Below are 56,696 nucleotides of genomic sequence, written 5' to 3' on the forward strand. Positions count from 1 at the left end.
TTCTGCCACTCATCACCGCCTGCAACGTTGCCCGTCGCCGGCAGCGGATGCGTACTTTACGGATTCTCCGTGGGAGACGCAAGACCCTTGCATCAAAAAAATATAGACCAGTCCCTCGCCCCCGACCAAGACCCGTTGGTTATGAGATGAGAGATGTCGAAACGCTTTGAGCATAGTCCGCTCGCCCGGTCACCGAACGCCCCGCCACAGGGAACGCCGGGGGTCAGATCACGAACAGATCGACGAACCGGTGCACCGCGGTGGCCTCCAGGCGCGCCGGGTCCCTGCACAGCGCGAAGATGGCCTCGCAGCGCGCCCGCGGAAAGCGGGTGGCCAGGTTGTGGCGAAACTTATCCTCGAGCACCGGGACTCCCTCGTCCCGCCGTCGGCGATGGCCGATCGGGTACTCGACCGCCACCCGGTCGGTGGCACTGCCGTCCCGGAAGAACACCTGGATGGCGTTGGCGATCGAGCGCTTGTCGGGATCATGGTAGTCCCGGGAATAGCGCGCCTCCTCGACGACCTCCATCTTGCCGCGCAGGGCATCGATCCGCGGATGGGCCGCATGGAAGGCATCCTCGTAATGCTCGGCGGCCAGGCTGCCGAAGATCAGCGGCACCGCGGTCATGTACTGCAGGCAGTGGTCACGGTCGGCCGGATTGGCCAGGTCCCCCTCCTTGGAGATGATGCGGATCGCGGACTCGTGGGTGGTCAGCACGATGCGCTCGATCTCGTCGAGGCGATCCTTGACCTGCGGGTGCAGGGTCACGGCCGCCTCGCAGGCGGTCTGGGCATGGAACTCGGCGGGGAAGGAGAGCTTGAACAGCACATTCTCCATCACGTAGCTGCCGAACTCCCGCTGGAAGGTGAACCGGCGCTCGTCCTCCGGCTTGGTGGCCAGGTCCTTGTTGGTGTGGCTGAAGAGCACATCGTAGAAGCCCCACTGGGGTGCCGAGAGCACGCCGGGGATGCCCATCTCGCCGCGCAGGGCGATATCGGCCAGCCGCACGCCGCGCGACGTCGCGTCCCCCGCCGCCCAGCTCTTGCGGGAGCCGGCATTGGGCGCGTGGCGATAGGTACGCAGGCTCTGGCCATCGACCCAGGCATGGGACAGGGCGGAGAGCAGTTGCTCGCGGCCGGCACCCATCAGCCTGGCGGCCACGGCGGTGGAGGCCACCTTGACCAGCACCACGTGATCGAGACCGACCCGGTTGAAGGAATTGTCGAGCGCCAGCACGCCCTGGATCTCGTGGGCCATGATCATGGCCTCGAGCACCTGGCGCATGGTCAACGGCGCCTCGCCCTGGGCAACACGCCTCTGGGAGAGATGGTCGGCCACGGCGAGGATGGCGCCGAGGTTGTCGGAGGGATGCCCCCACTCGGCGGCCAGCCAGGTGTCGTTGTAGTCGAGCCAGCGGACGATGGCGCCGATATCCCAGGCCGCCTTGACCGGATCCAGGCGGAAGGAGGTGCCCGGCACCCGCGCCCCATGGGGCACGACGGTGCCCTCCACCAGCGGCCCCAGGTGCTTGGTGCACTCGGGAAAGCGCAGCGCCAGCAGGCCACAGCCCAGGGTATCCATCAGGCAGTGACGCGCCGTGTCCAGGGCCTCGTTGCTGTCGGGCGTGAAGTCGAGGACATAGTCGGCGATCTTCTGCAGTTCGCCGTCGTAGTCCGGCCGCACATTGGCTTCCACGGTGCTCATACGTCCCTCCTGTCAGCGTCTCGAGTGAGCGCCTGCGGCGCGCTTGCCACTGGGCCCGGAGCGGATCCGCGGCAGGCCCCGGGGTACCGGACCATGGGGAGGCGCCATGCATCCCTTGATTCATGCTGCCGACGCCCTGCTGTCGAAAGTCCGAGAGGTGTTCCTCACTATAGGAAACGCCCCGGTCCGGCGACACGGGGCGCTGTTGCATCGGGTGGAGTCCGCTCAGACGCTGTCGCCGGGCACGCGCACCCAACCTTCCATCAGCACCCGGGCACTGCGGCTCATGATCGCCTTGGTGGCGGTCCACCGGCCATCGACCTGGCGGGCCTCGGCCCCGACCCGCAAGGTGCCGGAGGGATGACCGAAGCGCACCGCCGTGCGCTCACCGCCGCCGGCGGCCAGGTTCACCAGGGTCCCCGGCACGGCCGCGGCCACGCTGATGGCCACGGCCGCCGTGCCCATCATGGCGTGGTGCAGCTTGCCCATGGACAGGGCCCGCACCAGCAGGTCCACCTCGTCGGCGGCGATCGTCCTGCCGCTGGAGGCCAGGTAGTCGGCCGGCGGGGCGACGAAGGCGACCTTCGGGGTGTGCTGGCGACTGGCGGCCTCGTCGACATGGGCGATCAGCCCCATGCGCACCGCGCCGTGGGCGCGGATCGCCTCGAAGCGGGCGAGGGCCTCGACGTCGCCGTTGATGGCCTCCTGCAGCTCGGTGCCCGTGTAGCCGATATCCGCGGCGTTGACGAAGATGGTCGGAATGCCGGCGTTGATCAGGGTCGCCGGCAGGGTCCCCACGCCCGGCACCTCGAGCTCGTCGACGACGCGGCCGGTGGGGAACATCGCCCCCTCGCCATCGGCCGGATCCATGAACTCGACCGGCACCTCCGCCGCAGGGAAGGTCACGCCGTCGAGCTCGAAGTCCCCGGTCTCCTGGACGGCGCCGTCGGTGATGGGCACCCGGGCGATGATGGTCTTGCCGATGTTGGCCTGCCAGATACGCACCTCGGCGGTACCGTTCTCCGGGATACGCGCGGCATCGACCAGGCCATTGCTGATGGCGAAGGGCCCCACGGCGGCGGAGAGGTTGCCGCAGTTGCCGCTCCAGTCGACGAAGGGCTTGTCGATGGACACCTGCCCGAACAGGTAGTCGACATCGTGGCCGGGGCTTTCGCTCCTCGACAGGATCACCGTCTTGCTGGTGCTCGAGGTGGCCCCGCCCATGCCGTCGATCTGCTTCTGATAGGGGTCGGGGCTGCCGATCACCCGCAGCAGCAGGGCATCGCGGGCCGCTCCCGGCACGCGGGCGGCCTCGGGCAGGTCCTCCAGGCGAAAGAACACGCCCTTGCTGGTCCCGCCGCGCATATAGGTGGCAGGAATACGAATCTGCGGAACCTGGCTCATGCGCTGGTCGCCTCCTCGGATTGCAGGAAGTCCTCGGCGAAGCGCTGCAGCACGCCCCCGGCGGAGTAGATGGAGACCTCCTCGGCGGTATCCAGGCGGCAGATCACCGGGACGCGCTGGGCGTCACCGCTGTTGCGGTGGATCACCAGGGTCAGCATGGCGCCGGGTTCCGGGCTGCCCTCCACGTCATAGGTCTCGGTGCCATCGAGCTGCAGGGTGTGCCGGGTAGTGCCCTCCTGGAACTGGATAGGCATCACGCCCATGCCGATCAGGTTGGTGCGGTGGATGCGCTCGAAGCCCTCGGCGACGATGGCCTCCACGCCCGCCAGCGCCACGCCCTTGGCCGCCCAGTCCCGCGACGACCCCTGGCCGTAGTCGGCGCCGGCAATCACGATCAGGGGCTGGCCGCGCGCCATGTAGGTCTCGATGGCCTCCCACATGCGGGTCACCTTGCCTTCCGGCTCGAGGCGCGCCAGCGAGCCCTGGGTCACCTCGCCCGCCTCGTCCCGCACCATCTCGTTGAACAGCTTGGGGTTGGCCAGGGTGGCCCGCAGGGCAGTGAGGTGGTCGCCGCGGTGGGTGGCGTAGGAGTTGAAGTCCTCCTCCGGCAGGCCCATCTTCGCCAGGTACTCGCCGGCGGCGCTGTCGGCCATGATGGCGTTGGACGGCGACAGGTGGTCGGTAGTGATGTTGTCCGGCAGGATGGCCAGCGGCCGCATGCCCTTCAGCGCACGCTCGGCCGCCATGTTGCCTTCCCAGTAGGGCGGGCGACGGATATAGGTGCTCTGCGCCCGCCAGTCGTAGAGCGGACTCTCGGCCCGTTCCGCCGCCTCCAGGTCGAACATCGGGATATAGACCCGCTGGAACTGCTCCGGCTTGACGTGCTCGGCGACGATGGCATCGATCTCCTCGTCGGAGGGCCACAGGTCCTTGAGCGTCACCGGATGGCCGTCGGGGTCGGTGCCCAGCACGTCCTTCTCGATGTCGAAGCGCACGGTGCCGGCGATGGCATAGGCCACCACCAGGGGCGGCGAGGCCAGGAAGGCCTGCTTGGCATAGGGGTGGATGCGTCCGTCGAAGTTGCGGTTGCCGGAGAGCACCGCGGTGGAATAGAGGTCGCGGTCGATGATCTCCTGCTGGATCTCGGGATCCAGGGCACCGGACATGCCGTTGCAGGTGGTGCAGGCATAGGCGACGATGCCGAAGCCGAGCGCCTCCAGTTCGGGCAGCAGGCCGGCCTCCTCCAGGTAGAGACGCGCCACCTTGGATCCCGGGGCGAAGGAGGACTTCACCCAGGGCTTGCGCGTGAGCCCCAGCTCGTTGGCCTTCTTGGCCAGCAGCCCCGCGGCCACCACGTTGCGCGGATTGGAGGTGTTGGTGCAGCTGGTGATGGCGGCGATGATCACCGCGCCATCGGGCATCTTGCCCGCCGGCTCTTCCGCCTGGGCCTTGTCGCCCCCCTGGTGAGAGGACACGGCGATGCCGCGCTCGACAAGCGCCGAGGTCGGCAGCCGCCGATGCGGGCTGGACGGGCCGGCCAGGTTGCGCTCGACGGTGGAGAGGTCGAACTCCAGCACCCGCTCGTAGTGGGCGCCGGCCAGGTCGTCGGCCCACAGGCCGACCTGCCTGGCGTAGGTCTCGACCAGCGCCACCTGCTCCGGCTCGCGGCCGGTGATCTTCAGGTAGTCGAGGGTCTGGTCGTCGATGTAGAACATCGCCGCCGTCGCCCCGTACTCCGGGGTCATGTTGGAGATGGTGGCCCGATCGCCGATGGTCAGGCTCGCGGCCCCCTCGCCGAAGAACTCGAGATAGGCCCCCACCACGCGCTCGCGGCGCAGGAACTCGGTGATCGCCAGCACGATATCGGTGGCGGTGATGCCGGGCTGGCGCCTGCCGGTCAGCTTGACGCCGACGATGTCGGGCAGGCGCATCATGGAGGGGCGCCCCAGCATCACGGTCTCGGCCTCGAGGCCACCCACGCCGATGGCGATCACCCCCAGGCAGTCGATGTGCGGGGTGTGGCTGTCGGTGCCCACGCAGGTATCCGGGAAGGCCACGCGCTTTCCAGTCTCATCGGGGCGGGCCTGCACCACCGGCGACATCTTCTCCAGGTTGATCTGGTGCATGATGCCGTTGCCGGCGGGGATGACGTCGACATTCTCGAACGCCGTCTTGGTCCACTCGATGAAGTGGAAGCGATCCTCGTTGCGGCGGTCCTCCACCGCCCGGTTCTTCTCGAAGGCGTCCTTCTCGAAGCCGGGGTGCTCGACCGCCAGGGAGTGGTCGACGATCAGCTGGGTCGGCACCACCGGGTTGACCTTGGCCGGGTCGCCGCCGCGCTCGGCGATGGCGTCACGCAGGCCGGCCAGATCGACCAGCGCCGTCTGGCCGAGGATGTCGTGGCAGACCACCCGGGCCGGATACCAGGGGAAGTCCAGGTCGCGCTTGCCGTCGATGATCTGCGCGAGGGCGGCGTCGCGCAGGCCCGGCTCGCAGCGGCGCACCAGCTGTTCGGCCAGCACACGCGCGGTGTAGGTCAGGGTGTCGTAGGCGCCGGGGCGGATCGCCTCGACCGCCTCGCGGGTATCGAAGTAGTCCAGCTCGGTGCCGGGAAGATGTTTACGGTATTCGGTATTCATGGCGTGGCAACCATCGGGTGGTGAGCGGAGGGAAGGGGAGCGAGGGGCAGCAGGAGCTCCTTTCAAGACTCGGCTGATAGAGGGCGTGTTTTCCGGCGACAAGCCTTCGCGAGGGCGCTGTAAACCCATCCCTGGGCGCTACCGACGCCATCCGTGGCGTAGGACCCTCGCTTGGCCTTGTCCCCGGCGCCGTGACTACCGGGCATTCGAAAGTGCACGCTAAGGCCGCCCCGTGGGCAGGTCAGTCGCGCTCCTCGAGCGGCACCCATTCGCTGTGCTCCGGCCCGGTATAGTCGGCACTCGGACGAATGATGCGGTTGTTCTCGCGCTGCTCGAAGACATGGGCACACCAGCCGGTGACGCGCGAGCAGACGAAGATCGGCGTGAACAGCTTGGTGGGAATGTCCATGAAGTGGTAGGCGCTGGCATGGAAGAAGTCGGCGTTGCAGAACAGCTTCTTCTCCCGCCACATCACCGCCTCGACCCGCTCGGAGACCGGGTAGAGCACGCCGTCGCCGACGTCCTCGGCGAGTCGCTTCGACCAGCGCTTGATGATGGCGTTGCGCGGGTCGGACTCGCGGTAGATGGCGTGCCCGAAGCCCATGATCTTCTCCTTGCGCTCGAGCATGCCCATGATCTCGCGCTCGGCCTCGTCGGGCGACTGCCAGTGCTCGATCATCGCCATGGCCGCCTCGTTGGCACCGCCGTGCAGCGGCCCGCGCAGGGAGCCGATGGCACCGGTCACGCAGGAGTGCATGTCGGAGAGCGTCGAGGCGCAGACCCGGGCGGTGAAGGTCGAGGCGTTGAACTCGTGCTCGGCATAGAGGATCAGCGAGACGTTCATCACCCGGGCATGCAGCTCGGAGGCCGGCGCGTCGCGCAGCAGGTGCAGGAAGTGGCCGCCCACCGACTCGTCGTCGGTCTCGGTCTCGATGCGCACGCCGTCGTGGGTGAAGCGGTACCAGTAGCAGATGATCGAGGGCAGCGCCGCCAGCAGCCGGTCGGAAACGTCCTGCTGCTCGTCGAAGCTCTCCTCGGTCTCCAGGTTGCCGAGCATCGAGGCCCCGGTGCGCATCACGTCCATGGGGTGAGCGTCGGCCGGGATCTGCTCGAGCACGGTCTTCAGCGCCGGGGGCAGGCCACGCAGGCCCTTGAGCCTGGTGACGTAGGCGTCGAGCTCGGCACGGTTGGGCAGCTTGCCCTTGAGCAGCAGGTAGGCCACTTCCTCGAAGCGCGCCTTCTCGGCCAGCTCCTTGATGTCATAGCCGCGATAGGTCAGGCCGGAGCCGGTCTGGCCGACGGTGCACAGCGCCGTGGCGCCGGCGCTCTGGCCGCGCAGCCCGGCGCCGCCGATCGGTTTGTCTGCCATGGTCGTGTCTCCTGTCGTGTGATTGTTGTAGGCGAGCGCTTACTTGTCGTCGTCCTGCTCGGCGAACAGGGCATCGAGCTTGCGCTCGAACTCGTGGTAGTTGAGGAAGTCGTAGAGCTCGTCGCGGGTCTGCATAAGCTCCACCACGTCGCGCTGGTGGCCCTGGTCGTGGATGCTCTGGTAGACCTTCAGCGCCGCCGCGTTCATGGCGCGGAAGGCGGACAGCGGGTAGAGCACCATGCGGCAGCCCACCTCGGCGAGCTCGTCCTGGCCGAACAGCGGCGTGGCGCCGAACTCGGTGATGTTGGCCAGGATCGGGGCATCGAGGCGCTCGCAGAAGGCCCGGTAGTCCTCCAGGGTGTGGACGGCCTCGGCGAAGATGGCGTCGGCGCCGGCCTCGAGGCAGGCGTTGGCACGCTCGATGGCGGCCTCCAGCCCTTCCTTCTGGAAGGCATCGGTGCGGGCGACCAGGTAGAAGTCCGGGTCGAGTCGCGCATCGGCGGCGGCCTTGACGCGATCGACCATCTCGCCCTGGGAGACGATCGCCTTGTTGGGGCGATGGCCGCAGCGCTTCTGGGCCACCTGGTCCTCCAGGTGCACCGCGGCCACGCCGGCGCGCTGCATCTCCTTGACGGTGCGCGCGATGTTGAAGGCGCCGCCCCAGCCGGTGTCGATGTCCACCAGCAGCGGCACCTCGGTGGCCCCGCAGATGCGGTGGGCGTCCTCGACCACGTCGTTCATGGTGGTCATGCCCAGGTCCGGCAGGCCGAAGGAGGCATTGGCCACGCCGCCGCCGGACAGGTAGATGGCCTGATGGCCGACTCGCTCGGCCATCATGGCGGTGTAGGCGTTGATGGTGCCGACGATGGGCAACGGCCGGTTGGCCTCGAGGGCGGCACGGAAGCGTGCGCCGGGCGTGAGTCGGGTCATGGGGTCTCTCCGGTGGGTCGGTGGGGCGTCCTCAGGTGGACGCCTCCTGGTCCTGTTTGAGGGAGGCGGCGTAGCGTTCGACGACATTCTCCCGGGAAGCGCTGACATGGCGACGCATCAACAGTTCGGCGAGCTCGGCGTCCCCGGCCTCGATGGCATCGACGATGCGATGGTGCTCGACGAAGGCGCGCTGGGGACGCGACCCGCTGGCGCTGAACTGGGTGCGGTACAGCCTCACCAGGTAATAGAGGTCGTCACACAGCATGCCCATCAGCATCTTGTTGTGGCTGCCCTGGACGATGCGGTAGTGGAAGTCCAGGTCACCCTCGCGCTGGTAGTAGGCCTCGCCACGGCGCAGGTCGGACTGGCGCTCGTGGACCGCCAGCACCTCGCGCAGGCCGTCGATCTCCTCGGCGCTCATGTGCTCGGCGGCCAGCCGGGCGGCCATGCTCTCCAGCGCCTCGCGCACGTCGAACAGCTCGAGCAGTTCCTGCATCGACAGCTTGACGACCCGGGCCCCCACATGGGGCACGCGCTCGATCAGCCGGTGCGCCTCCAGGCGACGCATCGCCTCGCGCAGCGGCCCGCGCGAGATGCCGTAGCTCCGGGACAGGCCCGGTTCGGTGATCTTGCTGCCCGGTGCCAGCTCGCCACGCACGATGGCATCTTGGAGCTGCTGGAAGACCCGCTCCGCCAGGGTGCGGACCTCGGGGGTGGTGGCCGGTTCGATCAGGGCGTTTGTCATGGTAATTGTCGACAATTGAGGGTTGATGGAACTGTAGACAGTGCCATCTCTCGGGTCAATATGCCATGGGGGCCGACCCTCTCCCCCTTTGGTTGTAAACAACCAAGCAATTGCTTGGCAGGATGTCGACAATGGTCGAGCTGCGTTGACCCGGCGTCGAGCCCGATGCCAAGCCACCGGCGACAAACCCGGCCGCGGGGCCTAGAATGTGGCGCCTGTTGAGGGAAGGCGCCATTGATGACATCACCACTCGAGATCACCCCCCTGAGCTATCGGGAAGACCCCCTGGACCTGTTCGCGGCCCTGCGCCATCGCCCGGCGGCCGTGCTGCTCGACAGTGGCCGCCCGGTCGCCCCCGGCGGCCGCTACGACATCCTCTCCAGCGACCCCTTGAGTGTGCTCGACATCGACGCCCGGGGCCGGGTCCACGGGGATGCCGCCCTGCCGGACGACCTCTCGCCCTTCGCCGCCCAGCAGGCCCTGCTCGACCGCCTGCCCGGCGAGGTGCCGGACAGCGACCTGCCCTTCCTGGGCGGACTGATCGGGTTCTGGAGCTATGATCTCGGCCGCTGCCTGGAGCCGGTGCCGGGCCGGGCGACCCCCGTCGCCGACCTCCCGGCCAGCCGCGTCGGTCTCTACGACTGGGCCCTGATCCTGGATCACCAGCGCCGCGAGGCCTGGCTGGTGGCGAGCGCCGAGCGCCGCGCCCAGGTGCTCGGCTGGCTGGCGCTGGCGCCCCCGGAGAGCGGGGGCTTCCGGCTGACCGGCGAGTTCCTCCCCGAGATGTCCCGGGAGGACTACCTGGCGCGCTTCGACGCCGTCCAGCGCTATATCCGCGAGGGCGACTGCTACCAGATCAATCTCGCCCAGCGCTTCAGCGCCCCCTATGAGGGCGACCTCTGGCCGGCCTACCGGCGCCTGCGCCGGGCCACCCCGACGCCCTTCTCGGGTTACATCGCCTGGGACGACCACGCCATCCTGTCGCTGTCCCCCGAGCGCTTCCTGCACTGCGCCCGGGGCCGGGTGGAGACCCGACCGATCAAGGGCACCCGCCCCCGCGGGCGGACCCCGACGGAGGATCGCCGGCTCGCCGAGGCACTCGCCGCCAGCGTCAAGGATCGCGCCGAGAATGTGATGATCGTCGACCTGCTGCGCAACGACCTGGGACGGGTGTGCCGCCCCGGCAGCGTGCGGGTACCGCAACTGTGCGGCCTGGAGAGCTATGCCAACGTGCATCACCTGGTCAGCGTGGTGACCGGCGAGCTGGACGAGCGCCACTCGCCCCTGGACCTGCTGGCCGCCGCCTTTCCCGGCGGCTCGATCACCGGCGCACCCAAGGTGCGCGCCATGCAGATCATCGACGAACTCGAGCCCTCGGCCCGCAGCGCCTACTGCGGCAGCCTCGGCTACGTGGACGTGAGGGGCCACATGGACACCTCCATCGCCATTCGCACCGCGGTGGCCGACCGAGGCCGGCTGCACCTGTGGGGCGGCGGCGGCCTGGTCGCCGATTCCCGGGGCGAGGACGAGTATGCCGAGACCCTGGACAAGATCCGCCACCTGATGGCGGCACTCGGCGACCCGGGCTGAGGATGCCGCCAACGGTCGATGAGCAGATCATCGCCCACACCACACGCCACTATGCCGCGAGGGATCCGGCATGCAGGCCGGCCGTGTAATAAGCCTCCATGGAATAACGAAAGCGACTTGTTAATACTTAGCGGCATAAACATCCAATCAATCGGTATTGGGGCCGCTCACTCGAGCTCTGCTAGTGTAGCGCCACCGAGACACCATTCTGGGAGGCGCTCATGGAGCCGCAACTCGACGCCATCAATCGTGATCTGGGCCGGGATCCCGAGGCCCTGATTCGCTGGGCCCTGCAACAGGGCGGCCGGCCGATCTGCACCACCAACTTCCGCCCCTTCGAGGCGGTCATCCTGCACATGGTGACGCGGCAACGGCCGGACATGCCCATCGTGTGGATGGACCACGGCTACAACACCGAGGCCACCTATCGCTTCGCCGACGCCGTGGTGCAGCGGCTGGACCTCAACCTGATCAGCTACATCCCGCGCCGCACCCGGGCCCATCGCGAGGCGGTCGACGGTCCCATGCCGGGCATCGACGACCCGCGCCACGCGGCCTTCACCGAGGAAGTGAAGCTCGAGCCCTTCGGCCGGGCGCTGCGCGAAATGGCACCGGACGTCTGGTTCACCGCCCTGCGCGCCGAAGACACCCCGGAACGGGCCCGCATGGACGCCGTTTCTCGCAACGCCGACGGCCTGCTCAAGGTCGCGCCGCTGCTGCACTGGAGCGCACGCGACCTCTACCAGTACCTGCAGGCTCACGATCTGCCCAACGAGTTCGACTACTTCGATCCCACCAAGGTGGAAGCGAAGCGGGAATGCGGGCTGCATCTTCAGCACTGAGGCACCCAGGCACGCCATCGCCCGTCCGAGAGGACGGGCGATGGCGTTTTTCGTTGAGACCGAGGACCGTGGCGCGTCAGCGGACGGGCAGTTCGATACCCTGAAACAGGCCCTGTTCGTGGCGGGGGCCGGCCGCGAGGGCGGCATCCACCAGATCTCGCTCCAGGTGATCGGCGAAGCCCTGCAGGAAGTCGTACATGTAGCCGCGCATGAAGGTCCCGCGACGGATGCCGATCTTGGTGGTGGAGCTCTCGAAGAGATGGCTGGCGTCCAGGGCCACCAGGTCGGTGTCCAGCTCGGGGTCCACGGCCATGTGGGCGACGATCCCCACCCCCATGCCGAGACGCACATAGGTCTTGATGACATCGGCATCCGCCGCCGTCAGCACCACATTGGGGCTGAAACCGTGGGCCCGGAAGGCGTCGTCGAGCTGGGAGCGACCGGTGAAACCGAACACATAGGTCACCAGTGGATAGCCGGCCAGAGCCTCCAGGGTGAGGGTCGGCATCTCGGCCAGGGGATGCCCCCTGGGGACCAGCACACAGCGATTCCAGCGATAGCAGGGCAGCAGCACCAGGTCGGTGAACAGCTCCAGGGACTCGGTGGCGATGGCGAAGTCGGCCTGCCCCTCGCTGACCATCTGGGCGATCTGCCGCGGCGTGCCCTGCTGCATGTGCAGGGCCACGTCGGGGTATTTGCGGGTGAACTCGCCAATCACCGGCGGCAGCGCATAGCGTGCCTGGGTATGGGTGGTGGCGATGGACAGGCTGCCGCGCCGCTCGTCACTGTGCTCCTGGGCGACATGCTTGATGTTCTCGGTGAGCCGCAGCACCTGCCCGGCAAGGTCGATGATCGCCTGCCCCGCCGGAGTGACCCGGGTCAGGTGCTTGCCGCTGCGTGCGAAGATCTCGATTCCCAGCTCGTCCTCCAGCAGACGAATCTGCTTGGAAATGCCGGGCTGGGAGGTATAGAGGCTCTGGGCGGTGGCCGATACATTGAGATTGTGACGCGAGACTTCCCAGATGTACCTCAACTGCTGGAGCTTCATGACCGCTCCCTCCCCCTCGCTGTGGCGGGATTAAAAGACCATTGGGCAATAAGGATATGTTTCATGATTACTTTATAGCATATCATCGGCGCCCTCACACACCTCCCGTGCAGGCCGTCGAGGCCGCACGGGGATTTGCCAGCAAGTGGGTCGCCCGCTAACATCGGGCGACCAAGCATGCATTCATGCCTGACCATCCACGCGATGCAGCGCAACGTAGTAACTGGAGAATCCCATGGCCAATAACGTCGATGTCACCAATGCCAACTTCGAGCAGGAAGTCCTCAATGCCGATACTCCTGTCCTGCTGAAGTTCTGGGCCCCCTGGTGTGGCCCCTGCAAGGTCATGGCACCGGTGGTCGACGAGGTCGCCGAGGAACGCGAAGGCAACCTCAAGATCGTCAGCATCAACGTGGATGACGCCCCGGAGATCGCCGCCGAGCAGGGGGTGCGCGGCGTGCCCACCGTGATGCTGTTCAAGTCCGGCGCCAAGGTCGCTTCCCTGGTCGGCGCCCAGTCCAAGTCCCAACTGAGCCAGTTCATCGACCAGAACGCCTGAGTCGACCGAGCCCGGTCAGCCCGTCACGCCCCGGCCATTGGCCGGGGCGTCGTCGTTGGGGACCCGCTCACTCCTCGTTGTTGCGCTCCAGGGGCGGCCTGTCGGCCTGCTCCAGGGGCGTGGCGCCCGGCCCCAGCAGGTGGGCGATCCAGCGCGTCTGGGGATGGCTGTCCAGGGCGATCTTGAGCGTCATGGTCAGCACCACCGAGAGCAGCATCCCCACCGCGCCGAAGATCCAGCCCCAGACCACCAGCGAGAGAAACGCCACGAAGGTGGACAGCCCCAGGGCTCGCCCCATCACCCGCGGCTCGAGCAGGTTGCCGAGCACGAAGTTGACTCCCAGGTAGGCCCCGGAGAGCACCAGCGCCTTGAACAGGCCACCATCCGGCGAGACCAGCAGCAGCAGCACCGGGGGCACCGCGGCGATGGCCGAACCGATGTTGGGGATATAGTTGAGGGCGAAGGCCAGCACCGCCCACAGCAGCGGGAATTCCACCCCGACCAGCTTGCAGGACAGCCAGATCAGCGCCCCGGTGGCCAGGCTGATCAGCGTCTTCACCGCCAGGTAGCGCTTCAGCGTCAGGCTGAACTCGCTGAAGCGCCGCAGGCTGGGGGCGGGGTTGGCCAGCGCCCGGGAGACCTTGTCGCGGAAGTTGAGCGTCTCGAACAGCAGGAACATGACCAGCAGGGCCACCACCACGCTCTGCATCATCAGGTTGCCGACCTGGCCGATCAGGGCGGGAATCCAGTTGCCGAACTGCTCGGCCTGCAGCAGCTCGCCCAGCCGATTGGTATCGATGGCCAGCCCCAGGCCGGCCAGGCTGTCGAGCACGCCGAGGTAGTACTCGTAGAGCTTCTGCTCGATGCCCGGCAGGGCATCGATGAAGGTGCCGAAGCTGTTGACCAGCAGCAGTCCGAGCAGCGACAGCAGGCCGCCGATCACGATCAGGGTCAGCCACACCGACAGACGCAGGCCCACGCCCAGGCGATGCAGCCAGTGGACCGGGGCGGTGCAGACCACCGCGATGAACAGCGACAGCAGCAGGGGCACCAGCAGACTGGAGCCGGCCCGCATTCCCGCGACGATGATCACCAGGGCAGCCAGCGCCAGGGTCAGGTTCAAGGGGATGCTGCTCTGGGTATCGTCCTCGGGTCTTGCCATGCCCGCCTGCTCCGCCGTTTCGGGGTGTCGTCATGATGCCGCCTGACGGCTCAGGGTACAACGCGACGCCCCTCGGCGACGGGAGGGATCGTGCAACCATTGCACAAGCGTCGCTCGCCGTGGACGGCCGCGGAACCCTGCCGGGCCGCGTCGCTCCAAGCCGACACCTCCATCGCGAAAAGGAAAGCGCCATGCCACTGTCACGCCTCCGTTCCCGCCTGCCCGGCGGCCTGCTCGCCGCCCTGCTGCTCACTGCCCCGCCACTGGCCATCGCCGCCGACGCCCCGTCGCCGCCTCGCCTGGACGTCCAGGCCCAGGCCGAGCTCCAGGTGGTGCCGGACCAGGCGATCCTGAACGCCCGGCTGTGGGAGCGCACCCCGGCCATCGCCCAGCGCGACGATAGCCGCACCGACCCCGAGGCCCTGGCCGAGGCGCGCCGTCGGCTCGAGGAGCGGGCCGCCACCCTGATCCGCACCCTCGAGACGGCCGGGCTCGAGCGCGACGCCATCCAGGCCGGCTCGCTGCGGGTCCAGCCCGAGATCCTGCATGACCGGTCCGGCGAGGAGGGCGAACCGACGCCGCTGGCAAGGACCCGCCTCGAGCGCCCCTTCGAGGTCGAGATCAATGACCTCGAACGCCTGCCGACGATCCTCGACGCCCTCACCGAGGCCGGCGTCAACGCCCTGGATGGCGTGACCCATGACCTCGCCGACCGCGAGGCGGCCAGCGACGAGGCCCTGACCAAGGCCCTCGCCCGTGCCCGCCACAAGGCCGAGCTGATGGCCGAGGCCCTGGGCGTCACACTCGGGCCGGTGCGTGCGGTGAGCGAGCAGCAGGCCCCGGTATTCCAGCCGCGCATGATGGCCATGAGCGCCGACGCCCGGGAGAGCGGCGGCGCGGCCGAGTACCGTCCCGGCACCCTGACCATCGACGCCGCGGTCAATGTCAGCTGGGAGATCGAAGACGAGAAGAGTGAAGAGTGAAGAGTGAAGCCTGAAGAGTGAAGCCTGAAGCGTGAGCCGGCATTTCCCTGGCCCTCAACGACACAACCCCACCATCGGTGGGGTTGTGTCGTTTGTTCCTTCGTAGCGCGGCTCGGCCGTTTTCTCCCGGGCGACGCCCGGTCAGACGTTAATGGTCTCGGCCCCACCCATATAGGGCCGCAGCGCCTCGGGCACCCCGATCGAGCCGTCGGCGTTCTGATGGTTCTCCATCACCGCGATCAGGCAGCGCCCCACCGCCAGGCCGGAGCCGTTCAGGGTATGCAGCAGCTGGGGCTTCTTCTGCTCCGGATGACGGAAGCGCGCCTGCATGCGCCGGGCCTGGAAGTCCTCGCAGTTGGAGACCGAGGAGATCTCCCGGTAGGTCTCCTGGCTCGGCAGCCAGACCTCCAGGTCGTACGTCTTGGCCGCCCCGAAGCCCATGTCACCGGTACACAGCGTCACCACCCGGTACGGCAGCTCCAGGGCCTGCAGGATCGCCTCGGCATGGCCGCGCATCTCCTCCAGGGTGTCGTAGCTGGTGGCCGGGTCGACCAGCTGGACCATCTCGACCTTGTCGAACTGGTGCTGGCGGATCATGCCGCGGGTATCCCGACCATGGGAGCCGGCCTCGCTGCGAAAGCACGGCGTATGGGCGGTGAGGCGCACCGGCAATTGCCTGTGTTCGAGGATCTCGTCGCGGGCGAAGTTGGTCAGCGGCACCTCGGCGGTGGGGATCAGCCGATAGCCGCGCTCGTCCTCCAGGCGGAACAGGTCCTCGCCGAACTTGGGCAGCTGGCCGGTGCCGTACAGGGAGTCGTCGTTCACCATGTAGGGGACGTAGCACTCCTCGTAGCCATGCTCGAGGGTCTGCTTGTCGAGCATGAACTGGGTCAGCGCCCGGTGCAGCCGCGCAACGCTGCCGCGCATCACCGCGAAGCGGGCCCCGGTCAGCTTGGCGGCCAGGTCGAAGTCGAGCTGGCCGGTGAGCGCGCCCAGGTCGACGTGATCCCGGACCGCGAAGTCGAAGCCACGCGGCGTGCCCCAGCGATGCAGCTCGACGTTGTCGTCCTCGCTGTCGCCCTGAGGGACGCTCTCGTGGGGCAGGTTGGGCAGGCCGCTGACCTGCTCGTCCCACTCCGCCTGCACCTCGGCGAGGCGCGCCTTGGCGGCATCCAGGCGCTCGCCCAGGTCGCTGACCTCGTCGAGCAGCGGCTGGATGTCCTCGCCGGCGGCCTTGGCCTTGCCGATGGCCTTGGAGCGGGTGTTGCGCTCGTTCTGCAGGCGTTCGGTCTCGGCCTGCAGCTCCCGGCGTCGGGACTCCAGGGCGGCCAGACGCTCGCTATCGAGCACGAAGCCTCGCTTGGCCAGTCGTTGGGCGACCCCGTCGAGGTCGCTGCGCAGCAGTTTGGGATCGAGCATGGAATCCTGTCCGTCGGTATCGGTGAAAGCAGGGCGCTCATTGTAGGCAAAAGCCCGCCCCGGTGCTATGCGTGCCGGCGCCGTCGGGATGCGCCTCGTGGCCGTCTCGGGGTACAGTAGAGGCCTCCTTCTCCAGCTGCCCGCCCCACGGCAGCGACAGCGACCGAACCCGATATCATGATCGCACGACTGGACACCGCTCACGCGAGCGCCCACGGCCACGCCGACACGCCCTACCTGCACTTCCTCGAGGCCCTGGCCGACGCCGGCTTCGAGGGCGAGATCGCCCCCGACTACGCCAACCGCACGGTGCTGGCCACCGACAACTCCCTCTACCAGCGCCTGCCCCAGGCGGTGGTCTATCCGAAGGGCGCGGCCGATCTGGAGCGCCTCGCCCGGCTGGCCGCCCGCGACGACTTCCGCCGGCTGGTGCTGTCTCCCCGCGGTGGCGGCACCGGCACCAACGGCCAGTCGCTGACCGACGGCCTGGTGGTCGACGTCTCCAAGCACATGACTGCCATCCTCGACATCGATGTCGCGGCCCGCCGGGTGCGCGTCCAGGCCGGGGTGGTCAAGGACCAGCTCAACGCCGCACTCAAGCCCTTTGGGCTGTTCTTCGCCCCGGAGCTCTCCACCTCCAACCGGGCGACCATCGGCGGCATGATCGCCACCGACGCCAGCGGCCAGGGCAGCTGCGAGTACGGCAAGACCCGCGATCACGTGCTCGAACTCGACAGCGTGCTGCTCGGTGGCGAGCGCCTCACCACCCGGCCGGTCGACGAGGCCGAGCTCGAGGCGCTGTGCGCGCGCGACGACGCCGTGGGCCGGGTGCATCGGGTGGCCCGCGAGATCATCGACACCGAGCGCGAGCGGATCCGCGAGACCTTCCCGCCACTCAACCGCTGCCTGACCGGCTACGACCTCGCGCATTTGAGAACAGCGGAAGGCAAGTTCGACCTCAACAGCGTGCTGTGCGGCGCCGAGGGCTCGCTGGCCCTGACCAGCGAGGCGGTGCTCAACGTGCTGCCGATTCCGGGGCATTCGACCCTGGTCAACGTGCGCTACGCGGGCTTCATGGACGCCCTGCGCGACGCCAAGGCGCTGATGGCCAGTGACGCCGCCCCGACCTCCATCGAGACGGTGGACGACAAGGTGCTGGGCCTGGCCCGCCAGGACTTCGTCTGGGACAGCGTCGCCGAGTTCTTTCCGGCGACCGGGGACACCCCGACCCACGGCATCAACCTGGTCGAGTTCAACGACGACGACCCCGCGCGGCTGACCGAGCGGGTCGCGGCCTTCTGCCGCCATCTGGCGCAGGACGCCAGCGTCACCCGCCTGGGCTACACGCGGGCGGAGGGCCGCGAGGCGATCGCCCGGGTCTACGGCATGCGCAAGCGCGCCGTGGGCCTGCTCGGCAACGTCCAGGGCGAGAAGCGCCCGCTGCCGTTCGTCGAGGACACCGCGGTGCCGCCGGAGCACCTGGCCGACTACATCGCCGAGTTCCGCGCCCTGCTCGATGCCCGCGGCCTGGCCTACGGCATGTTCGGCCACGTCGATGCCGGGGTGCTGCACGTGCGCCCGGCGCTGGACATGAAGGACCCGGCCCAGGAGGCGATGATCCGCGAGATCTCCGACGCGGTCGCCGCGCTGACCCGGAAGTATCACGGCCTGCTGTGGGGCGAACACGGCAAGGGCGTGCGCTCGGAATACGCCCCGGCCTTCTTCGGCCCGCTCTACCCCTGCCTGCGGCGCCTCAAGGCGGCCTTCGACCCGCATAACCAGTTGAACCCCGGCAAGATCGCCACGCCGCTCGCTATCCCGCCCGAAAACGCGGGTAGGGCTCCCTCGGCCGAGAATGACACTCAGGCCGACCCGTCCAGCCCGGAAGGGGACGAAGACGAGCAGACCGTAAAGTGGGTCGATCCGGGCCTGCTGACCATCGACGGCGTGCCGACCCGCGGCCAGTACGACCGCCAGATCGACGAGCGGGTCTGGCAGGCCCACGGTGACGCCGTCTACTGCAACGGCAACGGCGCCTGCTACAACTACGATCCGGATGACGCCATGTGCCCGTCCTGGAAGGCCACCCGCGAGCGCGTCCACTCGCCCAAGGGCCGCGCCAGCCTGATGCGCGAGTGGCTGCGCCTGCAGGGCCACGCCGGCGTCGACGTGGTCGAGGCGGCGCGGCAGCAGCGCTCCGCGGGCGCCTGGGGCGCCGTCAAGGCCTTCCCCGGCAAGCTGAAGCACACCCTGGCCCGGCGCCGCGGCGAGGCCGACTTCTCGCACCAGGTCTACGACGCCATGGCCGGCTGCCTGGCCTGCAAGTCCTGCGCCGGCCAGTGCCCGGTGAAGGTCAACGTGCCGACCTTCCGTTCCCAGTTCCTGGAGGTCTACCACGGCCGCTACCTGCGCCCGCTGCGCGACTACCTGATCGGCGGGCTGGAGTTCCTGGTGCCGTATCTCGCCCCCGTGGCGCCGCTCTACAACGCCGCCCTGGACACCCGCTGGGTGGATCGGCTGCTGGCCGGCCCCATCGGCATGGTCGACAGCCCCCGGCTGTCCCGGGCGAGCCTCAAGAAACAGCTCGCCGCCTGGGGCGTGAGTGAGGCCACACCGACCACCCTCGGCCGGCTGACCGAGGCCCAGAAGGCGCGCAGCGTGGTGCTGGTACAGGATGCCTTCACCAGCTACTTCGAGGCCAAGCTGGTGATGGACGTCGTCGAGCTGCTCGAGCGCCTCGACGTGCGGGTGTTCGTGGCGCCCTTCGCGCCCAACGGCAAGCCGCTGCACGTCCAGGGCTTCCTCGGCGCCTTCGAACGCACCGCGGCCAGGCAGGCCAGGCGGCTCAAGACGCTGGCCGGTTTCGGCGTGCCGCTGGTCGGCATCGACCCGGCGATGACCCTGACCTATCGCCAGGAGTACGTGAAGGCGCTGGGCGAGGCGGCCGTGCCCGAGGTGCGGCTGCTGCCCGAATGGCTGGTCGAGCATGCCGAACGCCTGGCCCCCGACGGGCTGACGCTGGACGATCCCGGCTATCGGCTGCTGGCCCACTGCACCGAGAAGACCAATGCCCCGGGCACGCCCAGGGCCTGGCAGCGGCTGTTCGCCGCCTTCGGCCTGGAGCTCGAGGTGCTGGCCAGCGGCTGCTGCGGGATGTCCGGCACCTACGGCCACGAGGCACGCAACCGCGCGACCTCGGCGACCATCTACGCCCAGTCCTGGCAGCCCAAGGTGGAAGACCCAACCAACGCCGGCCGGCTGCTGGCCAGCGGCTATTCCTGCCGCAGCCAGGCCAGGCGACTCTCGGATACCGCCCTGCCCCATCCGCTGCAGGGCCTGCTCGAGGTGCTGCGCCGGGCCGGCTGAACGGTTAGACACGGCACACAACAGGGCGCAGGGGACTGTTCGCAGAGGAGGTCCTACGCCATGGGTGAGGAGGATTCCTCCGAACGGGCTGGCCATGGATGGCCAGCACCGGACCTGCAAGCGGAGCGGGACGCGAGGGCGCCGCAGGGCGTCGGTAGCGCCCAGGGAAGGGTTCACAGCGCCTCCTCGCAGAACAGTCGCCTGAACAGCCCCGGCAATGAGGAGGCGAGATGTCGAAGACGCTGATCCTTACCGGCCTGCTGCTGGTCGCCGCCGGGGTCCTGTGGCCCTGGCTCGGCAAGTTGCCCCTGGGCCACCTGCCGGGCGATCTCCTGATCCGCCGCGGCAACACCACCGTCTACGTCCCCCTCACCACCATGCTGCTGATCAGCGTCGTGCTGACGCTGCTGCTGTGGTTATTCCGTCGCTAGAACGGTATCGACATCCTTCATCGCGCCGATGGATTGCATGTCGGGCCCGGCGACGCTAGGCTGCGCGCCCTTTACCCCCAGAGAGAGCATCGACCATGGAGCATGCCGGCTTCGACCTGGCGATGATCGGCTTGATGGCGCTGATCTGCCAATGGCTCGCCTGGCAGCTGAAGCTGCCGGCGATCCTGATGTTGCTGGTGGCCGGCATCGCCGCAGGCCCGGTCACCGGGCTGCTCGACCCCGATGCGCTATTCGGCGAGCTGCTGTTCCCGCTGGTCTCCCTGGCGGTGGCGGTGATCCTCTTCGAGGGTAGCCTGACCCTGAGCTTCCGCGAGCTCGGCGGCCATGGCCGCACGGTCCGCCGCCTGGTGACCTGGGGGGCGCTGATCACCGGCGTCACCGCCACCCTGGCGGCACACGCCCTGCTGGGCCTGTCGTGGCAGATGGCCAGCGTGCTGGGGGCGCTGCTGGTGGTCACCGGCCCCACGGTGATCCTGCCGATGCTGCAGACCCTGCGCGCCCGGGAGCACCTCACCCAGATCCTGCGCTGGGAGGGCATCCTGATCGACCCGGTGGGCGCCATCGGGGCGGTGCTGGTCTACGAGTTCGTGGCCCTGGGCTCGGGCAGCGATGCCGCCACCCAGACCCTGCTGCTGTTCGGCAAGACCGCGCTGATCGGCTTCGGCCTGGGCATCGCCGGCGGCCACCTGTGGGGCCAGGTGCTGCGCCGCCATTGGCTGCCCCGCCAGCTGCACAGCTTCGGCACCCTGATGATGATGCTGGCGCTGTTCTCGCTGTCCAACCTGCTGTTCCACGAGTCGGGGCTGCTGACCGTCACGGTGATGGGCGCCTGGCTGGCCAACATGCGGGGGGTGCCGACCCGGCCGATCATCGAGTTCAAGGAAACCCTGTCGGTGCTGCTGATCTCGGGGCTGTTCATCCTGCTCGCCGCGCGGCTGACGGTGGAGCAGCTGGCGCTGCTGGGCTGGCCGGCCTGGGCCTTCCTGGCCGTGCTGGTGGGCGTCGCCCGCCCGCTGGCGGTGTGGCTGTGCACCCTGGGCAGCCAGTTGGAACCGCGCGAGAAGGCGCTGCTGGCCTTCATCTCGCCGCGGGGCATCGTCGCGGCGGCCACGGCCTCGCTGTTCGCCCTGCGCCTGGAGGAGATCGGCATGCCCGGTGCCGAGATGCTGGTCCCGGTCACCTTCCTGGTGATCATCAGCACCGTGGTCAGCCAGAGCCTGCTGTCGCGGCCCCTGGCCCGCTGGCTGGGGGTACAGCGTCCCTCCCCCGACGGCGTGCTGATCATCGGCGCCAACCAGGTGGCGCGCGCGGTGGGCAGCCAGCTGCAGGCGGCCGGGGTCAGCGTGGTGCTGGCCGACAGCAGCTGGGATGCCATCCAGTTGGCCCAGCGGGCGGGACTGACCACCTACTACGGCGACCCGCTCTCGGAGCACGCCGCCCAGCACCTGGAGCTCAGCGGCATCGGCTACCTGCTGCCGCTCTCCCCCTATCGCGAGCTCAACGCCCTGGCGGCGCTGCACTTCGAGCACCTGCTGGGCCGCGACCGGGTGTTCCGGCTAGCGGTCGATGAGGGGCGCCGCGCCAACCGTCCCCATGCCCAGGCCCTGGACCACCTGCCGCTGCTGTTCGGTCGCGAGGTGACCTTCGCCAGGCTGTCGCGGCTGGTGGAGGACGGCGGCGAGGTATGCCGCGAGCGCTGCGGCGAGAAGTTTCGCATGGAGCCCCTGCGCCAGGCCCACAACGGCCATTGGCTGCCCATGCTGTGCATCGGACCCTCGGGGCGGTTGCGCCTGGCCACCGCCGAGGGCGGCCTGACCCCGCGCCGCGGGGATACCCTGGTCAGCCTGATCTTCGCCGACTCCCCGGCGCGCCAGGCCCCGCCGGCCAGCTGAGCCTTTCCCCGCTCCGGAACGCAATCGCCCCGGCTGCATGGCAGCCGGGGCGAGCGGAGACGCATGGAAGGCCGGCGCCTAGAAGAACAGCTCGCGCAGGGCCTCGCCGGGGTCCTCGCGACGCATGAAGGCCTCGCCCACCAGGAAGCCGTGGACATCGTGCTCGCGCATGCGCAGCACGTCGCCACGGGTGTGGATGCCCGATTCGGTGATCACGGTAACCTCGGGGGGAATGCGCTCGAGCAACTCCAGGGTGGTCTCGAGCCGGGTGTCGAAGGTGTGCAGGTCGCGGTTGTTGATGCCCACCAGGCGCAGGTCCAGCGCCAGGGCGCGTTCCAGTTCCCGGGCATCGTGGACCTCGACCAGCACGTCCATGCCGAGCTCGGTCGCCTGGCGGTAAAGCGCCGCCAGGCGCGCGTCGTCCAGGGCGGCGACGATCAGCAGGATGCAGTCGGCGCCGATGGCCCGGGCCTCGCTGACCTGGTAGCCGTGGGTGATGAAGTCCTTGCGGATCACCGGCAGCGCGCAGGCTTGCCGGGCCTCGATCAGGAAGTCCTCGTGGCCCTGGAAGAAATCGGCGTCGGTGAGCACCGACAGGCAGGCCGCCCCCCCGGCCGCGTAGCGCTCGGCGATCTCGCCGGGATGGAAGTCCTCGCGGATCACCCCCCGGGACGGCGAGGCCTTCTTGATCTCGGCGATGACGCCGGGGTCGCCGTCGCGGATGCACGCATCCAGGGCCGCCACGAAGCCCCGCGGCGCGGATTGCTCGGCGGCCTGACGCAACAGCTCGGCCTCCGGCACGGCCCGTTGGCGCTCGGCGACCTCCTCGTCCTTGCGCGCCAGGATGCGGGTCAGGATGGTCGGGGTCTCGGAAGATGCGGTCATGTCGGTGTCCTGGGTAGCGGCCTATTGGGCGAAGACGCGGGTGAAGTTGGTCAGTTCCTTGAGCTTCTCCAGGGCCAGCTTGGCATCCTGGGCATCCTGGGCCATGGCGACGCCCTCCTTGAGGGTGTCGGCGACCCCGGCGGCGTAGAGGGCCGCCCCGGCATTGAGCGCCACGATGTCCGCCGCCGGCCCCTCGCCCACCAGGGCCTGCTGCACCAGGCGCAGGCTGTCCTCGGCGGTCTGCACCCGCAGGGCGTCGAGGTCGTGGCGGGCGATGCCGAAGTCCTCGGGGGCGATGGTGTACTCGCGGATCTCGCCGTCCTTGAGCTCGGCCACCCGCGTCGGCGCCGCCAGCGAGATCTCGTCCAGGCCATCCTCGGCGCAGACCACCAGCACGTGCTCGCTGCCCAGGCGACGCAGCACCTCGGCCATCAGCGGCAACAGCGAGACCGAATAGACGCCCAGCAGCTGGTTGGGGGCACCGGCCGGGTTGGTCAGCGGCCCGAGGATATTGAACAGGGTGCGCACGCCCATCTCGCGGCGCGCCGTGATGGCATGGCGCATGGCCGGATGGTGGTTCGGCGCGAACATGAAGCCGACGCCGACCTCCTCGATGCAGCGCTCCACCTGCCCCGGGTCCAGGTCCAGGTCGATGCCGGCCACGGCGAACAGGTCGGCGCTGCCCGAGGACGAGGACACCCCGCGGTTGCCGTGCTTGGCCACGTGGGCGCCGCCGGCGGCGGCGACGAAACTCGCCGCGGTGGAGACATTGAACAGGTTGGCGCCGTCACCACCGGTGCCGACGATGTCCACCACGTTCTCGGCGTTCAGTCGCACCGGCGTCATCAGCTCGCGCATCACCTGGGCGGCGGCGCTGATCTCCTCGGCAGACTCGCCCTTCATCGCCATGCCCATCAGGAAGGCGGCGACCTGGGCGTCGGTGGCCTCCCCGGTCATGATGGTCATCATCACCCGGTGGGTCTGGTCGAAGCTAAGGTCCTCGCGGCGCAACACCGCGCCGAGGGCTTCGCGCATCTGCATGGCCGTCTTCTCCTTTGGCAATGGCACGTATCAACGACGCTCAAGAAAGTTGGCCAGCAGCGCGTGGCCCTGGCGCGTGAGGATCGATTCGGGGTGGAACTGGACGCCCTCGATGTCCAGCTCGCGGTGGCGCATGCCCATCACCAACCCGGGGGTGACGTCATCGGCGTCGGTCCAGGCGGTGACCTCCAGGCAGTCCGGCAGGCTCTCGCGTTCCACCACCAGCGAGTGGTAGCGGGTGACTTCCAGGGGATCCTCGAGGCCGGCGAAGACCCCCGTCCCGAGGTGGCGGATCCGCGAGGTCTTGCCATGCATCACCTGGGGGGCGCGCAGCACCTTGCCGCCGTAGACCTGGCCGATGGCCTGGTGGCCCAGGCAGATGCCGAGGATCGGCAGCCGGCCGGCGAAGTGGCGGATCGCCGCCATGGCGATCCCCGCCTCGTTGGGCGTGCAGGGGCCCGGCGAGATCACCAGGTGGCTCGGGGCCAGGGCCTCGATCTGCTCCAGGGTGATGGCATCGTTGCGGTAGGTGGCCACCTCGGCCCCCAGCTCACCGAGGTACTGCACCACGTTGAAGGTGAAACTGTCGTAGTTGTCGATCATCAGCACGGACATGGCAATAGCGTCCTGTTCTTACTGCGGTTACGTTGGCATCTTGCCTGGCGTTAGCCAGGGGCTTACCCGGATCGGTCTAAGGGCATGCGCCAGCCGTGCAGGGATGCGTAGACACAAAAATGCCGCCCTGACGGCGGCATTTCCTTCGGTCGCAAGCGTGCCGCCCCCTCGCTCAGGAGCGCCACCACGGGTTCGGACCGACTGTGTATCGCGATGCGTTCATGAGGCAATAGTGCTGTCCGACGGCGATCCCTGTCAAGGCGACTCCAGGTTGTCCAGGCCGTGCTCGGCCATGGCCACGGCGCGGAACAGCGCCCGCCCCTTGTTGAGGGTCTCCTGCCACTCGAGCTCGGGCACCGAGTCGGCGACCACTCCGGCGCCGGCCTGGACGTGCAGCTCGCCGTCCTTGATCACCGCGGTACGGATGGCGATGGCGGTATCCATGTTGCCGTGCCAGGAGAGATAGCCCACGGCCCCGGAGTAGACCCCGCGCTTGACCGGCTCCAACTCGTCGATGATCTCCATGGCGCGAATCTTCGGCGCCCCGGAGAGGGTGCCCGCCGGGAAGGTGGCGCGCAGGGCATCCATGGCCGAGAGCCCCGGCTTGAGACGGCCGGTGACGTTGGAGACGATGTGCATCACGTGGGAATAGCGTTCCACCACCATCTGGTCGGAGACCTTCACCGAGCCGGTCTCGCTGATGCGGCCGACATCATTGCGGCCCAGGTCGATCAGCATCAGGTGCTCGGCGAGCTCCTTGGGATCGGCCAGCAGGTCGGCCTCCAGCGCACGGTCCTCCTCCTCGCTGCGGCCGCGCACCCGGGTGCCGGCGATCGGCCGCACGGTGACCTCGCCATCCTCCAGGCGGGTGAGGATCTCCGGCGAGGAGCCCACCACCTGATGGTCGCCCAGATTGAAGTAGAACATGTAGGGCGAGGGATTCAGGCTGCGCAGCGCCCGGTAGAGGTCCAGCGGCGGCGCCTGGTAGGGGATCGACATGCGCTGGGAGGGCACGCACTGCATGATGTCGCCGGCCAGCACGTATTCCTTGATGGTCTCCACCGCGGCCTTGAAGCCCTCTTCGGTGAAGCCCGAGGTGAAGTGCCCCTCCTCCACCGCGGCCCGACCGGTGCCGGGGCTGCCGGCCCGGATGGCCGTCTCGCGCAGCGACGCCTCGAGCCGCCCCAGCCGGGCGACCGCCTGGCGGTAGGCCTCCGGCTCGACGGGGTCGGCATGGGTCCACAGGGTCAGGCGGCCGGAGAGGTTGTCGAACACCACCAGCTCGTTGCACACCAGCAACAGGATGTCCGGCACGCCCAGCGGATCCGGCTTCTCCACGCCGCGCAGGCGCGGCTCGATATAGCGGATGGTGTCGTAGCCGAAATAGCCGACCAGGCCGCCGTCGAAGCGCGGCTGGTCGTCGAGGCGGGGCACCTTGAAGCGCGCCTGGAAGTCCTCGATCCAGGCCAGCGGGTCGGCGACCTCCACCGCGCCCTGCTCATGGCCGTCGACGATATGGTTGACGGTGAATCCGCGTACCTCGATGCGCTCGTGGCTGGGCAGCCCGATGATCGAGTAGCGCCCCCACTTCTCGCCGCCCTGCACGGACTCCAGCAGGAAGGTCCAGGGGGCGTCGGCGAGCTTGAGGTAGGTGGACAGCGGCGTGTCGAGATCGGCCAGCACCTCGCGGGTGACCGGGATGCGGTTGTAGCCGGCCTCGGCCAGCTCACGGAAGCGTTCGGGAGTCATCATGGGCCCGGGGTCCTCGCGGTGGGAAAGACGATGGTCAGTCGAGCGACACTCCTGGGGAGCGTCCGGTCAGGCGAGCGTCACCATCGCCAGCCGCCGGTCAGGCCTGGGCATGCGGGAGAACGGGTGGCGGTGCGGCGGGAAAAGGCATCCAGCGTCATGCGAGTGTCCATCGGAGGAGATCGCGAGATCCGTTATAACGAAAAACTATTGACATCGCGCCTTATTATAGCGCAATCCAAATCACCCTAAACGAGTTCCGCGAGCGATTCAACTGTGCCATCCGGCCGGCTCAGGCTCACCGGCTCCCCGTGGTTGTAGCCGTAGGGGACCGCCAGGGTGCGAAAGCCCGCCGCCTTGCCGGCGGCGATGTCGTGACGGGAATCGCCGACCATCAGGCCGTGGCGCGGCGGTACCGCCAACCGGCTGGCGGCGTGGGTCAGCGGCAGGGGGTCGGGCTTGCGGCGTGGCAGGCTGTCGCCCCCCAGGCAGAGGGCGAAGTGCGTGGCCAGGCCGAAGCGCTCGAGGATCGGCGCGATGAAGGCCGCGGGCTTGTTGGTCACCAGCACCAGCGAAAGCCCTGCCTCGCGCAGGCCGTCGAGTGCCGTCCGCACGCCGGGATAGAGCCGGGTGCGCTCGCAGGGCGCGCGGCCATAGTGGGCCAGGAAGCCGGCGTGGACCGACTCGAGCCGCGCCGCCGAGGGCGGCTGGCCCAGGGCGTCGTGAAGGGCCCGCTCCATCAGCACCCGGGAGCCGTTGCCGACCCAATCGCGCACCCGGGCCTCGCCCGGCGCGGCCTGCCCCTCGTCACCCAGGGCGGCGTCCACCGCGGCGGCCAGGTCGGGCACGGAATCCACCAGGGTCCCGTCGAGGTCGAAAGCGACCAGCCGGATTTCGGCCAGGAGTGGGTGCATAGCGGTTTCCTCGGGACAGCGGGTAACGGGTGGAAGGCGGCGGTGACGTCGCCCCATGCATGTAATATTACGAAAAAAATATCCGCCCTACCCTAATGAGGGCATAGGCAGGGGCGTGCAAGAGGCATATCCTAGGGTCAGCCGTCGCCGCTACGCGGCCGGAGCCCTCACGATGCCATGGTGCCTCGCAGGCCATGACAGCGAACGAGACCCCCGGCCTGACCCAGGCGACCCATTTAGCACTCTTCCCATCCTCTTTTCAGGAGTCTCCCATGACCCTACCACGTATCGTGGTGGTCGGCGGTGGCGCGGGCGGACTCGAGCTGGTGACCCGGCTCGGCCGCAAGTTCGGCAAGCGCAAGCGTGCCGAGATCGTGCTCGTCGACCGCAATTCCACCCACATCTGGAAACCGCTGCTGCACGAGGTCGCCACCGGCGCCCTGGACTCCGGCCTCGACGAGATATCCTACCAGGGCCACGCCCGGGCCAATGGCTACCGCTTCCAGCTCGGCACCCTGTGCGACCTGGACCGCGAGGCCCGCACCCTGACCCTGGCCCCGGTGCTCGACGACGACGGCGAGGAGGTGCTGCCCTCGCGCACCCTGGCCTACGACGAGCTGGTGATGGCCGTCGGCAGCGTCAGCAACGACTTCGGCACCCCCGGGGTGAGCGAGCACTGCCACTTCCTCGACAGCCCCCAGCAGGCCGAGGCGTTCCGCAAGGCCATGCTCAATGCCTTCCTGCGCTACAACACTCCCCAGGAGTCGCCCTCGCGCATGGTGGTCGGCATCGTCGGGGCCGGTGCCACCGGCGTGGAGCTCGCCGCCGAGCTCCACGGCGCCTCCCAGATGCTCAACAACTACGGCTTCACCACCCTGGACAGCGAGCACCTCGAGGTGCACCTGATCGAGGCGGCCCCCAAGGTCCTGCCGGTCCTGCCCGACCGCATCAGTCAGGCGGTACACGCCGAGCTGGAGCGGCTGGGCGTCGGCGTCCATGTGGGCACCCGGGTCACCCAGGTCGAGCCCCACGCCATCGTCACCGCCGACGGCGAGCGCATCGAGACCGACCTCAGCGTCTGGGCCGCCGGCATCAAGGCGCCCGCCTTCCTCTCGACGCTGGGCCTGTCCACCGAGCCCAACCATCGCCTCAAGGTGACGGAGACCCTGCAGAGCGTCGACGACGAGCACATCTTCGCCTTCGGCGACTGCGCCAGCTGCCCCCAGCGGGACGGCTCGACCGTCCCGCCGCGGGCCCAGGCCGCCCACCAGCAGGCTACCCGGCTCTACCGCAACCTGGCGGCCCGGCTCGAGGGCCGGTCGCTCAAGCCGTTCGTCTTCCGCGATCGCGGCTCGCTGATCTCGCTGGCTCACTTCGACGCCATCGGCAGCCTGATGCGCGGGGCCTCGGCGCGCAGCCTGTTCGTCGAGGGGCATCTCGCCAAGCTCTTCTATGCCTCGCTCTATCGCATGCACCAGCGCGCCATCCATGGCGCCCTCAAGACCGGCCTGATGGTGGTGGTCGACGGCCTCAACCGCTTCATCAAGCCGCGCCTCAAGCTGCACTGAGCCCCGCCCGACCCTGCACGACAAGGGGCCGCCGGACCTCCGGCGGCCCCGTTGCGCAGGGTCGGGCGACTCAGCGCTCGGGGGATGCCGCGCCGCGTGCTGGCCCCGCCTCGGGGTGGTGGTAGACATGCACGTCGCGCTGGGGAAAGGGAATGCTGATGCCCTCGGCGTCGAAGCGACGCTTGATCTCCTCGGTCATCTCCCAGTGGACGTCCCAGTAGTCCTCCGCCTTGACCCAGGGCCGCACGATCCAGCTCACGCTGGAGTCGCCCATGGCGCTCATGCGAATGTTCGGCGCCGGGTCCTCCAGCACCCGGGGATCCTCGGCCACCACGCCCTCCAGCACCCGGCGCACGGTGTCGATGTCGTCGTCGTAGCCGACGCCCACCACCAGATCCACCCGCCGGGTGGCATGGCTGGAGTAATTGGTGATGGCGCCGTTCATCATCTGGCCGTTGGGCACGATGACCTTGCGGTTGTCGGCGGTCTTGAGCTCGGTGGTGAAGATCTGGACGTCATCGATCACCCCGGCCACGCCACCGGCCTCGACGTAGTCACCGACCTTGTAGGGCCGGAAGATGATCACCAATACCCCGGCGGCGAAGTTGGCAAGCGAGCCCTGCAGGGCGAGGCCGACGGCCAGGCCGGCGGCACCGATCACCGCGATCAGCGAGGTGGTCTGGATGCCCATCTGGCTGATCGCCGCCAGCACGACGAAGATCATCAGCAGGGCATAGAGGATATTGCCCAGGAACTTCACCAGCAGCGGGTCGAACTTGCCGCGCTGCATGGCCTTGAGCGAGAGGCGGTGGGCGAGCTTCACCGCCCAGCGCCCGATCACGAAGATGGCGGCGGCCGCCACCAGGTTGATGATGAAGTTCATGCCCTGCATCTGGACGACATCGGTGATCCACTGGCTGTTCATGGGGGGCTCCCTGTGCCGGCGAGGCCGCGCCCCGCCTCCATTGTGGTCATTCGCCGACCCGGCGACGGGCCAGCCACTGCCGCTTCGCCGCGGCGGAGAGACGCTTGACGGCGGCTTCCCGTCGCAGCGCCTCGCCACGCTCGCCGACGCGTTCGTGATATAGCAGAACCAGCGGCCCCTTGCCACGCAGGGCCTTGGCCCCGCGCCCGGTGCGATGTTCGTTCAGGCGTCGGGCGACATCGGTGGTGATGCCGGTATAGAGCGCGCCGCCGGCCGTCTCGATCACGTAGAGGTGCCAGTCCGCTGGCGCCGTCCCGGCCATCCTCAGACCTCGGCCAGGGCCCGACGGAAGTCGCGGATGACGCCGTCGTAGCGGTGCGGGTCGGCGGTATTGCGCGCCTTGAACACCGCCGAGCCGGCCACGAAGGTGTCCGCCCCGGCCCGGGCGATCTCGGCGACGTTGTCGACCTTGACGCCACCATCGATCTCGAGGCGGATATCCCGGCCCGAGGCATCGATGCGGCGGCGCGCCTCGCGCAGCTTGTCCAGGGTCCCGGGAATGAACGACTGTCCCCCGAAGCCGGGGTTGACGCTCATCAGCAGCACCATGTCGACCTTGTCCATCACGTGGTCGAGGAAGGACAGCGGCGTGGCCGGGTTGAACACCAGCCCCGCCTTGCAGCCGCCGTCGCGGATCAGCTGCAGGGAGCGGTCGATGTGCTCGGAGGCCTCGGGGTGAAAGGTGATGTAGGTGGCACCGGCCTGGATGAAGTCGCCGATCAGCCGATCCACCGGCCTGACCATCAGGTGGGCGTCGATGGGCGCGGTCACGCCATGCTTGCGCAGGGCCTCGCAGACCATCGGGCCGATGGTCAGGTTGGGGACATAGTGGTTGTCCATCACGTCGAAGTGGACGATATCTGCGCCGGAGGCGAGCACGTCGTCGACCTCCTCGCCGAGCCGGGCGAAGTCGGCGGAAAGGATCGAGGGGGCGATCTGGAAATCGGGGCGGGAATCGGTCATGGCGACGATCGGTCCTGTGAGAGTCGATGGGCACGATGGGCGGCATTCTAACAGCATCCGGGGGCCCCTCGTGTGCCTTGCGGGATCACCGGCCGCGGTCGATAGTGATAGTCGTGTCCCCCATCCGCGACAAGGAGTTGTCATGACGCCCTACCGTCTTTCCCGCCCCCTGGGCGCCGCCCTGCTCGCCGGCAGCCTGCTCTGCGCCCCGCCGCTGTTCGCCCAGCCGGCGATCCTCGAGGGCGAGCGCTTCCACCCCGAGCAAGGGTCCCGCGGCATGGTGGCCACCAGCCACTTCCTGGCCTCCCAGGTCGCCCGCGAGGTCCTCGCCGCGGGCGGCAACGCCGTGGATGCCGCGGTGACCGCCGGCTTCGCCCTGGCGGTCACCCAGCCCCGCTCGGGCAACATCGGCGGCGGCGGCTTCATGCTGATCTCCGACGAGGACAGCGACGAGGTCATCGCCATCGACTACCGGGAGACCGCCCCGGCCGCCGCCACCGAGACCATGTTCCAGGACGAGGACGGCAACGCCGTCTCCGAGTGGTCGCGTTACACCCATCGGGCGGCCGGGGTCCCCGGCACCGTGGCCGGCCTGTCCCTGGCCCTGGAGAAGTACGGCACCCTGAGCCTGGCCGAGGCACTGGCCCCGGCGATCCGCCTGGCCGAGAACGGCTTCGCGGTCCCGCAGCGCTTCGTCGACGGCGTGAGCGAGGCCGGCGAGCGACTGACCCAGTGGGACTCGACCCGGGCGATGTTCTTCAAGGAGGACGGCAGCCCCTACGAGGTGGGGGACACCTTCCGTCAGCCGGACCTCGCGGCGACCCTGCGACGGATCGCCGACCAGGGCCCACGGGAGTTCTACGAGGGCGAGACCGCCGAGTTGATCGCCGCCGAGATGGAGCGCCACGATGGCCTGATCACCCTCGAGGACCTGGCCGGCTACCAGCCGGTGATCCGTGAACCGAGTCACGGCAACTACCGCGGCTACGACGTCTACGCCATGAGCCCGCCCTCCTCCGGCGGGGCCCATATCGTGCAGATGCTCAACATCCTCGAGGCCTATGACATCGGCCAGATGGGCTTCGGCTCGGCCAACACCATGCACGTGATGGCCGAGGCGATGAAGCGTGCCTATGCCGACCGCTCGCAGTACCTGGGCGACACCGACTTCGTCGAGGTCCCTCTCGCGGGCATCACCTCCGAGGGCTATGCCGACGAGCTGCGCGAGCAGATCGCCATGGACCGGGCCACTCCGAGCGAGGCGATCGCGCCGGGCAAGCCGCTACCCTTTGAATCCAACGAGACCACCCACTTCTCCATCGCCGACGACGACGGCCTGGCGGTCTCCAACACCTACACCATCAACTTCAGCTATGGCTCGGGCATCGCCGTCGACGGCGCCGGCTTCCTGCTCAACAACGAGATGGACGACTTCTCCGCCAAGCCCGGGGTGCCCAATGCCTATGGGCTGATCGGCGGCGAGGCCAACAAGATCGAACCGGGCAAGCGCATGCTGTCATCGATGACGCCGACCATCGTCAAGCGCGACGGGAAGAACTTCCTGATCACCGGCAGTCCCGGCGGCTCGCGGATCATCACCACCACCCTGCAGGTGCTGATGAATGTGGTCGACCACGACATGAACATCCAGTCGGCGGTCAGTGCCCCGCGGATCCACCACCAGTGGCTGCCCGACGAGCTGCGCATCGAGGCCGGCTTCAGCCCCGACACCCAGGCGCTGCTGGAGGGCAAGGGCCACACCCTCAGCCAGGAGTCGGCGATGGGTGCCGCCCAGTCGATCGTGATCGAGGACGGCCACTTCTTCGGCGGGGCCGATCCGCGCCGCTCCACCTCCTCGGCCATGGGGCTCTAGCGGCCCCCACGCGCCGGTCGGATCAGGGCCTCAGCCGCGACCGCGGCAGCTCCGGCGGCGGGTCCAGACCATCAGGGTCTCGGGCTCGCCGCTGGCCGGATCCTCGGTTTCCAGGTAGGCATGGAACCCCAGCCGCCGGTAGAAGGAGACCGCGCGCACGTTGCGCGAGAAGACCCTCAGGGTGATGCGCTCGCTGAGCGCCATGACATGGGCCATCAGCGCCGAGCCATGCCCGTAGCCCTGGGCCTTGGGATCCACGAACAGCGCCTCGAGGTGCTCGCCGCGCATGGCCGCGAAGCCGACCGCCCGACCGCCGGCGTCGAGCACCTGAATCCGGCAGTCGGGCAGGCGCTGCCGGGTCATCTCCTCGGCACGGGCGGTCCACGCTTCCTCGTCCAGGAAGGGCTGGGCCAGGCGGGAGGCACGCCGCCAGATGTCGACGATGGCCGGCATATCCTCCGGTGTGGCGGGTCGGATCATGACGACTTTCCTGTGCTGATGCTTGCAGTGTATGCCGTCCTGCCCCGCTCGGCCTGCCCAATGCTGCAGGCCTGGGCCCGGGGACGATATACTCGAAGCTCACTTGTTTCAGGAGAATCGCCCATGCGTCGCCGCGTATTGCTCGCTCCGATCATCCTGCTGGCGAGCGTTTGGCTCGCCGGCTGCTCCAGCCCCCACTATCTGCAGCCCGACCCCAAGCGCAGCGTCGCCGTGCCGGTCGCCGGCCAGGGCCAGGCCGTGACGGTGACCGCCGTGGACAGCCGTGACGAGGGGGTGATCGGCACCCGCAGCGGCAGCGCCATGTCCACCGCGGTGATCATCGTCGACCCGGCGACCCTGGAGCCTCGCCTCCAGGCCGAAGCCGAGCGGGCCGTGCGGGAGATGGGCTTCTCCCCGACCCGGGAGGCCGCGCCGGACCGTCCCCGCCTGACCCTGACCCTGGACCACCTGGGCTACGAGCGCGGCGACAGCCCGCCGCTGGTCGGCAGCGCCCGGCTGGAGGCCGTGCTGGTCGCCGAGGCCCACAACGACGGCACCACCTACACCGGCACCTACACCTCGCGACGCACCCAGCAATACGCGGTACGCCCGAACCAGGAGGCCAACCTCGAGATGATCCAGGGACTGCTCTCCGACGGCCTCGACCGGGCCTTCAAGGACCCCGAGCTGGGCCGACTGCTGGCCCGCTGAGCGACCGCGCAGACACCGAGGGCACCCCATGGGGCGCCCTCGGCGTTGGTTCCCGACGATACTGCGCCCCTAGCCATGCCTGAAAAGACGACGAGCGAAGGCAAGACAAGGCAAACATTAGTGAAAATGCGGAGTTTACAGTTAGTAAATGAGCACTTTTGAGCTAATGTTTAACGCCGTATTGCCGAGCGCAGACACTTGTCAGACATTGCTTAGACCTTGGGGCCGCGGCGGGTCAGACTCCAGACACTCTCCCGGAAGCCGCTGCCGGGCTCGGGCCGCCCATCCTCGAGGTGGCGAAGCGCGAAGTTCGGCGAGAGGAGCGCGTCCAGCTCCTCGGCATGGACGCTGTAGGGCGGCCCCCCCTCGTCGCCCGGCGCCCGGGTCAGGCTGATCAACAACCCCCGGGCCCCGGGGGGGAGCAGCTGGGCCAGGTGGAAGGCGTAGCGCTGGCGGGTCGCCTCGGGCAGGGCGATCAGCGCCGCCCGGTCATAGAAGGCCCCGATCTCCGCCGCCTGCTGGATATGGAAATGGAAGAAGTCCCCGCACCACAGCTCCACGCTGCCCTGGCGGCATACCGCGAAGCTGTCGTGGTGATACCGGGACACCTCGCCCACGCCCTCGGCCAGGAACTGCTCGATGGCCGGCTCGGCGAGCTCGATGCCCAGCACCGGATGGTCGTGGCTGGCCAGCCAGCGCATGTCGAGACTCTTGCCGCATAGCGGCACCAGTACCTTGGTGCCGGGCTGGATGCCCAGGCCAGGCCAGTGGCGCATCAGCGCGGGGTGCACCGCCTCCCGGTGGAAGCCGATGCGCCCTTCCCGCCAGCGCTGCAGCCATGGGTTGTCCATGGGCGGTGCCCCTCAGAACCAGCGGTCGCGCTTGCGACGCCGCCGCGGCAGGTGCGGCATGATCAGGCCCACCAGCAGGCCGGCACCGGCCACCCCGCCGCCATACATGAAGTAGCGCATCAGCAGGTCCTCCTCCTGGGTATCCAGGCGGGCCTGGAGCTCGCGAAGGGTGGCGCGAGACCGCTCCGTTTCCCCTTCGAGCTCGTGGTTGCGCGCCTCGAGCTGGGCAATGCGCTGCTCCCGCACCTCCAGGGTCTCGGTCATCGAGGCCATGCGGCTCTCCCAGGTCTCGTTGATGCCCGACAGTTCCTCGGACAGCGCCTGGACCCGCGCCTCGAGCTCCGGCAGGCGCACCTGGGCGCTGGGGCTGTCCTGCAGCTCGCTGCTCGGCACCCAGACCACGTCGCCGCTCTCGCTGCGCACCCGGGTATAGTCGCCGTTGGTCTCGAGGACCTCCACCGGCGCGCCGGCGGTCAGGGTGCCGACGATCCGGTAGCCGTCGGTGGGACCGCTGCGCACATAGGTGGTGAGTTCATCGGAGACCCAGCGGGCGGCGTCCGTGGCCTCGTTCTGCTGGGCCTGCAGCGGCAGGGCCAGGGCCCCGAGTAACACGCCCACTGTCAGTGTCTTGCATCGTTGCATCGTCATGCCATCTTCCTGGCTGTCCAAGGCTCTGTTTGCGCTGCTCTGCGGCAATGGCGGCGGCTGGCCGGCACCCCGTTGCGGCAACGCACCGCGATGAAAGCGGGCCTGCCGGTAGTCGTCCACAGCTTCTGTGGACAAGTGTCGGGAAAACCGCGGGAAACCATCGGCCAGGGGGCATGGCTATTGCCGCCGCGACACTTCGGTCACTCGCTGACCAGGCGACCGCCCGTGCCCGGCCCCCGGGCGGCCCCAAGGGTACCATAGTCGACCGTCGCCAGCGGACGACCCTGGCCCCTCCCGCCGGCGGTGCGTATAATCGATGCCCTCATCGGAAGGCCTGTCGGCCTCCTTCCTGCGAACGTCCATCCACCGGTGTATCCCGTCGGGCCAAGACGCCACGACCTATTCTTATGGCGAAGAAACTCTTCATCAAGACGCACGGCTGCCAGATGAACGAGTACGATTCCGCGCGCATGGCGGATCTGCTCGGCGAATCCCACCAGCTGGAGCTCACCGACGACGAGCGCGAAGCCGACGTCATCCTGCTCAACACCTGCTCGATCCGCGAGAAGGCCCAGGAGAAGGTCTTCCACCAGCTGGGCCGCTGGAAGAAGCTCAAGGAGGCCAACCCCGAGCTGGTGATCGGCGTCGGCGGCTGCGTGGCCAGCCAGGAGGGCGAGGCGCTGCGCAAGCGCGCGCCCCATGTGGACATGGTGTTCGGTCCCCAGACCCTGCACCGGGTGCCGTCGATGCTCGACGCGCGCCAGGACGACCAGATCTCGGTGGTCGACGTCACCTTCCCCGAGGTCGAGAAGTTCGACCACCTGCCGCAGCCGAGCTCGGACGGCGCCACCGCCTTCGTTTCCATCATGGAGGGCTGCTCGAAGTACTGTACCTTCTGCGTGGTGCCCTATACCCGCGGCGAGGAGATCTCGCGGCCCTTCGAGGCGGTGATGGACGAGGTCATCCACCTGGCCGACCAGGGCGTTCGCGAGATCAACCTGCTGGGCCAGAACGTCAATGCCTACCGCGGCGAGAACCAGCTCGGCGACGAGATCGACCTGGCCGAGCTGATCGCCTGCGTGGCCGCCGTGGAGGGCATCGACCGGATTCGCTTCACCACCTCGCACCCGGTGGAGTTCTCCGACAGCCTGATCGAGGCCTACGACGAGGTCCCGGAACTGGTCAGCCACCTGCACCTGCCGGTGCAGGCCGGCTCCGATCGCGTGCTTGCCGCCATGAAGCGCGGCCACAGCGTCGAGGAATACGTCGACAAGCTGGAGCGCATCCGCGAGCTGCGCCCCGACATCAGCTTCTCCTCGGACTTCATCATCGGCTTTCCCGGCGAGACCGAGGAGGACTTCGCGGCGACCATGGAGCTGATCGGCCGCATCGGCTTCGACGTCTCGTTCAGCTTCATCTACTCGGCGCGCCCCGGGACCCCGGCGGCCAACCTGCCGGACGAGACCCCCGAGGCGGTCAAGAAGCAGCGCCTGGCGATCCTCCAGGAGCGCATCAACCAGCAGGCCATGCAGATCAGCCGGCGCATGGTGGGCAGCACCCAGCGCATCCTGGTCACCGGCTTCTCGCCCAAGGACCCCGGTCAGCTGTCCGGGCGCACCGAGAACAACCGGGTGGTCAACTTCCGCGCGGCCAACCCCACCGAGCTGATCGGCTATTTCGTCGACGTGGAGATCACCGAGGCGCTGCCCAACTCGCTGCGCGGCGAACTGGCCTCCCCGCAACGCTTCTGAGCGCTGCATCTTGCATTGCCCCGGCGCCTGCCGGGGCAGTAAGCTGATCCCGACACCCATCAACGCACGGACCCGCCTGTCTTGAGCCAGCCATCCACTCCGGCCAACCGCATCATCACGCTGAACCTCGAGCCCAACGACCCGCGCCGCCTGGCCAACCTGTGCGGCCAGCGCGACGAACACCTCAAGCTGATCGAGGCCCGGCTCGGCATCACCCTGCGCAATCGCGGCAATGCCTTCCAGTTGGCCGGTCCCGGCCACCGGGTCAAGGCCGCCGCCAACGTCGTCGAGCACCTGTACCGCGAAGCCGAGGCCAGCGACCTGACGCCGGATACCGTGCACCTGTTCCTCCAGGAGTCTGGCCTCCAGGCCCTGGAGGAGGACGAGGGCTCGGGCGACGACGACGAGGTCCTGTTGCGCACCCCCAAGATGCTGATCAAGCCTCGGGGGCTCAACCAGCAGAGCTACGTCTCGAGCATCCGCGCCCACGATATCAACTTCGGCATCGGCCCGGCCGGCACCGGCAAGACCTACCTGGCCGTGGCCGCCGCGGTGGAGGCGCTCAACCAGCAGGAGGTGCGCCGCATCCTGCTGGTGCGCCCCGCGGTGGAGGCCGGCGAGAAGCTCGGCTTCCTGCCCGGCGACCTGGCCCAGAAGATCGACCCCTACCTGCGCCCGCTCTATGATGCGCTCTACGAGATGATCGGCTTCGAGCAGGTGGCCAAGCTGATCGAGCGCCAGGTGATCGAGATCGCGCCCCTGGCCTACATGCGCGGGCGCACCCTCAACAACGCCTTCATCATCCTCGACGAGAGCCAGAACACGACCCGCGAGCAGATGAAGATGTTCCTGACCCGCATCGGCTTCGGCTCGACGGCGGTGATCACCGGCGACATCACCCAGGTGGACCTGCCGCGGGGCCAGACTTCCGGCCTGATCCAGGTGCTCGACGTGCTCAAGGGCACCCCGGGGATCGGCGTCACCCACTTCGCCGCCAAGGACGTGGTGCGCCATCCGCTGGTCCAGCGCATCATCGAGGCCTACGACCTCTTCGAGGCCGAGCAGGAGGCCGAGGAACGCGCCCGGCGCGAGGCCCGGGAGCAGGAGCGCGAGGCCCTGCGTCAGGAAAGGCAGCTGGGCCAGGAACGCCGCGACCGCCAGAACGGTGGCGAGGAGAGTTCATGAGCGAGATCTGCGTCGATCGCCAGGCGGCCCTGGAGGCCGAGGGCCTGCCCGGGCAGGCCGAGCTCGAGAGCTGGGTGGCGGCCGTGCTGACCCGCCACCCCGGGGAGTCGCGCCGCGAGTTGACGGTGCGCTTCGTCGACAGCGAGGAGAGCCGGACCCTGAACCGGGACTACCGTGACCGCGACCGCCCCACCAATGTGCTGTCCTTTCCCTTCGAGTGCCCCCCGGGGGTGTCGCTGCCGCTGCTCGGCGACCTGGTGATCTGCCATCCCGTGGTGCTCGCCGAGGCCCGCGATCAGGACAAGAGCCTCGCGGCTCACTACGCTCATATGGTGGTCCACGGCACCCTGCACCTGCTGGGCCATGACCATATCGAGGACGACGAGGCCGAGGCCATGGAAGCCCTCGAGCGTGACATCCTGGCGGGCCTGGGCATCGCCGATCCGTATCTCACCCCCAGCCCTCCGCACCGCGATTCCGATACCGAGGACGAGAGAGCCGACGCATGAGCGAAGACCGATCGACCAGCCAGGGCAACAAGTCCTGGCTCGAGAAGTTGTTCAGCGCCCTGTCCAGCGACAGCGACGAGCCCAGCTCCCGGGACGAGCTACTGGAATTCCTGCGCCAGGCGGCGACCCGGCTCAAGCTCGAGCAGGACGCCATGATGATCATCGAGGGGGCGCTGAACATCAGCGACCAGCAGGTCCGCGAGGTGCTCATCCCGCGCTCCCAGGTCAATGCCATCGCCCTCGACCAGCCCCTCGAGGAATACCTGCCGGTGATCCTGGAAACCGGCCACTCCCGCTATCCGGTGATCGGCGAGAACCTCGACGAGGTGAAGGGCATCCTGCTGGTCAAGGACCTGCTCCCCCTGCTGCGCAACGGCAAGGACAACGGCCTGCCCTTCCAGCTCGAGGAAGTGCTGCGACCGGCGATGTTCGTGCCCGAGTCCAAGCGCCTCAACAGCCTGCTCAAGGAGTTCCGCGACACCCATAACCACATGGCGGTGGTGGTGGACGAGTACGGCGGTACCGCGGGGATCGTGACCATCGAGGATATCCTCGAGGAGATCGTCGGTGACATCGAGGACGAGCACGACACCGACGAGGAAGAGGATATCCGCGAACTGGGCGACGAGCGCTACGCGATCCGTGCCCTGACCCCCATCGAGGACTTCAATGAGCGTTTCGGCACGCGCTTCTCCGACGAGGAGTTCGACACCCTGGGCGGCCTGGTGATGCAGCGCTTCGGCCATCTGCCCGGCCGCGGCGAGAATACCGAGATCGGCGGCTGGCGGTTCACGGTGCTCAACGCCGACAACCGCCGCATCCGCTTGCTGGAAGCCGAGCCCGATACCGCGCGCCTCGAGGACTGAGTCTCTCCCCCACCATGGAAGGCATCATGACCATCTCCCGCCCTCGCCGGGCCCTGGGCAACCTGGCCGCCGTGGCGGCCGGGGTCCTGACCACCCTGTCCGCCGCCCCTTTCCAGCTCTGGTGGCTGGCCCCCGTGGCCGCCGGCCTGGTCTACGCGGGCCTGGCCTCCCTGACCGCCCGCCAGGCCGCCTGGCGAGGCTGGAGCTACGGGCTGGGGCTGTTCGGTTCGGGAGCTTCCTGGGTCTACGTGTCGATCCACGACTACGGCTACACCGGCGTGCCGCTGGCCCTGGCCCTGACGATCCTGTTCGTGGCCAGCCTGGCGCTGTTCTTCGCCGTCACCCTGGGCCTCTACCGGCGCCTCGCCGGGCCGCGCCTGGCGCCGCTGACCTTCGCCGGCGCCTGGGTGCTCGGCGAGGCCCTGCGCAGCTGGCTGTTCACCGGCTTTCCCTGGCTGCTGCTGGGCAGCGGCCAGATCGATGCCCCCCTGGCCCCCTGGGCGCCGGTCGGCGGTGTCTACCTGTTGTCGATGGTCGTCGCCCTCTCCGGCGCCCTGGGCGTGGCCTTCCTGCAGCGCCGCTGGTGGGCCGCCTTGCCGCTGGCGGCCCTGTGGCTGCTGCCGCTGGCCCTGCCCGGCCAATGGACACGCCCCGCCGGCGAGCCCGTCCGGGTCGCCCTGCTGCAGGGCAACCTGCCCCAGCTGATCAAGTGGACCCCCGAGGGGCAACGCACTGCCATCGACAGCTACCTGACGATGACCGCCGCGTTGGAGACGGACGTGGACCTGGTGATCTGGCCCGAGGCGGCGCTGCCGATGTTCGCGGACCAGGCCACGCCGGTGCTCGACCAGGCCCGGCGACTGCTGCCGGGCACCAGCACCCTGGTCACCGGCATCCTGCAGCGCGATGGGCAGGGACACTACTACAACAGCGTGATCGTGGCGGACGAATCGCGTGGCGAGTACCGCAAGCGCCACCTGGTGCCCTTCGGCGAATACCTGCCCCTGGAGAGCCTGCTGCGTGGCGCCATCGCCTTCTTCGACCTGCCGATGCCGGCCATGACGCCGGGCCCCGGCGACCAGGCGCCACTGGAGGTGGCCGGCACCCGGATCGGCAACGCCATCTGCTACGAGATCATCTACGCCGACCTGGTCGCCGACCAGGCCAGGCACTCGGGAGTGATCCTGACGGTCTCCAACGACACCTGGTTCGGTGCCTCCATCGGCCCGCTGCAGCACCTGCAGATGGCCCGGCTGAGGGCCCTGGAGAATGGCCGGCCGGTGATTCGCGCCACCAGCAACGGCGTCACCGCGCTGATCGATTCCCGGGGCCGCATTCTCCAGCGGGCGCCACAGTTCGAGAAGGCGACCCTCACCGGCGAGGTCACCCCCCGGGAGGGGCTCACGCCCTTCTCGCGCACCGGCAGCTGGCCGGTCTGGGCACTGGCCGTGCTGCTGGTGCTGCCCGGCCTGCGGCTGCGCCGTAAGCCGTAAGCCGTAAGCCGTAAGCTGGAAGCTGGAACGCAGGGTAAAAAAAACCGCCCCCAAGGCAGACGCCTGGGGGCGGTTTTTCATCCAAGGTTTCTTACCACTGCCAGCCGCGAAGTCGCGGTCTTCGAGCGTCCGGCTTCACCGGGCGGGCTTCAGGCTCCCGACGAGGCCGGGGCCTCGCCCAGCACCTCGGGGATGGTGATGCGGACATAACGGCCCGGGGCCGGCTCGAGGATATCCAGGTCCCCATCGCCCGGCTGGCGGGCCGGCACCATCTTGTCGGCGTCGGCATAGCCGTTGTCGGTCATCCAGGCCTGCCAGTGGGGCCACCAGGAGCCCTCGTGGCCCTCGGCGCCTGCGAACCATTGCTCCGGGGTCGCCGGCAGCTCGTCATTGGTCCAGAAGCCGTACTTGTTCTTGTGGGGAGGATTGACGATGCCGGCGATATGGCCGGAGCCCCCCAGCACGAACTTGACCGGCCCCTTGGGCAGCAGCGCCCCGTAGTAGGTGCTGTTCCACTTGGCGATATGGTCCTCGCGGGTGGAGATGAAGTAGCTGGGCGTCGAGATCTTGCGCAGGTCGATCTTCACGCCGTCCAGCTCGATGCCGCCGGGCTCGACCAGGCGATTCTCCAGGTACATGTGGCGCAGGTACCAGCCATGGGTCCCGGCCGGCAGGTTGGTGCCGTCGGTGTTCCAGTAGAGCAGGTCGAAGGGCGCCGGGAGCTCACCCTTGAGGTAGTTGTTGATATAGAAGGACCAGAAGAGGTCGTTCTCCCGCAGCAGGTTGAAGGAGTAGGCCATGACCCGCCCATCCAGGTAGCCGTCCTGCTCAAGCTTGGCATCGATGCCCTTGAGCACCGGCTCGCTCAGGAAGACGCCGAGCTCGCCGGGATCGCGGAAGTCGAGCAGGCTGGTCATGAAGGTCGCCGACTTGACCTTGCGGCCGCGGCGGGTACTGGTGAGGTAGGCCAGCGTGGAACCGGCCAGGGTGCCGCCGATGCAATAGCTCAGCAGGTTGACGGACTTCTCGCCGGTGGCCTGCTCGATGGCCTCCATGGCGGCGATGGGACCGAGCTGCATGTAGTCGGCCCAGGTGAGGTCGCGCTGCTCGGGGCCCGGGTTGCGCCAGGAGATCAGGAAGACGCTGTGTCCCTGGTCCACCAACCACTTGACCAGGGAGTTGTCCTCGCGCAGATCGAGGATGTAGTACTTGTTGATCCAGGGGGGGACGACCAGCAGCGGGGTCTTGTAGACCTGTTCGGTGCTGGGGGCATACTGGATCAGCTGCATCAACTCGTTCTCGAAGACCACCGAGCCCGGCGTGACGGCGATGTTCTCGCCGACCGCGAAGGCGCTGCGATCGGTCATGGTGACGTTGAGCCCCTCGGCGGAATTGGCCAGGTCGCGGCGCAGCCGGGCCAGGCCCTCCACCAGGTTCTCGCCCTTGGTCTCGATGGTACGTCGCATGACCTCCGGATTGGTGGTCACGAAGTTGGTCGGCGACATCGCATTGACCAGTTGGCGGGAGTAGAAGGCCAGGTTGCGCTTCTGGTCGGCGGTGAGGCCCTGCAGGCGGTCGATCAGGTCCTCGACCAGCCGCGAGAACAGCAGGTACTGCTGCATGATCGCCAGGTAGTAGGGATCGTTGGTCCAGGCCTCGTCCCGGAAGCGCCGATCGCCCTTCGCGGGAGTCACCAGGGGGGCCACCGACTCGCCGGCCATGGCCTTGAGGCCGTTCTGCCAGAGCTGGTACTGATCCTCGAGCAGGCGGGCCTGGGTCTGCCACAACAGGGACGGATCCTGCATCAGCGACTCGGCCCCGGCCCGGAAGGCGTCGCGCATGTCCGCATAGATGGTTTCCGCGGCATCATCCGGTACCATGCGGGGGAGCAAGTCCTCCATCAGGGCCTTGTACTCCTCGCCGATCGCCTTGAACTGCTCATTCCAGACCTCGAGCTCGGCCTGAGACGGTGCTTGAAACCCTGGCTGCATTGCCCCCTCCTGTCACGCTGCCATCGACACGGACCACCGCCGTCTCGCATGACGAGACGGCGGTGGCCAGATTGAGAATCCGGGAAATCAGGTACGCTTGCGCGCCGCCTGACTGGTGCTGGTCGCCTTGGCCGCGCCCTGTGACTTGGCCGCGGCCTGGGGCTTGGGCTCCTCCTGGGCGGCGCCAGTCGCGCTCTCGGTAGCCTGCTGAGCCTGCTCGGCCAATTGCTGGCCGGACTCGGCGTAGAGTTGCTCCAGCTCGGCCTTGAACTGCAGGCTCATCTCGCCGAGGGCTCGGGCATCCTCCAGCATCTGCTTGGACAGCTCGTTCATCATCTCGGCCTGGCGGGTGCCGAAGTCACGCAGGTCCTCGGCATCCTTGACTTCGGTGGCGTCGCGCATGCGCTCGGTGCCCATCTGGCTGTAACGCTTCATGGACTCCATCTGGTACTCGGTCATGCGCTCCATGCTGTCCAGCATCAGCGAGTTGAGCTTGCGCATCGGCTCGAAGAACTGACGGGTCTGTTCGTTGAAATTCTCGATCATCTTGTCTTGCATGGCCAAATCCTCCCGGAGGGACAGGTGACAACAGTCGTGCTGCACTGCACAAATCGTAGTCTCGCACGACGCTTGTTGCAAGAACGTGACGAGGGGCTAAGCCAAAGGTCGCATGGCCGCCTCAGCCGTCGCCCTTCCGGCGTGAACGCGCACTCGCCGAGCCGGTCTTGGCGGCACCCGCCTTGCCCTGGCCGCCCTCCTCGGACGAGGCCGCGGTGTCGCCCGCCTTGGCGCCGGCGGAAGAAGCGGCACGAGTGAGCATGTCCAGCATCATCTGCTGGTAGTTGCCGAAGCTGGACAGGCCCTGGGACAAGCCTTGCTGCAGCATGGGCTGCTGCAGGAAGGGCTGCATCAGGCTCATGGGGTCATAGCCCTCGACACCGGACTCCATCTGCTTCTGGATCCGACCCAGCAGGTCCTGCTGGAAGGCCTCCACGTTCGGCAGCCCCAGTGCCTGGCGGAACTCGTCGGGGGTCAGGTCGAATTCGACGTTGATCTTCATGGGCGGGCCGCCTTGTCAAGAGAAATGAGATGCTGCGGTCAGTGTAGCAGCCGTGTCGCTCACGGCAGCCGCGGGGTCGTCACGCTGACGTCCTGGTTCTGGCCGCGGTGGCGCAGCAGGTGATCCATCAGGGTCAGCGCCATCATCGCCTCGGCGATGGGCGTGGCACGGATGCCCACGCAGGGGTCGTGGCGTCCCTTGGTCACGACCTCCACCGGCTGGCCCTCGACATCGATGGAGCGCCCCGGGGTGGTAATGCTGGAGGTCGGCTTGAGCGCCAGATGGGCGATGATCGCCTGGCCGCTGGAGATGCCGCCCAGCACACCGCCGGCGTGGTTGGACTGGAAGCCCTCGGGGGTCATCTCGTCGCGGTGCTCGCTGCCGCGCTGGGCCACCGCGGCGAAGCCGTCGCCGATCTCCACGCCCTTGACCGCATTGATGCTCATCAGGCCATGGGCCAGCTCGGCATCCAGGCGGTCGAACACCGGCTCGCCCAGCCCCGGCGGCACGCCCTCGGCGACCACCGAGATCCGGGCACCGACGGAGTCCTGATCGCGACGCAGCTGGTCCATGTAGGCCTCGAGTTCCGGCACCCGCTCGGGGTCGGGGCAGAAGAAGGGATTGGTCGCCACGGCGTCCCAGTCGCGAAACTCGATGGCGATGGGCCCGAGCTGGCTCATGTAGCCGCGGACCCGGATGCCCCGGGTGGCCAGGTACTTCTTGGCGATGGCCCCGGCGGCCACGCGCATGGCGGTCTCCCGGGCGCTGGAGCGCCCCCCGCCACGGTAGTCGCGGATGCCGTACTTGTGGTGGTAGGTGTAGTCGGCATGGGCCGGCCGGAAGCGATCCTTGATCTTCGAGTAGTCCTTGGAGCGCTGGTCGGTGTTCTCGATCACCAGGCCGATGGCGGTGCCGGTCGTCACGCCCTCGAAGACCCCGGAGAGGATGCGCACCCGGTCCGCTTCCTGGCGCTGGGTGGTATGGCGCGACGAGCCCGGGCGACGGCGATCCAGGTCGTGCTGCAGGTCCTCCTCGCAGAGCGGCAGGCCCGGCGGGCAGCCGTCGACGATGGCGCCCAGCGCGGGCCCATGGCTCTCGCCGAAGGTGGTGACGGTGAACAACTTGCCGAAGGTATTGCCGGACATGGGCGTTCCTCTATGACTGCTCGCTGAAGGACGCCGCATGGGCGTCGAGTTCCGCGGCGGTGAGGGCGAACACGCCCTGGCCGCCGCGCTCGAATTCCAGCCACAGGAAGGGCACCTCGGGGAAGGCGGCCTCCAGGTGGTGGTCGGAGTTGCCCACCTCGACGATCAGCACGCCGTCGTCGCTGAGGTGCGCCCGGGCCTCGCGCAGGATACGCCGCACGATATCCAGGCCGTCACGGCCGGCGCCCAGGGCCAGGCCCGGCTCATGGCGGAACTCGGCCGGCATGGTGGTCAGGTCCCGGGCATCCACGTAGGGCGGGTTGGAGACGATCAGGTCAAAGCGCCGGCCGACCAGGCCGTCGAAGACGTCCGACTCGACGGCGCGGACCCGGTCGCCGACGTCGTGGCGGGTGATGTTGATGCGTGCCACCGCCAGGGCCTCGGGGCTGATATCGGCCAGGTCGACCTCGCAGGTGGGCAGGTGCAGGGCCGTGGCGATGCCGATGCAGCCCGAGCCGGTACACAGATCGAGGACCCGCGCCGGGGGCTCGACCGGGAACCAGGCGCCGAAGCCATGCTCGACGAGCTCGGCAATCGGTGAGCGCGGAATCAGCACCCGCTCGTCGACGTGGAAGGGGGCGCCGGCGAAGAAGGCCTCGCCGAGCAGGTAGGGCAACGGCCGTCGTGTGGCGATACGCTCGCGCACCAGGCCGACGATCCGCGCCCGCTCCATGGGCAGCAGCCGCGCCTCCTGTACCCCGGGATCGACATCCCAGGGCAGGTGCAGCGCGCCGAGGGTCAGCGCCACGGCCTCGTCCCAGGCGGAGTCGGTGCCGTGCCCGTAGTGCAGCCCGGCCAGATGGAACTCGCTGGCGGTCCAGCGCAGGCAATCCCTCAGGGTGACCAGGCCCTCGACGAGGGCGTCATCGGCGAGCGTCAGGGTGGAGGTAGACGGTGAAGCGGGTGATTCGGCCACGGGACATCCTGTGGTTGACGGTTGCGAGGAGCGGCGTGAGGCCACCGATTGTACCCTCGGCGGCGGTTCACAGCCACGCCAGGGTCGGTATACTGGCCCCTTCCCGCCAGCCCACGAGAGAGCCATGAGCCGACGCCGCCAACGCCCGGACGCCGACGAGATCAGTGCCTTTCGTCAGGCCCTGAGCGAGGCCGGCGTGCGCCCGATCCACAGCAACCGAGCCGACCCGGGACGCCCCCGGCAGACGGACGAGGCGGCCCAGGCTCGCCGCGCGGCGGCCACCGCCGCCCACGAGGGCGTCGCCGGCGGACGCACCTCCGATGGCCGCGTCGAGGCGGTGAGGCCATCGGAGTATCTCGACTTCGCCCTGCCCGACCTGCCCTACCGCACCCGTAGCCAGCTCAAGCGCGGCCAGATCCCCTGGACGGCCGGCCTCGACCTGCACGGCCACACCCTGGAGGAGGCACGCAGCGAACTCGAGGCCTTCCTGAGCGACGCCCTGGCGACCCAGGCACGCTGCGTGCTGGTGGTCCACGGCAAGGCCTGGGGCACCACCGCCGACTACCCGGTGATCAAGAGCCACGTGAATGCCTGGCTGCGCGAGTGGCCCAGCGTGCTGGCCTTCTGCTCGGCCAGCGAGGTCGACGGCGGGACCGGGGCGGTCTATGTGCTGCTGCGCCGTCGCCGCGGCGAGGCCTGAAGGCTAGTCCCGGTCGTCCGGTGCCACCGCCTCGGTGCTCGGCGCCTCGACCCGGGGCACCTCGTCGACGGGCTCTTCGGCGCCAGATTCCACCAGCTGGCCGCTGTCGGCGAGTTCCACCCCCGCCTCGCGTCGATCCAGCGCCTGCTTGGCCAGGTGGCGCCCCAGCAGGATCAGCGCCTCGGCGCGATGGAACTCATAGGCGCCGCAGACCGTCTTGGGCACCTCGATCAGCACATCCGGGGGATAGCCCGCCAGCTTGTACTTGGCCAGCGCCGCCTGGGTGATGTCGAAGGAGGCCAGCATCATGTCCAGGCGGCCCCAGGCGCGGCGCCCCCGGGCCAGGCTGTCCTCCTCGTCGCCCTCGGGGCCGCCGCCGAAGCCCTCGAAGAGACGCCGGGTGGCGCCCCTCACTCCCTCCATCCAGCCCCCGAAGTCCACCGCGCCGCCCTGATCGCGTGCCCTCTCCCGGGCCTGTTCCTCGGCGGCCTCGTCGGGGGACAGCATCGACTCCAGGCTCACCGGCTCGGGACTGTGCGCGGTCACGTTGACCGCCATGACGAAGTCCGCCCGGGTCGACACCGTCGGCGTGATCGGCAGGGGGTTGAGCAGCCCACCGTCCACCAGCACCTGTTCGCCCAGGTGGACCGGCGTGATCACGCCCGGCACGGCGATGGAGGCGCGGACCGCCTCGAGCAGGGAGCCACTCTGGAACCACACCTCACGCTGGCGCACCAGGTCCGTGGCCACGGTGGTGATCGGGATCGGCAGGTCCTCGATGCGGATGTCCCCGACCAGCTCGTCGAGCTTGTTCATCACCTTGCTGGCCCTCATGGCGCCCATCGGACTCCAGGTCACATCCACCAGGCGCAGGATGTCGAAATAGTCCAGCTGGCACACCCAGTCGCGATAGCGGTCGAGCTGCCCGGCCGCATGCACGCCCGCCACCAGGGCCCCCATGGAGCATCCGGACATGGCGACGATCTCGTAGCCTCGGGCCTCCAGCTCCTCGATCACCCCGATATGGGCATAGCCACGGGCGCCACCGCTGCCCAGCACCAGCGAGACCCGCCTGCCCTTGCGGTTCGAGTTGCGCATGTCGCCTCCCCCTGTCAGTCGAGGTGCCAGGCCACGATCGCCTCGGCCACCGCCCCCACCGCGCTCGGCTCCAGGTGCAGGTGGTGCCCACCCGGCAGGACCCGGCGGCGCAGCCCGGCGATGGCCTGCCGGGCTGACGCGGCGCCGGGACGGCCGGCGAGGATGCCGCCCTCGCCCTCCAGCAGCAGCACCGGGCAGCGAATCGCCGCGAGCATCGCCATCGCCTGCTCCGGCGTGAAGCGCACCGGCGAGGGTCTCAGCAGCCGCGGATCCGATCTCAGGCGGAGGTGGCCATCTGGCTCCCCGGCGAGGTTGCGCCGCACCAGCGGGCGCGCCGTCTCGCCGTCGATGGGCGTGGCCCCACCGGCCACCCGGGATGCCACGGCGCTCCTCTCATCAGGATAGCGCGGCGCCGCCGAGAGGGCGCGACGATGAGCCCGCAACCCCTTGCGCAGCTGCCCGGGAGCGGCGGCGGCCTCGGTGGTCAGCGCGCCCAGGCCGTCGATCAGCGTCAGTGAGGCGACCCGTTCGGGCAGCGCGGCGGCGAGCAGGCAGGCCACGCCGGCGCCCATCGAGTGGGCGAGCAGCGGCGCGCGCTCGAGGCCGAGGTCGACCAGGGCGTCGAGGACATCGTGGCAATAGTCCCAGAGCGCGTAGTCACCGGCGAGATGCCGGGAGTGACCATGGCCGGCGAAGTCCAGCGCCACGATCCGGATGCCCAGCGCCTCGACCAGGCGTGGCGCCAGCCGCGAGAAGCTGGCGGCATTGTCGAGCCAGCCATGCAAGGCCAGCCAGGTGGGCGCGCCCGCCTCGCCCCAGGAAAGCCCGGCCAGACGCCCCTCGGCGAGGCCCAGCGGCCGCGGGGCGGTCACGGCGCTTCCAGCAGCCTGTCGAGCATCGAGAGAAGCGCCTGGCGGGTCGCCTCGGGCTGCTCCATGGGAAACATGTGCCCCCCGGGGACCTTGGCGAGGCGTACCCCGCGTCGCCGCAGCCGGCGCCGGCGACGCGGGTTAAGCAGGTCGGACTCGCTGCCCGCGAGCACTCCGAGCGGGACATGCACCCGGTCGGGGAGGTCGTCCAGGTGGTCGGGCAGGTGGCGGAAGACGGCCACCTCGATGTCGGGGTCGTAGAGCAGCACCACCCGGCCATCGTCGAGCTCACGGGTACCGCCGTCCACGTAGTCGTCGAGGGCCTGGTCGGTGAAGCGCCGGAACAGCCCCCGGCGTCTCAGGTAGTTGCGCATGGCCTGGCGGTCCGGCCAGCTGTCGCGCCGCCCCACGGTGCGCCCCGCCGGGGTCAGCTGGTCGACGAAGCCGAGCCGCTTGGCGGCCTTCATCGCCAGGGCGTCGAAGCCCAGCATCAGCGGCGGGTCGAGCATCACCACGCAGCGGAAACGTTCCGGCGCCCGCTCGGCGGCCATGGCCATCAGCACCCCGCCCATGGAGTGGCCGACGCCGATCACCGGGGTGTCGAAGCGGTCCAGGTGCTCGAGCAGTTCGTCGCGCAGCGCCAGCCAGTTATGGCCCACCGGGAAGTCGGGATGGTGACCGAGACGGTCCAGCGGCTGGAGTTCGAACCGCGTGGCCAGCGGCGACAGGAAGCTGCGGTAGCTCTGGCCCGGGAAGCCGTTGGCATGGGCGAAGACCAGCGGCAGGGAGGCGGGGGTGTCGGTTTGGCGCATGGCATCATCCAGTTGAGGCAGGAAGCCGCGAGTGGTGGTAGCAGGCTAACGAGGATACCATGGGGCGCCAAGTCGTCCTTCCGCCACCCGCTCAACGGAGTTCCGCGTGTCCTCCCACCTGCCGCCCCGCGATACCCGCGCCCGCAATCGGATCTTCTTTCTCACCGTGATCGCCGCCGTCGCCATCGGCCTGTGGCTGGCCCGCTGAGGGCCATGGCGAGGCCGCACCCGTCGCGGTCTTCAGGCATCCCGATAACGGGCGTACATATCGCGGGAGCGCTCGAGATGCTGCTGCATGGCCGCCCGGGCCCCCGGGCCATCCCGCGCGAGGATGGCCTCCAGGATCCGGGTGTGCTCCTCATGCACCAGCTCGAGATAACGCGCCGAGGCGCGGGGATCGATATCGATGCTGAGCAGCTTGGCACGGGGAATCATGCTGTCGCTCAAGGGCTCGTAGAGGCGATCGAAGCAGACGTTGTGGGTGGCCTTGATGATCGCATGATGGAAGGCGAAATCCTCGCGGCGCGCCTGTGACGTCGCCGCCTGGGCCTGGACGAAGTCGGCGTGCCGGGCCTCCAGGCGCTGGCGGTCTTCGTCGTCGTGCCGCAGGGCGGCCAGCTCGGCCGCCGCGGGCTCCAGGGTCAGGCGTAGCTCCAGGACCTCCAGGATATCCTCCACGGTCCGCGGGCTGATGTGCACGGCCGGTCGCGGCTCGGCCGCGTCACTGCGCAGCACCGTCGTGCCGACGCCGCGCCGGGTCTCGACCAGCCCCAGCGACTTGAGGTGGGTGATGGCCTCGCGCACCACCGTGCGACTGACACCGAAGGCCTCGCACAGCTCGCTCTCGGTGGGCAGCTTGCTGCCCACCGGCACCTCCCCGGACGCAATCCGGCGCTCGAGCTGCTCCACGACCGCCTGGGACAGGCTACCCGTACGGTTGACGGGCTGAACCTGCCACGAACTCGATATCGCCATTTCAGATCCCTTTGCCATCCTTTCCACTTCCATACTGCCATGATACCGACGGCGGACAGGCATTCCGCCGGCTATTCATCCTACATCATACCAGAGACCTTCACATGGCCGGGCAGGCCTCCAGGCTCGGTGCCCCACCCCGCCTCTCGGCCACGGCCGGCATACGGCCGGCACACGGCGAGAGTGCCGCGGTGAGGAGGTCGTCACCAAGCCTGGCGTCTCACGCCCCGTGCATGCTGTAGCGTCCCGGGCCACGTGATGCCAGGCTCGAGGCGACGCCCGCGAGCCGTGTCACGCCGCGGGACATCCAGGGCAACCCCTCCGTCTTTCTCACCCGCATCTGCCATCTCGAGTGGCACGCAGGTCCCCCGCGGGCAGCGCCGGAGGCACCGCCGCCCGGCACGGACGGCGGCGACGTCAGTCATCGGGGTGTCCGAGGGCCACGAACTTGCCGCCCTGATACACCACGGCCGGGTCGTCCGGGTCGATGGGACCCGCCGCGGCCTCGACCTCGGCCCGCCAGGGCTCGGAACTGTCGCGGGGCACCCAGCCGAGAAACGCCGCCTGGCGGTTGTCCCACCAGCGCTCGGCGTTGGCCGAGGCGCCGTAGACCACCGTGTGGGCCAGCTTGGGCGCGGCGAAGGCGCGCTCGAGCAGGGCGACGAAGTCCTCGACGCTCAGCCAGGTCGCCAGCATGCGGGTGTCCGCCGGCTTGGGAAAGCAGGAGCCGATGCGCACGCTCAGCGTCTCGACGCCAAACTTGTCGTGATAGAGGCTGGCGAGGTCCTCGCCGAAGCACTTCGAGACCCCGTAGAGGGAATCGGGCCGGTGCGGTACCCGACTGTCGATGCGGATGGTGCGCGGATAGAAGCCGATGGTGTGGTTGGAACTGGCGAACACGATGCGCGGCTTGCCCTGGTGGCGCGCCGCTTCAAAGAGGTGGTAGGTGCCGATGATATTCGACCGGAGGATCCCCTCCCAGGGCCTCTCCCCCGATACGCCGCCCAGATGGACCACGCCGTCGCAGTCCGCCACCAGGGCATTGACCGCCGGGGCATCGGCCAGGTCGCAGGGCACGAGCTCCTCGTGCTCGGCCGCCTCCCCCAGCTCGGCGACATCCGACAGCCTCACCCGATGGGCGAGACGCGCGAGATGGGGACGAATGGCCTGGCCCACGCCACCGGCGGCGCCGGTGACCAGCATCCGATTCAGCATCAGGGTATCTCCTTCGAGATCGCGTCGCCCCTGCGTCCGAGCGCCTCAGGGCATTCGGCGATGATGGGCCTGCCAGGTTCGACCTGGACATGCCCGTCGGTCGCCCTCCAGGGGTGGCCGAAGCGCCGACGATGCCCCTCTGGGGGGCGAATGCTGGCGGGGACATCAGACACCATCACGCCTCCTTCAGCGCATACTGTTGCAGGGCATCGCGATCGATGGCGATCCCCAGCCCCGGGCCATCGGGGATGCGGATGACGCCGTCCCGGTGCTCGATCGGCGTCTGGACCACGGCCTGGCGAAAGGGGTTTCGGGTGCGGTCGAACTCCATGATCGGCTCGATCGGACGCCGCCGCGGCGGGTTGGGCGGCAGCGCCGCCATGCACTGCAGGCTGGCGGCGATGCACACCGCCGTGCCCCAGACATGCGGGACCAGGCGCACGCCGCACATCGCCGCCATGTCGGCGACGCGGCGCATCTCGCTGAAGCCGCCGACGGCGCAGACGTCGGGCTGGACGATGTCCACCGCCCGCGTCGACAGCGGCTCGAGCATCGCGTAGCGCCCGTGCCAGTTCTCGCCGCCGGCGACGGGGATCGGCTGGCCCTGGCGCACGGCGCGGTAGCTGTCGATCTGCTCGGGCAGCACCGGCTCCTCGAACCAGTCGATGCCGAAGGACTCGGCGCGCCTGCCGACCTCGATCGCCTCGAGCAGGTCGTAGCCGTGGTTGGCGTCGATCATCAGCCGCCGCTCGGGGCCGATCGCCTCGCGGACGGCGGCGATGGCACGCAGGTCCTCCTCGACGTCGAAGCCGACCTTGATCTTGACGCCATGGAAGCCCTCCCGGGCATAGCCGGCCACCTCCTCGGCGACGTCCTGCACCCGGTCTCCCCCATCGCGACGGAACGCGCCGGTGGCATAGGCCCGGACCTTCTCGCGGAAACGCCCGCCGAGCAGCTCGCTGACCGACGCGCCGTAATGCTTGCCCTTGATGTCCCATAGCGCGATATCGATGCCGCTCAGGGCGGTCATGGTCAGGCCGCGTTGCCCCTGGTCGCGCAGCCGGTGATAGAGCTCGAGCCAGAGTCTCTCGGTCGCAAGCGGATTGGCCCCGACCAGGGCGCCGGCATAGAGCCCGATGATGGTGGCATTGGCCCTGGCCGGGCCCAGGCACTCCCCCCAGCCCACGGTGCCGTCGTCGCAGACGATCTCAACCAGGCAGTGCTGGCGCCGCTCGAAGCGCATCGAGGCGCTCTCGAAGGCCTGGTCGAGCCGATGGTCGAGGATGTGCGTATGCACGCGTTCGATCTTCATCGTGGGGTCCTGCCTGACCGATGGGCGTGGAAGCCTTACTGGAAGATAGATGGCGGCAGCCGTGTCAGGGTTCCTGAATCATCGCTTGGCTACATGCACCTGGGGCCAGCCTGCGGGTCTCGACGGCCATGATCCTGGCGGTCTCCGCAGGCATCGGCATCGCGCGGGGCGGTCGCTGCCGGCCTTCCCCCTCTGGCGACCTTGCGCGACGGGCGGCTCGACCGCGTGGACGGGTCTCGCGATGCAGCACAAGAAGGCGGCCCGAGGGCCGCCAAACCGTTACTGCTTGCCAAGCTGACCGTCGCGCCTCAGGCCTCGCGCTTGCCGTCGACCAGGCGGCTGACGCCGGCCGGGTTGCCGTCCCGGAGCGCCTCGGGCAGCAGGCCCTGGGGCAGGTTCTGGTAGCACACCGGGCGCAGGAAGCGCTGGATCGCCGCGCTGCCCACCGAGGTGGTGCGACTGTCCGAGGTCGCCGGATAGGGGCCGCCATGGACCATGGCGTGGCACACCTCGACGCCGGTCGGCCAGCCGTTGGCCATCACCCGGCCGGCGCGGCGCTCGAGGATCGGCAGCAGGCCGCGGGCGGTCTCGAGGTCGCCGTCGTCCATCTGCAGGGTGGCGGTCAGCTGGCCTTCCAGGGCCTCGGCGACGCGCGTCACCTCGGCCTGGTCGGCACACTCGACCACCAGCGCGGTGGCGCCGAAGACCTCGGCCTGCAGCGCCTCCTCACGCAGGAAGTCGGCGGCGGCGGCCACGAACAGCCCGGCCTGGCAGGCGTTGGGGCCGTCGCCGGCCGGGCCGCGGGCGACCTCGCGGGCCTGGCTGCTTTGAGTCAGGCCGTCGACGCCCTGGCTGTAGGCGTCATGGATGCCCGGGGTCAGCATGGTCTGGGCGGGGCTCGCCTGGACCGCCTCGCCGGCGGCGGCCACGAAGGCATCGAGGCCCTCGCCCTTGATGCCGATCACCAGCCCCGGGTTGGTGCAGAACTGGCCGGCGCCCAGGGTCAGCGAGCCGACGAAGGCCTCGCCGAGTGCCTTGCCGCGGGCGGCCAGCGCCTCGGGCAGCAGAAACACCGGGTTGATCGAGCTCATCTCGGCATAGACCGGGATCGGCTCGGGGCGTTCCTGCACCGCCTTCATCAGCGCCGTGCCGCCGCCACGCGAGCCGGTGAAGCCCACCGCCTTGATGCGCGCATCGCGCACCAGCGCCTGGCCCACCTCGTGGCCGGAGCCGTAGAGCAGCGAGAACACGCCCTCGGGCAGCTCGCACCTGGCCACCGCCCGCTGCACGGCGCGCCCCACCAGCTCGGAGGTGCCGGGGTGGGCGGAGTGCGCCTTGACCACCACCGGGCAGCCGGCGGCCAGGCTTGATGCGGTGTCGCCGCCGGCCACCGAGAAGGCCAGCGGGAAGTTCGAGGCGCCGAACACGGCCACCGGGCCCAGGCCGATATGGCGCTGGCGCAGGTCGACGCGCGGCATCGGCGCCCGCTCCGGCAGGGCCGGGTCGATGCGCACGTCGAGCCATTCGCCGGCGCGGACCACCTTGGCGAACAGGCGCAGCTGGCCGCAGGTGCGGCCGCGCTCGCCCTCGAGGCGCGCCCGGGGCAGGCCGGACTCGGCCATGGCACGTTCGATCAGGGCATCGCCGATGGCCTCGATCTCGTCGGCCACGGTCTCGAGGAAGCGGGCACGTGCCTCGAGGCCGGTCTCCCGGTAGGTCTCGAAGGCCGCCCAGGCCAGCGCGCAGGCCCGCTCGACCTCGGGCTTGCCGCCGGCGGCATAGGCCGGCTCCAGACGCTCGTCGGTGGCCGGGTTGACCGCGTGGATGGGGCTGCCCTGGGCCGCAACGGCCTGGGCACCGATCAGTTGCTTGCCTTGCAAAGTCATCAGGCGTCTCCTCATTGGTGCGTCGCCAGTGACGGCGTCGCTTGGGGGTCGTGAGAGGGGAGTCAGGCCGCGTGTCGGAGAATGTCGCGGCCGAGAAGCCTCAGCGAACCAGGGCCGGGCGCTTGGGATCGAACTCCCAGCCCTGGATCAGGTACTGCATGGCCATGGCGTCGTCGCGCTGGGTCACGTCGAGGCGCCTGTACTTCTCGTGGGCTTCCATGAGCTTGTCGTCGTCGAGCTCGACGCCAAGGCCCGGGGTCTTCGGCACGGCCAGCTTGCCGTCCCGAATCTGGAACGGGTCCCTGGTGATGCGCTGACCGTCCTGCCAGATCCAGTGGGTGTCGATGGCGGTGATCTCGCCCGGGCAGGCCGCGGCCACATGGGTCATCATCGCCAGCGAGATGTCGAAGTGGTTGTTGCTGTGCGAGCCCCAGGTCATGCCCCACTCGTTGCACAGCTCGCCCACGGCCACGGCACCCTGCAGGGTCCAGAAGTGGCAGTCGGCCAGCGGGATATCCACCGAGTTGAGCTGTACGGCCAGCTGCAGCTGCTTGTAGTCGGTGGCGATCATGTTGGTGGCGGTGGGCAGCCCGGTGCGCTTCTTGAACTCGGCCATGGTCTCGCGGCCGGAGAAGCCGCCCTCCTGGCCACAGGGATCCTCGGCGTAGCTCAGCAGCTGCTTGATCGGCTCCAGCACCCGCACCGCCTCGTCCAGCTTCCAGGCGCCGTTGGGGTCGAGGGTCAGGCGCGCCTCGGGGAAGGCCTCGTGCAGCGCGCGGATGCAGTCGGCCTCTTCCTCGCCGCGCAGCACGCCGCCCTTGAGCTTGAAGTCCTGGAAGCCGTAGCGCTCAAAGGCGGCCTTGGCCAGGTTGGCGACGGCCTCGGGCGTCATGGCCTCGCGGTAGCGCACCTCGTCCCAGGCATCGACCGGGTCGGTCACCCGGGGATACGGCAGGTCGGTCTTGTCCGGGTCGCCGAGCAGGAACAGGTAGCCCAGGGCCTCGACCTCGTCGCGCTGGCGGCCGTACTGGCCCAGCAGGTCGGCCACCGGCATGCCCAGTGCCTGGCCGAAGAGGTCGAACAGCGCCGACTCGATGGCGGTGATGACGTGCACCGCCACTCGCAGGTCGAAGGTCTGGCGTCCGCGCTCCTCGGGGCCGCCCTGGGCCAGCAGGTCCCGGGCCCGACTGAGCACCTGCTTGACCTCGTTGACCCGGGCGCCTTCCACCAGCCCCCGACACTTCTCCAGTCCGTTCAGGATGCCTTGGCTGGAGGGAATCTCGCCGAGCCCGCGGTTGCCGGACTCGTCCTCCAGCACCAGCACGCAGCGGATGAACCAGGGCGCATGGCCACCGCTCAGGTTGAGCAGGAAGCCGTCCTCGCCGGCCACCGGCACGATGGTCATCTTGGTGATCTTGGGAAACATGGCATTGCCTCTTGTCATGGTCGAAACAACAGTCGACAG

At 68.9% G+C, this 56,696-nt stretch carries 49 protein-coding genes; 16 read left to right on the forward strand and 33 right to left on the reverse strand.

The window, feature by feature from the left end; translation table 11 throughout:
* Positions 1-223 precede the first annotated feature (223 nt).
* The 6 genes from prpD to QWY76_RS18515 all read right to left on the reverse strand — a co-directional run bounded on the left by prpD (position 224) and on the right by QWY76_RS18515 (position 8,792).
* Positions 224-1,705: a 2-methylcitrate dehydratase gene (prpD, locus tag QWY76_RS18490; RefSeq protein ID WP_290312980.1), complete on the reverse strand. Its 1,482-nt coding sequence runs from the start codon at positions 1,703-1,705 to the stop codon at positions 224-226.
* Positions 1,706-1,930: 225 nt separating this feature from the next.
* Positions 1,931-3,109 (reverse strand): 2-methylaconitate cis-trans isomerase PrpF, encoded by a 1,179-nt coding sequence (gene prpF, locus QWY76_RS18495; RefSeq protein ID WP_290312981.1) that lies wholly within the window; start codon positions 3,107-3,109, stop codon positions 1,931-1,933.
* Positions 3,106-5,748: a Fe/S-dependent 2-methylisocitrate dehydratase AcnD gene (gene acnD / locus QWY76_RS18500; protein ID WP_290312982.1), complete on the reverse strand. Its 2,643-nt coding sequence runs from the start codon at positions 5,746-5,748 to the stop codon at positions 3,106-3,108. Before acnD ends, prpF begins: the two co-directional genes overlap by 4 nt.
* 241 nt (positions 5,749-5,989) lie before the next feature.
* Positions 5,990-7,117 carry a bifunctional 2-methylcitrate synthase/citrate synthase gene (prpC, locus tag QWY76_RS18505; protein ID WP_290312984.1) on the reverse strand — a complete coding sequence of 376 codons (1,128 nt, stop codon included), beginning with the start codon at positions 7,115-7,117 and terminating at the stop codon, positions 5,990-5,992.
* 39 nt (positions 7,118-7,156) lie between these two features.
* Complete coding sequence (gene prpB / locus QWY76_RS18510) at positions 7,157-8,047, reverse strand: methylisocitrate lyase (protein WP_290312985.1); 891 nt, start codon at positions 8,045-8,047, stop codon at positions 7,157-7,159.
* 31 nt (positions 8,048-8,078) lie between these two features.
* Entirely contained in the window at positions 8,079-8,792 is a 714-nt protein-coding gene (locus QWY76_RS18515; RefSeq protein WP_290312986.1) for a GntR family transcriptional regulator, read from the reverse strand.
* Positions 8,793-9,029: 237 nt separating this feature from the next.
* On the opposite strand from QWY76_RS18515, the gene pabB reads away from it, so the two are divergent.
* On the forward strand, positions 9,030-10,382 hold the full coding sequence (gene pabB, locus QWY76_RS18520) for an aminodeoxychorismate synthase component I (RefSeq protein WP_290312988.1): 1,353 nt from the start codon (positions 9,030-9,032) through the stop codon (positions 10,380-10,382).
* Between the two features lie 221 nt (positions 10,383-10,603).
* A complete protein-coding gene (locus QWY76_RS18525) occupies positions 10,604-11,224 on the forward strand; it encodes a phosphoadenosine phosphosulfate reductase domain-containing protein (protein ID WP_290312989.1) in 621 nt (206 codons plus the stop codon).
* A gap of 76 nt (positions 11,225-11,300) precedes the next feature.
* Here QWY76_RS18525 and cysB read toward each other — a convergent pair whose 3' ends face one another.
* Positions 11,301-12,272: an HTH-type transcriptional regulator CysB gene (gene cysB, locus QWY76_RS18530; protein WP_290312990.1), complete on the reverse strand. Its 972-nt coding sequence runs from the start codon at positions 12,270-12,272 to the stop codon at positions 11,301-11,303.
* Between the two features lie 235 nt (positions 12,273-12,507).
* Between cysB and trxA the strand changes: the two genes are divergently transcribed.
* Positions 12,508-12,831, forward strand: a complete 324-nt coding sequence (gene trxA, locus QWY76_RS18535; protein ID WP_263591556.1) for a thioredoxin — start codon at positions 12,508-12,510, stop codon at positions 12,829-12,831.
* A gap of 67 nt (positions 12,832-12,898) precedes the next feature.
* Here the strand turns inward: trxA and QWY76_RS18540 are convergent, their stop codons facing one another.
* Positions 12,899-13,993, reverse strand: coding sequence for an AI-2E family transporter (locus tag QWY76_RS18540; RefSeq protein WP_290312991.1), 1,095 nt, complete (start codon positions 13,991-13,993; stop codon positions 12,899-12,901).
* Positions 13,994-14,184: 191 nt separating this feature from the next.
* On the opposite strand from QWY76_RS18540, the gene QWY76_RS18545 reads away from it, so the two are divergent.
* Positions 14,185-14,976 carry an SIMPL domain-containing protein gene (locus QWY76_RS18545; RefSeq protein ID WP_290312992.1) on the forward strand — a complete coding sequence of 264 codons (792 nt, stop codon included), beginning with the start codon at positions 14,185-14,187 and terminating at the stop codon, positions 14,974-14,976.
* Positions 14,977-15,117: 141 nt separating this feature from the next.
* On the opposite strand, the gene serS is transcribed toward QWY76_RS18545, so the two are convergent.
* Positions 15,118-16,395 (reverse strand): serine--tRNA ligase, encoded by a 1,278-nt coding sequence (serS, locus tag QWY76_RS18550; RefSeq protein WP_290312993.1) that lies wholly within the window; start codon positions 16,393-16,395, stop codon positions 15,118-15,120.
* Between the two features lie 177 nt (positions 16,396-16,572).
* Between serS and QWY76_RS18555 the strand changes: the two genes are divergently transcribed.
* From QWY76_RS18555 to QWY76_RS18565, 3 genes are all read left to right on the forward strand, one after another.
* Positions 16,573-19,761, forward strand: a complete 3,189-nt coding sequence (locus tag QWY76_RS18555; protein ID WP_290312994.1) for an FAD-binding and (Fe-S)-binding domain-containing protein — start codon at positions 16,573-16,575, stop codon at positions 19,759-19,761.
* A gap of 230 nt (positions 19,762-19,991) precedes the next feature.
* Positions 19,992-20,192, forward strand: a complete 201-nt coding sequence (locus QWY76_RS18560; protein ID WP_290312995.1) for a DUF2905 domain-containing protein — start codon at positions 19,992-19,994, stop codon at positions 20,190-20,192.
* Between the two features lie 95 nt (positions 20,193-20,287).
* A complete protein-coding gene (locus QWY76_RS18565) occupies positions 20,288-22,105 on the forward strand; it encodes a cation:proton antiporter (RefSeq protein WP_290312996.1) in 1,818 nt (605 codons plus the stop codon).
* A 78-nt stretch (positions 22,106-22,183) separates the two neighbouring features.
* On the opposite strand, the gene trpC is transcribed toward QWY76_RS18565, so the two are convergent.
* The 5 genes from trpC to QWY76_RS18590 form a co-directional block, all read right to left on the reverse strand.
* Positions 22,184-22,990, reverse strand: a complete 807-nt coding sequence (gene trpC, locus QWY76_RS18570) for an indole-3-glycerol phosphate synthase TrpC (protein WP_290312997.1) — start codon at positions 22,988-22,990, stop codon at positions 22,184-22,186.
* 21 nt (positions 22,991-23,011) lie between these two features.
* Positions 23,012-24,031 carry an anthranilate phosphoribosyltransferase gene (trpD, locus tag QWY76_RS18575; protein WP_290312998.1) on the reverse strand — a complete coding sequence of 340 codons (1,020 nt, stop codon included), beginning with the start codon at positions 24,029-24,031 and terminating at the stop codon, positions 23,012-23,014.
* Positions 24,032-24,061: 30 nt separating this feature from the next.
* A complete protein-coding gene (locus QWY76_RS18580; protein WP_290312999.1) occupies positions 24,062-24,646 on the reverse strand; it encodes an anthranilate synthase component II in 585 nt (194 codons plus the stop codon).
* Positions 24,647-24,901: 255 nt separating this feature from the next.
* Positions 24,902-26,395: an anthranilate synthase component I gene (gene trpE / locus QWY76_RS18585; protein WP_290313068.1), complete on the reverse strand. Its 1,494-nt coding sequence runs from the start codon at positions 26,393-26,395 to the stop codon at positions 24,902-24,904.
* A 248-nt stretch (positions 26,396-26,643) separates the two neighbouring features.
* Complete coding sequence (locus tag QWY76_RS18590) at positions 26,644-27,309, reverse strand: phosphoglycolate phosphatase (protein WP_290313001.1); 666 nt, start codon at positions 27,307-27,309, stop codon at positions 26,644-26,646.
* Positions 27,310-27,581: 272 nt separating this feature from the next.
* Between QWY76_RS18590 and QWY76_RS18595 the strand changes: the two genes are divergently transcribed.
* Positions 27,582-28,877: an NAD(P)/FAD-dependent oxidoreductase gene (locus QWY76_RS18595; RefSeq protein ID WP_290313003.1), complete on the forward strand. Its 1,296-nt coding sequence runs from the start codon at positions 27,582-27,584 to the stop codon at positions 28,875-28,877.
* Positions 28,878-28,947: 70 nt separating this feature from the next.
* Here QWY76_RS18595 and QWY76_RS18600 read toward each other — a convergent pair whose 3' ends face one another.
* The 3 genes from QWY76_RS18600 to rpe are packed head-to-tail and all read right to left on the reverse strand — an operon-like array spanning position 28,948 to position 30,825.
* On the reverse strand, positions 28,948-29,802 hold the full coding sequence (locus tag QWY76_RS18600; protein ID WP_290313004.1) for a mechanosensitive ion channel family protein: 855 nt from the start codon (positions 29,800-29,802) through the stop codon (positions 28,948-28,950).
* Positions 29,803-29,848: 46 nt separating this feature from the next.
* Positions 29,849-30,124 (reverse strand): GIY-YIG nuclease family protein, encoded by a 276-nt coding sequence (locus QWY76_RS18605; RefSeq protein ID WP_290313006.1) that lies wholly within the window; start codon positions 30,122-30,124, stop codon positions 29,849-29,851.
* A 2-nt stretch (positions 30,125-30,126) separates the two neighbouring features.
* Positions 30,127-30,825 carry a ribulose-phosphate 3-epimerase gene (gene rpe / locus QWY76_RS18610; RefSeq protein WP_290313007.1) on the reverse strand — a complete coding sequence of 233 codons (699 nt, stop codon included), beginning with the start codon at positions 30,823-30,825 and terminating at the stop codon, positions 30,127-30,129.
* A gap of 142 nt (positions 30,826-30,967) precedes the next feature.
* Between rpe and ggt the strand changes: the two genes are divergently transcribed.
* Positions 30,968-32,698, forward strand: coding sequence for a gamma-glutamyltransferase (gene ggt, locus QWY76_RS18615; RefSeq protein WP_290313008.1), 1,731 nt, complete (start codon positions 30,968-30,970; stop codon positions 32,696-32,698).
* 30 nt (positions 32,699-32,728) lie between these two features.
* On the opposite strand, the gene QWY76_RS18620 is transcribed toward ggt, so the two are convergent.
* Complete coding sequence (locus QWY76_RS18620; protein WP_290313009.1) at positions 32,729-33,178, reverse strand: GNAT family N-acetyltransferase; 450 nt, start codon at positions 33,176-33,178, stop codon at positions 32,729-32,731.
* Between the two features lie 123 nt (positions 33,179-33,301).
* Between QWY76_RS18620 and QWY76_RS18625 the strand changes: the two genes are divergently transcribed.
* Entirely contained in the window at positions 33,302-33,889 is a 588-nt protein-coding gene (locus tag QWY76_RS18625) for a YajG family lipoprotein (RefSeq protein ID WP_290313011.1), read from the forward strand.
* Between the two features lie 212 nt (positions 33,890-34,101).
* On the opposite strand, the gene QWY76_RS18630 is transcribed toward QWY76_RS18625, so the two are convergent.
* Positions 34,102-34,740 (reverse strand): thiopurine S-methyltransferase, encoded by a 639-nt coding sequence (locus QWY76_RS18630; protein ID WP_290313012.1) that lies wholly within the window; start codon positions 34,738-34,740, stop codon positions 34,102-34,104.
* Between the two features lie 12 nt (positions 34,741-34,752).
* Entirely contained in the window at positions 34,753-35,388 is a 636-nt protein-coding gene (locus tag QWY76_RS18635) for a TIGR04211 family SH3 domain-containing protein (RefSeq protein WP_290313013.1), read from the reverse strand.
* A 407-nt stretch (positions 35,389-35,795) separates the two neighbouring features.
* Between QWY76_RS18635 and miaB the strand changes: the two genes are divergently transcribed.
* The 5 genes from miaB to lnt all read left to right on the forward strand — a co-directional run bounded on the left by miaB (position 35,796) and on the right by lnt (position 41,192).
* A complete protein-coding gene (gene miaB, locus QWY76_RS18640) occupies positions 35,796-37,139 on the forward strand; it encodes a tRNA (N6-isopentenyl adenosine(37)-C2)-methylthiotransferase MiaB (protein ID WP_290313014.1) in 1,344 nt (447 codons plus the stop codon).
* 81 nt (positions 37,140-37,220) lie between these two features.
* Positions 37,221-38,324, forward strand: coding sequence for a PhoH family protein (locus QWY76_RS18645; protein WP_290313015.1), 1,104 nt, complete (start codon positions 37,221-37,223; stop codon positions 38,322-38,324).
* A complete protein-coding gene (gene ybeY / locus QWY76_RS18650) occupies positions 38,321-38,833 on the forward strand; it encodes an rRNA maturation RNase YbeY (protein WP_290313017.1) in 513 nt (170 codons plus the stop codon). The genes QWY76_RS18645 and ybeY overlap by 4 nt, the downstream gene beginning before the upstream one ends.
* Positions 38,830-39,699 carry a CorC family transporter gene (locus QWY76_RS18655; RefSeq protein WP_290313019.1) on the forward strand — a complete coding sequence of 290 codons (870 nt, stop codon included), beginning with the start codon at positions 38,830-38,832 and terminating at the stop codon, positions 39,697-39,699. Before ybeY ends, QWY76_RS18655 begins: the two co-directional genes overlap by 4 nt.
* A 26-nt stretch (positions 39,700-39,725) precedes the next feature.
* Positions 39,726-41,192, forward strand: a complete 1,467-nt coding sequence (gene lnt / locus QWY76_RS18660) for an apolipoprotein N-acyltransferase (protein WP_290313020.1) — start codon at positions 39,726-39,728, stop codon at positions 41,190-41,192.
* Between the two features lie 149 nt (positions 41,193-41,341).
* On the opposite strand, the gene phaC is transcribed toward lnt, so the two are convergent.
* From phaC to prmB, 5 genes are all read right to left on the reverse strand, one after another.
* Positions 41,342-43,183: a class I poly(R)-hydroxyalkanoic acid synthase gene (gene phaC / locus QWY76_RS18665; protein WP_290313021.1), complete on the reverse strand. Its 1,842-nt coding sequence runs from the start codon at positions 43,181-43,183 to the stop codon at positions 41,342-41,344.
* A gap of 87 nt (positions 43,184-43,270) precedes the next feature.
* Entirely contained in the window at positions 43,271-43,741 is a 471-nt protein-coding gene (locus tag QWY76_RS18670; RefSeq protein WP_290313022.1) for a phasin family protein, read from the reverse strand.
* A gap of 121 nt (positions 43,742-43,862) precedes the next feature.
* Complete coding sequence (locus tag QWY76_RS18675) at positions 43,863-44,243, reverse strand: hypothetical protein (protein ID WP_290313024.1); 381 nt, start codon at positions 44,241-44,243, stop codon at positions 43,863-43,865.
* Positions 44,244-44,302: 59 nt separating this feature from the next.
* The gene (gene aroC, locus QWY76_RS18680; protein ID WP_290313025.1) at positions 44,303-45,388 is read right to left on the reverse strand and encodes a chorismate synthase; all 1,086 of its coding nucleotides are present in this window, start codon (positions 45,386-45,388) and stop codon (positions 44,303-44,305) included.
* A gap of 10 nt (positions 45,389-45,398) precedes the next feature.
* Positions 45,399-46,364 carry a 50S ribosomal protein L3 N(5)-glutamine methyltransferase gene (gene prmB / locus QWY76_RS18685; RefSeq protein WP_290313027.1) on the reverse strand — a complete coding sequence of 322 codons (966 nt, stop codon included), beginning with the start codon at positions 46,362-46,364 and terminating at the stop codon, positions 45,399-45,401.
* Between the two features lie 124 nt (positions 46,365-46,488).
* Between prmB and QWY76_RS18690 the strand changes: the two genes are divergently transcribed.
* Complete coding sequence (locus QWY76_RS18690; protein WP_290313028.1) at positions 46,489-47,064, forward strand: Smr/MutS family protein; 576 nt, start codon at positions 46,489-46,491, stop codon at positions 47,062-47,064.
* Between the two features lie 3 nt (positions 47,065-47,067).
* Here QWY76_RS18690 and QWY76_RS18695 read toward each other — a convergent pair whose 3' ends face one another.
* From QWY76_RS18695 to QWY76_RS18730, 8 genes are all read right to left on the reverse strand, one after another.
* On the reverse strand, positions 47,068-48,162 hold the full coding sequence (locus QWY76_RS18695) for a patatin-like phospholipase family protein (RefSeq protein WP_290313029.1): 1,095 nt from the start codon (positions 48,160-48,162) through the stop codon (positions 47,068-47,070).
* Between the two features lie 14 nt (positions 48,163-48,176).
* A complete protein-coding gene (locus QWY76_RS18700; RefSeq protein ID WP_290313030.1) occupies positions 48,177-49,034 on the reverse strand; it encodes an alpha/beta fold hydrolase in 858 nt (285 codons plus the stop codon).
* Positions 49,031-49,843 carry an alpha/beta fold hydrolase gene (locus QWY76_RS18705; protein ID WP_290313031.1) on the reverse strand — a complete coding sequence of 271 codons (813 nt, stop codon included), beginning with the start codon at positions 49,841-49,843 and terminating at the stop codon, positions 49,031-49,033. The genes QWY76_RS18700 and QWY76_RS18705 overlap by 4 nt, the downstream gene beginning before the upstream one ends.
* Positions 49,844-50,083: 240 nt before the next feature.
* Positions 50,084-50,818, reverse strand: coding sequence for a FadR/GntR family transcriptional regulator (locus tag QWY76_RS18710; protein WP_290313032.1), 735 nt, complete (start codon positions 50,816-50,818; stop codon positions 50,084-50,086).
* A 417-nt stretch (positions 50,819-51,235) separates the two neighbouring features.
* A complete protein-coding gene (locus QWY76_RS18715; RefSeq protein WP_290313034.1) occupies positions 51,236-52,033 on the reverse strand; it encodes an NAD-dependent epimerase/dehydratase family protein in 798 nt (265 codons plus the stop codon).
* 175 nt (positions 52,034-52,208) lie between these two features.
* Positions 52,209-53,345 carry a mandelate racemase/muconate lactonizing enzyme family protein gene (locus QWY76_RS18720; protein WP_290313036.1) on the reverse strand — a complete coding sequence of 379 codons (1,137 nt, stop codon included), beginning with the start codon at positions 53,343-53,345 and terminating at the stop codon, positions 52,209-52,211.
* A gap of 308 nt (positions 53,346-53,653) precedes the next feature.
* The gene (locus QWY76_RS18725; protein WP_290313037.1) at positions 53,654-55,231 is read right to left on the reverse strand and encodes an aldehyde dehydrogenase (NADP(+)); all 1,578 of its coding nucleotides are present in this window, start codon (positions 55,229-55,231) and stop codon (positions 53,654-53,656) included.
* 100 nt (positions 55,232-55,331) lie between these two features.
* Positions 55,332-56,657, reverse strand: coding sequence for an enolase C-terminal domain-like protein (locus tag QWY76_RS18730; protein ID WP_290313038.1), 1,326 nt, complete (start codon positions 56,655-56,657; stop codon positions 55,332-55,334).
* Positions 56,658-56,696: the final 39 nt, after the last annotated feature.

The organism is Halomonas maura (assembly GCF_030409305.1).
GTDB classification, from domain to species: domain Bacteria; phylum Pseudomonadota; class Gammaproteobacteria; order Pseudomonadales; family Halomonadaceae; genus Halomonas; species Halomonas maura.

What these genes read in the sequence shown, in the direction of transcription:
- QWY76_RS18730 (WP_290313038.1), bottom strand. Translation starts at nt 56,657, where the DNA reads ATGTTTCCCAAGATCACCAAGATGACCATCGTGCCGGTGGCCGGCGAG.
- QWY76_RS18595 (WP_290313003.1), top strand. Translation starts at nt 27,582, where the DNA reads ATGACCCTACCACGTATCGTGGTGGTCGGCGGTGGCGCGGGCGGACTC.
- QWY76_RS18545 (WP_290312992.1), top strand. Translation starts at nt 14,185, where the DNA reads ATGCCACTGTCACGCCTCCGTTCCCGCCTGCCCGGCGGCCTGCTCGCC.
- QWY76_RS18655 (WP_290313019.1), top strand. Translation starts at nt 38,830, where the DNA reads ATGAGCGAAGACCGATCGACCAGCCAGGGCAACAAGTCCTGGCTCGAG.
- prpB (WP_290312985.1), bottom strand. Translation starts at nt 8,047, where the DNA reads ATGACCCGACTCACGCCCGGCGCACGCTTCCGTGCCGCCCTCGAGGCC.
- trpC (WP_290312997.1), bottom strand. Translation starts at nt 22,990, where the DNA reads ATGACCGCATCTTCCGAGACCCCGACCATCCTGACCCGCATCCTGGCG.
- QWY76_RS18705 (WP_290313031.1), bottom strand. Translation starts at nt 49,843, where the DNA reads ATGCGCCAAACCGACACCCCCGCCTCCCTGCCGCTGGTCTTCGCCCAT.
- QWY76_RS18555 (WP_290312994.1), top strand. Translation starts at nt 16,573, where the DNA reads ATGATCGCACGACTGGACACCGCTCACGCGAGCGCCCACGGCCACGCC.
- phaC (WP_290313021.1), bottom strand. Translation starts at nt 43,183, where the DNA reads ATGCAGCCAGGGTTTCAAGCACCGTCTCAGGCCGAGCTCGAGGTCTGG.
- ggt (WP_290313008.1), top strand. Translation starts at nt 30,968, where the DNA reads ATGACGCCCTACCGTCTTTCCCGCCCCCTGGGCGCCGCCCTGCTCGCC.
- QWY76_RS18620 (WP_290313009.1), bottom strand. Translation starts at nt 33,178, where the DNA reads ATGATCCGACCCGCCACACCGGAGGATATGCCGGCCATCGTCGACATC.
- prpF (WP_290312981.1), bottom strand. Translation starts at nt 3,109, where the DNA reads ATGAGCCAGGTTCCGCAGATTCGTATTCCTGCCACCTATATGCGCGGC.
- cysB (WP_290312990.1), bottom strand. Translation starts at nt 12,272, where the DNA reads ATGAAGCTCCAGCAGTTGAGGTACATCTGGGAAGTCTCGCGTCACAAT.
- QWY76_RS18565 (WP_290312996.1), top strand. Translation starts at nt 20,288, where the DNA reads ATGGAGCATGCCGGCTTCGACCTGGCGATGATCGGCTTGATGGCGCTG.
- QWY76_RS18525 (WP_290312989.1), top strand. Translation starts at nt 10,604, where the DNA reads ATGGAGCCGCAACTCGACGCCATCAATCGTGATCTGGGCCGGGATCCC.
- QWY76_RS18630 (WP_290313012.1), bottom strand. Translation starts at nt 34,740, where the DNA reads ATGGACAACCCATGGCTGCAGCGCTGGCGGGAAGGGCGCATCGGCTTC.
- QWY76_RS18590 (WP_290313001.1), bottom strand. Translation starts at nt 27,309, where the DNA reads ATGCACCCACTCCTGGCCGAAATCCGGCTGGTCGCTTTCGACCTCGAC.
- miaB (WP_290313014.1), top strand. Translation starts at nt 35,796, where the DNA reads ATGGCGAAGAAACTCTTCATCAAGACGCACGGCTGCCAGATGAACGAG.
- QWY76_RS18580 (WP_290312999.1), bottom strand. Translation starts at nt 24,646, where the DNA reads ATGTCCGTGCTGATGATCGACAACTACGACAGTTTCACCTTCAACGTG.
- trpD (WP_290312998.1), bottom strand. Translation starts at nt 24,031, where the DNA reads ATGCAGATGCGCGAAGCCCTCGGCGCGGTGTTGCGCCGCGAGGACCTT.
- QWY76_RS18715 (WP_290313034.1), bottom strand. Translation starts at nt 52,033, where the DNA reads ATGCTGAATCGGATGCTGGTCACCGGCGCCGCCGGTGGCGTGGGCCAG.
- QWY76_RS18710 (WP_290313032.1), bottom strand. Translation starts at nt 50,818, where the DNA reads ATGGCGATATCGAGTTCGTGGCAGGTTCAGCCCGTCAACCGTACGGGT.
- QWY76_RS18515 (WP_290312986.1), bottom strand. Translation starts at nt 8,792, where the DNA reads ATGACAAACGCCCTGATCGAACCGGCCACCACCCCCGAGGTCCGCACC.
- prpC (WP_290312984.1), bottom strand. Translation starts at nt 7,117, where the DNA reads ATGGCAGACAAACCGATCGGCGGCGCCGGGCTGCGCGGCCAGAGCGCC.
- lnt (WP_290313020.1), top strand. Translation starts at nt 39,726, where the DNA reads ATGACCATCTCCCGCCCTCGCCGGGCCCTGGGCAACCTGGCCGCCGTG.
- QWY76_RS18560 (WP_290312995.1), top strand. Translation starts at nt 19,992, where the DNA reads ATGTCGAAGACGCTGATCCTTACCGGCCTGCTGCTGGTCGCCGCCGGG.
- QWY76_RS18695 (WP_290313029.1), bottom strand. Translation starts at nt 48,162, where the DNA reads ATGCGCAACTCGAACCGCAAGGGCAGGCGGGTCTCGCTGGTGCTGGGC.
- trpE (WP_290313068.1), bottom strand. Translation starts at nt 26,395, where the DNA reads ATGACTCCCGAACGCTTCCGTGAGCTGGCCGAGGCCGGCTACAACCGC.
- QWY76_RS18540 (WP_290312991.1), bottom strand. Translation starts at nt 13,993, where the DNA reads ATGGCAAGACCCGAGGACGATACCCAGAGCAGCATCCCCTTGAACCTG.
- trxA (WP_263591556.1), top strand. Translation starts at nt 12,508, where the DNA reads ATGGCCAATAACGTCGATGTCACCAATGCCAACTTCGAGCAGGAAGTC.
- serS (WP_290312993.1), bottom strand. Translation starts at nt 16,395, where the DNA reads ATGCTCGATCCCAAACTGCTGCGCAGCGACCTCGACGGGGTCGCCCAA.
- QWY76_RS18725 (WP_290313037.1), bottom strand. Translation starts at nt 55,231, where the DNA reads ATGACTTTGCAAGGCAAGCAACTGATCGGTGCCCAGGCCGTTGCGGCC.
- aroC (WP_290313025.1), bottom strand. Translation starts at nt 45,388, where the DNA reads ATGTCCGGCAATACCTTCGGCAAGTTGTTCACCGTCACCACCTTCGGC.
- pabB (WP_290312988.1), top strand. Translation starts at nt 9,030, where the DNA reads ATGACATCACCACTCGAGATCACCCCCCTGAGCTATCGGGAAGACCCC.
- QWY76_RS18720 (WP_290313036.1), bottom strand. Translation starts at nt 53,345, where the DNA reads ATGAAGATCGAACGCGTGCATACGCACATCCTCGACCATCGGCTCGAC.
- prpD (WP_290312980.1), bottom strand. Translation starts at nt 1,705, where the DNA reads ATGAGCACCGTGGAAGCCAATGTGCGGCCGGACTACGACGGCGAACTG.
- QWY76_RS18670 (WP_290313022.1), bottom strand. Translation starts at nt 43,741, where the DNA reads ATGCAAGACAAGATGATCGAGAATTTCAACGAACAGACCCGTCAGTTC.
- QWY76_RS18605 (WP_290313006.1), bottom strand. Translation starts at nt 30,124, where the DNA reads ATGGCCGGGACGGCGCCAGCGGACTGGCACCTCTACGTGATCGAGACG.
- rpe (WP_290313007.1), bottom strand. Translation starts at nt 30,825, where the DNA reads ATGACCGATTCCCGCCCCGATTTCCAGATCGCCCCCTCGATCCTTTCC.
- QWY76_RS18635 (WP_290313013.1), bottom strand. Translation starts at nt 35,388, where the DNA reads ATGACGATGCAACGATGCAAGACACTGACAGTGGGCGTGTTACTCGGG.
- acnD (WP_290312982.1), bottom strand. Translation starts at nt 5,748, where the DNA reads ATGAATACCGAATACCGTAAACATCTTCCCGGCACCGAGCTGGACTAC.
- QWY76_RS18690 (WP_290313028.1), top strand. Translation starts at nt 46,489, where the DNA reads ATGAGCCGACGCCGCCAACGCCCGGACGCCGACGAGATCAGTGCCTTT.
- QWY76_RS18675 (WP_290313024.1), bottom strand. Translation starts at nt 44,243, where the DNA reads ATGAAGATCAACGTCGAATTCGACCTGACCCCCGACGAGTTCCGCCAG.
- ybeY (WP_290313017.1), top strand. Translation starts at nt 38,321, where the DNA reads ATGAGCGAGATCTGCGTCGATCGCCAGGCGGCCCTGGAGGCCGAGGGC.
- QWY76_RS18625 (WP_290313011.1), top strand. Translation starts at nt 33,302, where the DNA reads ATGCGTCGCCGCGTATTGCTCGCTCCGATCATCCTGCTGGCGAGCGTT.
- QWY76_RS18600 (WP_290313004.1), bottom strand. Translation starts at nt 29,802, where the DNA reads ATGAACAGCCAGTGGATCACCGATGTCGTCCAGATGCAGGGCATGAAC.